The organism is Tardiphaga sp. GW822-FHT04G09 (assembly GCF_058800725.1).
This window is the reverse complement of record NZ_JBXAMO010000009.1, coordinates 1-57,671: the sequence shown is the minus strand read 5'-3', so window position 1 is coordinate 57,671 and position 57,671 is coordinate 1. Positions and strand designations below refer to the sequence as shown.

The 57,671-nt window shown below is 61.9% G+C and carries 47 protein-coding genes (1 of these 47 running past the window's edge); 30 read left to right on the top strand and 17 right to left on the bottom strand.

The features are described 5' to 3' along the window. From AC1RLZ_RS17155 to AC1RLZ_RS17140, 4 genes are all read left to right on the top strand, one after another. Positions 1 to 338: the end of an outer membrane protein gene (locus tag AC1RLZ_RS17155; protein WP_493189583.1), read on the top strand. Its footprint begins 472 nt before the window's first position; only the last 338 of its 810 coding nucleotides appear in the window; its start codon lies off the left edge, out of view; its stop codon occupies positions 336 to 338. Positions 339 to 585: 247 nt separating this feature from the next. Further along, positions 586 to 2,388, top strand: a complete 1,803-nt coding sequence (locus AC1RLZ_RS17150; RefSeq protein ID WP_493189582.1) for an ABC transporter ATP-binding protein — start codon at positions 586 to 588, stop codon at positions 2,386 to 2,388. A gap of 78 nt (positions 2,389 to 2,466) precedes the next feature. Continuing rightward, positions 2,467 to 3,165 carry a fumarylacetoacetate hydrolase family protein gene (locus AC1RLZ_RS17145; RefSeq protein WP_493189581.1) on the top strand — a complete coding sequence of 233 codons (699 nt, stop codon included), beginning with the start codon at positions 2,467 to 2,469 and terminating at the stop codon, positions 3,163 to 3,165. A 79-nt stretch (positions 3,166 to 3,244) separates the two neighbouring features. Continuing rightward, positions 3,245 to 4,270: an LLM class flavin-dependent oxidoreductase gene (locus AC1RLZ_RS17140; protein WP_493189580.1), complete on the top strand. Its 1,026-nt coding sequence runs from the start codon at positions 3,245 to 3,247 to the stop codon at positions 4,268 to 4,270. A 259-nt stretch (positions 4,271 to 4,529) separates the two neighbouring features. Here the strand turns inward: AC1RLZ_RS17140 and ahcY are convergent, their stop codons facing one another. The 3 genes from ahcY to AC1RLZ_RS17125 form a co-directional block, all read right to left on the bottom strand. Continuing rightward, complete coding sequence (gene ahcY, locus AC1RLZ_RS17135) at positions 4,530 to 5,951, bottom strand: adenosylhomocysteinase (RefSeq protein ID WP_149533491.1); 1,422 nt, start codon at positions 5,949 to 5,951, stop codon at positions 4,530 to 4,532. A gap of 142 nt (positions 5,952 to 6,093) precedes the next feature. Beyond that, a complete protein-coding gene (gene metK / locus AC1RLZ_RS17130; protein ID WP_493189579.1) occupies positions 6,094 to 7,287 on the bottom strand; it encodes a methionine adenosyltransferase in 1,194 nt (397 codons plus the stop codon). Between the two features lie 58 nt (positions 7,288 to 7,345). Next, positions 7,346 to 8,701: a hypothetical protein gene (locus tag AC1RLZ_RS17125; RefSeq protein WP_493189578.1), complete on the bottom strand. Its 1,356-nt coding sequence runs from the start codon at positions 8,699 to 8,701 to the stop codon at positions 7,346 to 7,348. A 178-nt stretch (positions 8,702 to 8,879) separates the two neighbouring features. Between AC1RLZ_RS17125 and AC1RLZ_RS17120 the strand changes: the two genes are divergently transcribed. Next, positions 8,880 to 10,190 carry a UDP-glucose dehydrogenase family protein gene (locus tag AC1RLZ_RS17120; protein ID WP_493189577.1) on the top strand — a complete coding sequence of 437 codons (1,311 nt, stop codon included), beginning with the start codon at positions 8,880 to 8,882 and terminating at the stop codon, positions 10,188 to 10,190. A 211-nt stretch (positions 10,191 to 10,401) separates the two neighbouring features. Here the strand turns inward: AC1RLZ_RS17120 and AC1RLZ_RS17115 are convergent, their stop codons facing one another. Further along, positions 10,402 to 10,629, bottom strand: coding sequence for a hypothetical protein (locus AC1RLZ_RS17115; RefSeq protein WP_493189576.1), 228 nt, complete (start codon positions 10,627 to 10,629; stop codon positions 10,402 to 10,404). Between the two features lie 72 nt (positions 10,630 to 10,701). Here AC1RLZ_RS17115 and AC1RLZ_RS17110 point away from each other — a divergent pair, with 72 nt between their 5' ends. Then, entirely contained in the window at positions 10,702 to 11,028 is a 327-nt protein-coding gene (locus tag AC1RLZ_RS17110) for a hypothetical protein (RefSeq protein ID WP_493189575.1), read from the top strand. A gap of 580 nt (positions 11,029 to 11,608) precedes the next feature. Here the strand turns inward: AC1RLZ_RS17110 and AC1RLZ_RS17105 are convergent. Continuing rightward, positions 11,609 to 13,336: a DNA cytosine methyltransferase gene (locus AC1RLZ_RS17105; protein WP_493189574.1), complete on the bottom strand. Its 1,728-nt coding sequence runs from the start codon at positions 13,334 to 13,336 to the stop codon at positions 11,609 to 11,611. A gap of 1,439 nt (positions 13,337 to 14,775) precedes the next feature. Here AC1RLZ_RS17105 and AC1RLZ_RS17100 point away from each other — a divergent pair. The 7 genes from AC1RLZ_RS17100 (at position 14,776) to AC1RLZ_RS17070 (ending at position 21,222) form a co-directional block, all read left to right on the top strand. Then, positions 14,776 to 15,093: a hypothetical protein gene (locus tag AC1RLZ_RS17100; protein ID WP_493189573.1), complete on the top strand. Its 318-nt coding sequence runs from the start codon at positions 14,776 to 14,778 to the stop codon at positions 15,091 to 15,093. 272 nt (positions 15,094 to 15,365) lie between these two features. Further along, positions 15,366 to 15,941: an RNA polymerase sigma factor gene (locus AC1RLZ_RS17095; RefSeq protein ID WP_493189572.1), complete on the top strand. Its 576-nt coding sequence runs from the start codon at positions 15,366 to 15,368 to the stop codon at positions 15,939 to 15,941. Between the two features lie 10 nt (positions 15,942 to 15,951). Beyond that, positions 15,952 to 16,731: a ParA family protein gene (locus AC1RLZ_RS17090; protein ID WP_493189571.1), complete on the top strand. Its 780-nt coding sequence runs from the start codon at positions 15,952 to 15,954 to the stop codon at positions 16,729 to 16,731. 459 nt (positions 16,732 to 17,190) lie between these two features. Then, complete coding sequence (locus AC1RLZ_RS17085) at positions 17,191 to 17,607, top strand: DUF6634 family protein (protein WP_493189570.1); 417 nt, start codon at positions 17,191 to 17,193, stop codon at positions 17,605 to 17,607. Beyond that, positions 17,604 to 19,196 (top strand): AAA family ATPase, encoded by a 1,593-nt coding sequence (locus AC1RLZ_RS17080; RefSeq protein WP_493189569.1) that lies wholly within the window; start codon positions 17,604 to 17,606, stop codon positions 19,194 to 19,196. Before AC1RLZ_RS17085 ends, AC1RLZ_RS17080 begins: the two co-directional genes overlap by 4 nt. A gap of 468 nt (positions 19,197 to 19,664) precedes the next feature. After that, positions 19,665 to 19,952, top strand: a complete 288-nt coding sequence (locus AC1RLZ_RS17075; RefSeq protein ID WP_493189568.1) for a transcriptional regulator — start codon at positions 19,665 to 19,667, stop codon at positions 19,950 to 19,952. Further along, the gene (locus AC1RLZ_RS17070) at positions 19,942 to 21,222 is read left to right on the top strand and encodes a type II toxin-antitoxin system HipA family toxin (protein WP_493189567.1); all 1,281 of its coding nucleotides are present in this window, start codon (positions 19,942 to 19,944) and stop codon (positions 21,220 to 21,222) included. The genes AC1RLZ_RS17075 and AC1RLZ_RS17070 overlap by 11 nt, the downstream gene beginning before the upstream one ends. Before the next feature lie 514 nt (positions 21,223 to 21,736). On the opposite strand, the gene AC1RLZ_RS17065 is transcribed toward AC1RLZ_RS17070, so the two are convergent. The 6 genes from AC1RLZ_RS17065 to AC1RLZ_RS17040 all read right to left on the bottom strand — a co-directional run bounded on the left by AC1RLZ_RS17065 (position 21,737) and on the right by AC1RLZ_RS17040 (position 27,652). Beyond that, a complete protein-coding gene (locus AC1RLZ_RS17065; RefSeq protein ID WP_493189566.1) occupies positions 21,737 to 22,855 on the bottom strand; it encodes a cobalamin-independent methionine synthase II family protein in 1,119 nt (372 codons plus the stop codon). Positions 22,856 to 22,886: 31 nt separating this feature from the next. Beyond that, positions 22,887 to 23,633, bottom strand: a complete 747-nt coding sequence (locus tag AC1RLZ_RS17060) for an ABC transporter ATP-binding protein (protein ID WP_493189565.1) — start codon at positions 23,631 to 23,633, stop codon at positions 22,887 to 22,889. Beyond that, a complete protein-coding gene (locus AC1RLZ_RS17055) occupies positions 23,626 to 24,378 on the bottom strand; it encodes an ABC transporter ATP-binding protein (protein WP_493189564.1) in 753 nt (250 codons plus the stop codon). Before AC1RLZ_RS17055 ends, AC1RLZ_RS17060 begins: the two co-directional genes overlap by 8 nt. Further along, a complete protein-coding gene (locus AC1RLZ_RS17050) occupies positions 24,375 to 25,418 on the bottom strand; it encodes a branched-chain amino acid ABC transporter permease (RefSeq protein WP_493189563.1) in 1,044 nt (347 codons plus the stop codon). Before AC1RLZ_RS17050 ends, AC1RLZ_RS17055 begins: the two co-directional genes overlap by 4 nt. A 7-nt stretch (positions 25,419 to 25,425) precedes the next feature. After that, entirely contained in the window at positions 25,426 to 26,292 is an 867-nt protein-coding gene (locus tag AC1RLZ_RS17045) for a branched-chain amino acid ABC transporter permease (RefSeq protein ID WP_493189562.1), read from the bottom strand. Between the two features lie 190 nt (positions 26,293 to 26,482). Continuing rightward, complete coding sequence (locus AC1RLZ_RS17040; protein ID WP_493189561.1) at positions 26,483 to 27,652, bottom strand: ABC transporter substrate-binding protein; 1,170 nt, start codon at positions 27,650 to 27,652, stop codon at positions 26,483 to 26,485. A 264-nt stretch (positions 27,653 to 27,916) separates the two neighbouring features. Here AC1RLZ_RS17040 and AC1RLZ_RS17035 point away from each other — a divergent pair, with 264 nt between their 5' ends. Continuing rightward, positions 27,917 to 28,375 (top strand): MarR family winged helix-turn-helix transcriptional regulator, encoded by a 459-nt coding sequence (locus tag AC1RLZ_RS17035; RefSeq protein ID WP_493189560.1) that lies wholly within the window; start codon positions 27,917 to 27,919, stop codon positions 28,373 to 28,375. A gap of 535 nt (positions 28,376 to 28,910) precedes the next feature. Here the strand turns inward: AC1RLZ_RS17035 and AC1RLZ_RS17030 are convergent. Then, on the bottom strand, positions 28,911 to 32,027 hold the full coding sequence (locus tag AC1RLZ_RS17030; RefSeq protein ID WP_493189559.1) for an autotransporter domain-containing protein: 3,117 nt from the start codon (positions 32,025 to 32,027) through the stop codon (positions 28,911 to 28,913). Between the two features lie 163 nt (positions 32,028 to 32,190). Beyond that, entirely contained in the window at positions 32,191 to 35,187 is a 2,997-nt protein-coding gene (locus tag AC1RLZ_RS17025; protein ID WP_493189558.1) for an autotransporter outer membrane beta-barrel domain-containing protein, read from the bottom strand. A gap of 538 nt (positions 35,188 to 35,725) precedes the next feature. On the opposite strand from AC1RLZ_RS17025, the gene AC1RLZ_RS17020 reads away from it, so the two are divergent. Next, a complete protein-coding gene (locus tag AC1RLZ_RS17020; protein WP_493189557.1) occupies positions 35,726 to 35,893 on the top strand; it encodes a hypothetical protein in 168 nt (55 codons plus the stop codon). Positions 35,894 to 35,964: 71 nt separating this feature from the next. Here AC1RLZ_RS17020 and purU read toward each other — a convergent pair whose 3' ends face one another. Next, positions 35,965 to 36,840 carry a formyltetrahydrofolate deformylase gene (gene purU, locus AC1RLZ_RS17015; RefSeq protein WP_493189556.1) on the bottom strand — a complete coding sequence of 292 codons (876 nt, stop codon included), beginning with the start codon at positions 36,838 to 36,840 and terminating at the stop codon, positions 35,965 to 35,967. A 143-nt stretch (positions 36,841 to 36,983) separates the two neighbouring features. Between purU and AC1RLZ_RS17010 the strand changes: the two genes are divergently transcribed. The 7 genes from AC1RLZ_RS17010 (at position 36,984) to AC1RLZ_RS16980 (ending at position 45,594) form a co-directional block, all read left to right on the top strand. Then, positions 36,984 to 37,820 carry a uroporphyrinogen-III synthase gene (locus AC1RLZ_RS17010; protein WP_493189555.1) on the top strand — a complete coding sequence of 279 codons (837 nt, stop codon included), beginning with the start codon at positions 36,984 to 36,986 and terminating at the stop codon, positions 37,818 to 37,820. A 61-nt stretch (positions 37,821 to 37,881) separates the two neighbouring features. Continuing rightward, positions 37,882 to 40,323 carry a CaiB/BaiF CoA transferase family protein gene (locus tag AC1RLZ_RS17005; RefSeq protein WP_493189554.1) on the top strand — a complete coding sequence of 814 codons (2,442 nt, stop codon included), beginning with the start codon at positions 37,882 to 37,884 and terminating at the stop codon, positions 40,321 to 40,323. 116 nt (positions 40,324 to 40,439) lie between these two features. Then, the gene (locus AC1RLZ_RS17000; protein WP_493189553.1) at positions 40,440 to 41,675 is read left to right on the top strand and encodes a branched-chain amino acid ABC transporter substrate-binding protein; all 1,236 of its coding nucleotides are present in this window, start codon (positions 40,440 to 40,442) and stop codon (positions 41,673 to 41,675) included. A gap of 220 nt (positions 41,676 to 41,895) precedes the next feature. Beyond that, positions 41,896 to 42,843: a branched-chain amino acid ABC transporter permease gene (locus AC1RLZ_RS16995; protein ID WP_493189552.1), complete on the top strand. Its 948-nt coding sequence runs from the start codon at positions 41,896 to 41,898 to the stop codon at positions 42,841 to 42,843. Further along, entirely contained in the window at positions 42,840 to 44,153 is a 1,314-nt protein-coding gene (locus AC1RLZ_RS16990) for a branched-chain amino acid ABC transporter permease (RefSeq protein ID WP_493189551.1), read from the top strand. The genes AC1RLZ_RS16995 and AC1RLZ_RS16990 overlap by 4 nt, the downstream gene beginning before the upstream one ends. Continuing rightward, complete coding sequence (locus tag AC1RLZ_RS16985) at positions 44,150 to 44,899, top strand: ABC transporter ATP-binding protein (RefSeq protein WP_493189550.1); 750 nt, start codon at positions 44,150 to 44,152, stop codon at positions 44,897 to 44,899. Before AC1RLZ_RS16990 ends, AC1RLZ_RS16985 begins: the two co-directional genes overlap by 4 nt. After that, positions 44,899 to 45,594 (top strand): ABC transporter ATP-binding protein, encoded by a 696-nt coding sequence (locus AC1RLZ_RS16980; protein WP_493189549.1) that lies wholly within the window; start codon positions 44,899 to 44,901, stop codon positions 45,592 to 45,594. The genes AC1RLZ_RS16985 and AC1RLZ_RS16980 overlap by 1 nt, the downstream gene beginning before the upstream one ends. 68 nt (positions 45,595 to 45,662) lie before the next feature. Here AC1RLZ_RS16980 and AC1RLZ_RS16975 read toward each other — a convergent pair whose 3' ends face one another. Beyond that, positions 45,663 to 46,337, bottom strand: coding sequence for a Crp/Fnr family transcriptional regulator (locus AC1RLZ_RS16975; protein ID WP_493189548.1), 675 nt, complete (start codon positions 46,335 to 46,337; stop codon positions 45,663 to 45,665). Between the two features lie 228 nt (positions 46,338 to 46,565). Between AC1RLZ_RS16975 and AC1RLZ_RS16970 the strand changes: the two genes are divergently transcribed. The 6 genes from AC1RLZ_RS16970 (at position 46,566) to AC1RLZ_RS16945 (ending at position 53,684) form a co-directional block, all read left to right on the top strand. Next, entirely contained in the window at positions 46,566 to 47,387 is an 822-nt protein-coding gene (locus AC1RLZ_RS16970) for an ABC transporter ATP-binding protein (protein ID WP_493189547.1), read from the top strand. Next, a complete protein-coding gene (locus tag AC1RLZ_RS16965; RefSeq protein ID WP_493189546.1) occupies positions 47,384 to 49,312 on the top strand; it encodes a long-chain fatty acid--CoA ligase in 1,929 nt (642 codons plus the stop codon). The genes AC1RLZ_RS16970 and AC1RLZ_RS16965 overlap by 4 nt, the downstream gene beginning before the upstream one ends. A 10-nt stretch (positions 49,313 to 49,322) precedes the next feature. Beyond that, positions 49,323 to 50,216 carry a branched-chain amino acid ABC transporter permease gene (locus tag AC1RLZ_RS16960; RefSeq protein ID WP_493189545.1) on the top strand — a complete coding sequence of 298 codons (894 nt, stop codon included), beginning with the start codon at positions 49,323 to 49,325 and terminating at the stop codon, positions 50,214 to 50,216. Positions 50,217 to 50,221: 5 nt separating this feature from the next. Next, positions 50,222 to 51,295: a branched-chain amino acid ABC transporter permease gene (locus AC1RLZ_RS16955; RefSeq protein ID WP_493189544.1), complete on the top strand. Its 1,074-nt coding sequence runs from the start codon at positions 50,222 to 50,224 to the stop codon at positions 51,293 to 51,295. Positions 51,296 to 51,349: 54 nt separating this feature from the next. Continuing rightward, positions 51,350 to 52,630: an ABC transporter substrate-binding protein gene (locus AC1RLZ_RS16950; RefSeq protein WP_493189543.1), complete on the top strand. Its 1,281-nt coding sequence runs from the start codon at positions 51,350 to 51,352 to the stop codon at positions 52,628 to 52,630. A gap of 214 nt (positions 52,631 to 52,844) precedes the next feature. Beyond that, positions 52,845 to 53,684 (top strand): ABC transporter ATP-binding protein, encoded by an 840-nt coding sequence (locus AC1RLZ_RS16945; protein WP_493189542.1) that lies wholly within the window; start codon positions 52,845 to 52,847, stop codon positions 53,682 to 53,684. On the opposite strand, the gene AC1RLZ_RS16940 is transcribed toward AC1RLZ_RS16945, so the two are convergent. Continuing rightward, positions 53,681 to 54,307, bottom strand: coding sequence for a TVP38/TMEM64 family protein (locus tag AC1RLZ_RS16940; protein WP_493189541.1), 627 nt, complete (start codon positions 54,305 to 54,307; stop codon positions 53,681 to 53,683). The two genes, AC1RLZ_RS16945 and AC1RLZ_RS16940, sit on opposite strands and share 4 nt — an antisense overlap. A gap of 72 nt (positions 54,308 to 54,379) precedes the next feature. Here AC1RLZ_RS16940 and AC1RLZ_RS16935 point away from each other — a divergent pair, with 72 nt between their 5' ends. Both AC1RLZ_RS16935 and AC1RLZ_RS16930 read left to right on the top strand, forming a co-directional pair. Then, entirely contained in the window at positions 54,380 to 55,609 is a 1,230-nt protein-coding gene (locus AC1RLZ_RS16935) for a phenylacetate--CoA ligase family protein (protein WP_493189540.1), read from the top strand. A gap of 91 nt (positions 55,610 to 55,700) precedes the next feature. Continuing rightward, complete coding sequence (locus AC1RLZ_RS16930; RefSeq protein WP_493189539.1) at positions 55,701 to 56,153, top strand: GtrA family protein; 453 nt, start codon at positions 55,701 to 55,703, stop codon at positions 56,151 to 56,153. Between the two features lie 13 nt (positions 56,154 to 56,166). Here the strand turns inward: AC1RLZ_RS16930 and AC1RLZ_RS16925 are convergent, their stop codons facing one another. Beyond that, on the bottom strand, positions 56,167 to 57,321 hold the full coding sequence (locus AC1RLZ_RS16925; protein WP_493189538.1) for an AGE family epimerase/isomerase: 1,155 nt from the start codon (positions 57,319 to 57,321) through the stop codon (positions 56,167 to 56,169). Positions 57,322 to 57,671 lie beyond the last annotated feature (350 nt).

The following is a 57,671-nucleotide window of genomic DNA, read 5'->3' as shown; positions in this document are numbered from 1 at the left end:
GGGACCGCGTGTTCCTGTACGGCACCGGCGGCGGCGCCTATGGCCGGGTCAATACCAGCGGGAACTTTACTCTGACCGGCCCGAATGGCGTGCTCGGCCAGGTTGCAGCGTTGTCCGCCGGCCAGACACAGTGGGGCTGGACCGCCGGCGCGGGCCTCGAATACGCCTTCGCGCCCCAATGGTCGTTCAAGACCGAATATCTCTATGTGGATCTTGGCCGGAGCACGCTGTTCTCCACTGCCGTCAACGACGTCGCCAATGGCTTCTCCTCCAACGCCAGCATCGCGGTCGATACCAGGTTCCACACCATGAAAGCAGGGGTGAATTACCGGTTCTGATTGGGCTACATCCTGCCATCCGGAAGTACGGCGCGTACCCGTTGCGTGCCGTGCTTTTCGAAAGATTCCGGGGCAAAATCGGCCCGAATCCGGCGGCGAACGTCGCCGGGCCAACGGGTTAACAAAGTCTTGGCAAGCCCGATTTTGGCTTGAAAAACCGCGATTTAACGGGCAATCAGGCGGCTGTTTCGCAAGCTGACCCTGACGCCTCGGCAAATCCCTGCCCGGCGCCGTCGCTGGACCGCGGATGGCCAAGATTACTCGCAAAGTCACTGACGATCCGTACGGCGCCTGGGCGCTGATCCGCCGCTTGGTCGCCGAACAGGCAATCACCTATTGGCGGCGCTATCTCCTGGCCTTCCTGCTGATGGCGGTCTCCGCCGCGACGACCGCGGGCGCCGCCTATATGCTCGGCGAGGTCATCAACCAGGCTTATGTGGACAAGAGCATTGAGCGTATCGCGCTGTTCTCGGGCTTCGTGGTGGTGATCTTCCTGATCAAGGGCGCATCGACCTACGGCCACACCGTCATTCTCTCGAAGATCTCCAACGCGATCGTCGCGAACAATCAGCGCCGGCTGTTCGCCAAGCTGATGAACGAGAGCATCGGCTTCTTCTCGGAGCGGCATTCGTCGGAATTCCTGCAGCGGCTTACCGCCGGCGCCAATTCGGTGACGCAGGTGCTCAGCCTGCTGATCAACGCCGTCGGCCGCGACCTTCTGTCCCTGATCGCGCTGGTCGGCGTGATGGTGATGCAGGACCCCTATATGGCGCTGTTCGGCTTCCTGGTGGCGCCGCCCGCGATGCTGGTGCTGCGCAAGCTGGTCCGCCGCATCAAGGGTCTCGCCCGCAACCAGTTCACCGGTACCACTGAGATTCTGGAAGTGATGCAGGAATCGCTGCAGGGCATCCGCACGGTGAAGGCGTTCACGCTCGAACAGACCATGCAGCAGCGCATGGAAGCGAGCATCACCGCCGTCGAGCAGAACGCCAACAAGATGGCGCGCGTCTCCAGCCGCTCCAGCCCGCTGATGGAAACGCTCGGCGGCTTCGCCATCGCCGCATCGCTGATGTATGGCGGCTATCGCGTGGTAGCGATGGGCGCGACACCAGGCCAGTTCTTCTCCTTCGTCACCGCCTTCCTGCTGGCCTATGAGCCGGCGAAGCGGCTGGCGCGGCTGAACATCGATCTCAACAGCCAGATCATCGGCGCGCATACGCTCTTGGAGATCGTGGACAGCCCGGCTTCCGAACCCAACGACGATCACAAGCCGGCGCTGAAGCTGACCGATGCGCGCGTCGAACTGCATGACGTCACGTTCCGTTATCGCCCCAACGAGGTCGTGCTTAACCGCATGAGTTTCGTCGCCGAGCCCGGCAAGGTCACCGCGCTGGTCGGCCCGTCCGGCGGCGGCAAGTCCACGGTGCTGGCACTGCTGCTGCGGCTTTATGAAGTCAGCGAAGGCGACATCACCATCGACGGCCAGTCGATCGGCCATGTCTCGCGGCGCTCGCTGCGTGGCCAGACCGCCTATGTCGGCCAGGACGTCTATCTGTTCCGCGGCACCATCCGCGAGAACATCGCCTTCGGCAAACCGGGCGCCACGGAAGACGAGATCGTCGCCGCAGCCAAGGCCGCCTGCGCGCATGATTTCATCCTCGGTTTCCCGCTGGGCTACGACACTCCCGTCGGCGAGCACGGTGCGCAACTCTCCGGCGGCCAGCGCCAGCGCATCGCCATCGCCCGCGCACTGGTGAAGAACGCGCCGATCATCCTACTGGACGAAGCGACAGCGGCGCTGGATTCCGAATCCGAAAAATCGGTGCAGGAAGCCATCGAACATCTCTGTCAGAACCGAACCACGATCGTGATCGCGCACCGCCTGCACACCATCATGCATGCCGACGCCATCCTGGTGGTCGAAGGCGGCGAGATCGTCGAGCGCGGTCGCCACGACGACCTGCTGCGCCGTGGCGGACGTTACGCCTCGTTCTTCCGCTTGCAACATCGTGATGCCTCGCCGCTGGCACCGCTCGAGGCGTCGGCGTAAGACTTGCCTCTGTTTTCTGCCGCGCAAGCGCGACATCCGTTTTGATCCCCGCTTTCACAACCAGCCCGAGAGCCGTCCATGACCGCATCGTTCGTTATCGCCCCTCCGCCGCAGGCCGCCATCGCCGTTCAGGGCGAGACGACGAAATTCCCGGTGCGCCGCGTCTGGTGCGTGGGCCGCAATTATCTCGAGCACATCCGCGAACTCGGCAATGACGAGCGCAACCCTCCCTTCTTCTTTGCCAAGCATGCCGACATGATCGTGCCGGATGGCAGCGAGATTCCCTATCCGACCCTGACCAAGGACATGCAGCACGAGGTCGAGCTCGTCGTCGCGCTGAAAAGCGGCGGCCTCAACATCTCGCCGGAGCAGGCGCTCGACCATGTCTGGGGCTATGGCGTCAGCGTCGACCTTACCCGCCGCGATCTGCAGACCATCTCGCGCAAGAAAGAGCAGCCCTGGGAAATCGGCAAGTCGTTCGACATGTCGGCGCCCACCGGCGCGCTGGTGCCCGCGTCGAAGGTCGGTCATCCCGCGAAGGGCAAGATCTGGCTCTCGGTAAACGGCACCGAACGTCAGAAGGGCGACCTGTCCGAGATGATCTGGAACATCGCCGAGATCATTTCCAAGCTGTCCCTGCAGGTCGAACTCGGTGCCGGCGACGTGATCCTAACCGGCACCCCGGCCGGCGTTGCTGCGCTTCAGCCGGGCGACAAGGTCGAATGCGGCGTCGATGGCATCGGCACCTTGAAGTTCGAAATCACCAAACCCAAGTAAGTCAGGCACGCCTTTACCGCGAAAGGCCGCGCGTCATGCGCGGCCTTTTTCGTTTCAGCACTTGTCAGGGAAACGGCTCATGTCTCTCGAACTCGGTCTCGATACATTTGGCGACGTCACGCGCACCGCTGACGGCGAGATGCTGTCGCATGCACAGGTGATCCGGAATGTGATCGACGAAGCGGTATTGGCTGACCAGCTTGGCGTCGATTTTTTCGGCGTCGGTGAGCATCACCGCGCCGACTTCGCGGTGTCGGCACCGGAAGTCGTGCTGGCGGCGATCGCCACGCGCACGAGACGCATCCGCCTCGGATCCGCCGTAACCGTGCTGAGCTCTGACGATCCGATCCGCGTCTTCCAGCGCTTCGCCACCGTGGATGCCGCATCGAACGGCCGTGCCGAGGTCATCCTCGGCCGCGGCTCGTTCACCGAATCCTTCCCGCTGTTCGGCTTCAAGCTCGACCAGTACGAGACGCTGTTCGAGGACAAGCTCGATCTGTTCGCTGCGCTGGCGTCTGAGCCGGAAGTGACCTGGAGCGGCACGACCCGCCCGCCCCTCACCAATCAGCGTGTCTATCCGCCGATCGAGACCGGCCAACTGCAAACCTGGATCGGTGTCGGCGGCAGCCCTGAGTCGGTCGTCCGCGCCGTGCGCTACGACCTGCCCTTGATGCTGGCGATCATCGGCGGCGAGCCCGAGCGGTTCAAACCCTATGTCGATCTCTATCACCGTGCCTATGCCGAGATTAAGCGGCCCGTTAAGCCGATCGGCGTCCACTCACCCGGTTATGTCGCCGCCAGTGACGAACAGGCTCGCGAGGAACTGTGGCCCGACTACAAGCAGATGCGCGACCGCATCGGCAAAGAGCGCGGCTGGCCGCCGATGCAATACCGCGAATTCGATCAGGAAGCTGACAAGGGCTCACTCTATGTCGGCTCACCGGAAACCGTTGCGAAGAAGATCGCCGCGACAGCGAAGGCGCTCGGCATCTCGCGCTTCGACATGAAATACAGCGCCGGAGCGCTCTCGCACGAGAAGCTGATGACGTGCATCGATCTCTATGGCCGCAAGGTCGTTCCTATGGTGCGGGAGATGTTGGCCTAATATCCAGCCGCACCACAAACTCCGCCCTCATGGTGAGGAGCGCGCCGTGGCGCGCATCTCGAACCATGGATGGCGCACATCCTTCGAGACGCGGTCGAAGACGACCGCTTCTCTAGCCAGAACGCAATCGCGTTCTGGCGGGGAACGAGGGCACAGTGTGGCCCAGACGACAACAAAAAGCCCTCGCTTCTGAACCGTCCAACTTTACGGGGGCAGTTCAAAGCGAGGGCTTTTTCTTATTCAAACCGTCAAACCGAACTCAGTAGCGATAGTGGTCGGCCTTGAACGGGCCTTCGGTCTTCACACCGATATAAGCGGCCTGCTCCTTGCTGAGCGTGCTCAGCTTGACGCCGATCTTGGCGAGATGCAGGCGCGCGACCTTCTCGTCGAGCGACTTCGGCAGCACGTACACTTCCTTCTTGTACTTGCCGTCCTTGTTGTTGGCGTAGAGCTCGATCTGCGCCAGCGTCTGGTTGGTGAAGGAGGCCGACATCACGAAGGAAGGATGACCGGTCGCATTACCGAGGTTCACGAGGCGGCCTTCCGACAGCAGGATCATGCGCTTGCCGTCCGGGAAGGTGATCTCGTCGACCTGCGGCTTGATGTTGTCCCACTTCAGGTTCTTCAACGTCGCAATCTGGATCTCGTTGTCGAAGTGACCGATATTGCAGACGATGGCCCGATCCTTCATCGCGCGCATGTGCTCGATGGTGATGATATCCTTGTTGCCCGTCGCCGTGACGAAGATGTCGGCGCGCGGTGCGGCGTCTTCCATGGTCACGACTTCATAGCCTTCCATCGCCGCCTGCAATGCGCAGATCGGATCGATTTCCGACACCAGCACGCGGCAGCCGGCCTGGCGCAGCGAAGCAGCCGAGCCCTTGCCGACGTCGCCGAAGCCGGCGACCATGGCAACCTTGCCCGACATCATGACGTCGGTGCCGCGGCGGATGCCGTCCACCAGCGATTCACGGCAACCATAGAGGTTGTCGAACTTCGACTTGGTGACGCTGTCGTTGACGTTGATCGCGGGCCAGAGCAGCGTGCCAGCCTTCTGCATGTCGTACAGACGATGCACGCCCGTGGTGGTCTCTTCCGAGACGCCCTTGATGCTTTCAGCGATCGCCTTGAAGTAGCCCTTCGGCTTCTCCTTGAGCTGCTTCTTGAGCAGCGCGAAGAACACTTCCTCTTCTTCCGAACCGGGCTTGTCGAGGAACGCCGTGTCGCCGTTCTCGGCCTTCAGGCCGAGATGGACATACATGGTGGCGTCGCCGCCGTCGTCGAGGATCATGTTGGGATGACCGCCGCCATGCCAGTCGAACAGTTTCGCGGTGTAGTCCCAATACTCAGTGAGGCTCTCGCCCTTGATCGCGAACACCGGAATGCCGGCGGCTGCAATCGCGGCAGCGGCGTGATCCTGGGTCGAATAGATGTTGCAGGACACCCAGCGAATGTCTGCGCCGAGCGCCTTCAGCGTCTCGATCAGCACGCCGGTCTGAATGGTCATGTGCAGCGAGCCGGCGATGCGGGCGCCCTTCAACACCTGCTTCGGGCCGAATTCCTCGCGGGTGGCCATCAGGCCGGGCATTTCGGTCTCGGCGATCGAGAGCTCCTTGCGGCCGAATGGTGCGAGATTGATGTCTTTGACGATGTAGTCGGTGAAGCCGTTGGGCGCAGTCATGGGATATCCTTGTTGAGGGAGTCATTCCGGAGCGCTCGCGCCTTCGCGAGCGAACCCGGAACTCGATGTGTGTGACTCATTTTCAGGTTCCGGGTTCGCGTACGCAAAGAAGCGCGCACGTCCAGGAACGACGAATTTGTGGTTAGACGTTGCGCTTCAGCGCGTCGACAAGGTCGGTCTTCTCCCAGGAGAAGCCACCATCGGCATCCGGCGTGCGACCGAAATGACCATAGGCCGACGTGCGGGCGTAAATCGGCTTGTTGAGGTCGAGATGCTTGCGGATGCCGCGCGGCGTCAGATCCATCGCGGCAGCAACGGCCTTCTCGATGGCATCGTCAGCGACCTTGCCGGTGCCGTGGGTGTCGACGTAGATCGACAGCGGACGCGCTACGCCGATGGCATAAGCGAGCTGCAGCGTGGCCTTATCAGCGAGACCAGCGGCCACGATGTTCTTGGCAACGTAACGCGCGGCATATGCGGCCGAACGGTCCACCTTGGTGGAGTCCTTGCCGGAGAATGCGCCGCCGCCGTGGGGGGCTGCACCGCCGTAGGTGTCGACGATGATCTTGCGGCCGGTCAGGCCTGCGTCGCCATCGGGACCGCCGATGAAGAACTTGCCGGTCGGGTTGATGTGCCAGATCGTCTTGTCGCTGATCCAGCCATCCGGCAGAGCCTTGCGGACATAGGGCTCGACGCGTTCACGCACCTGGTTCGAGGTCATATCCTCAACGAGATGCTGATGCGAGACGACGATCTCGCGCACGCCAACCGGCTTGCCGTTTTCATACTGCACGGTGACCTGGCTCTTGGAATCCGGGCCGAGCACCTTTTCGGTACCAGCGTGACGGGCTTCCGAGATCAGACGCAGGATCTTGTGCGCATAGAAGATCGGTGCCGGCATCAGCTCAGGCGTTTCGTTGGTGGCGTAACCGAACATGATGCCCTGGTCGCCGGCGCCTTCTTCAGCATTGGTCGGCTGCTTGGCATCGACGCCCTGCGCGATGTCTGCCGACTGCGGATGCAGCAGGATCTGGACGTCAGCGTTCTGCCAATGGAAGCCGTCCTGCTCGTAGCCGATATCCTTGATGGCGGCGCGGACGACGGCTTCGATATGGTCGTTTGTGACGGTGGATGGACCGCGGGTCTCGCCGGCGATCACAACCTTGTTGGTGGTGGCGAGGGTTTCGCAGGCAGCGCGAATATCCCAGGGATCGATGCCCGCCTTCGGGCCTTCGCGGAAGAACAGATCAACGATCTCGTCGGAGATACGGTCGCAAACCTTGTCGGGATGGCCTTCGGAAACCGATTCACTGGTGAAGAGATAAGACGCGCGCATCAACTGGTCCTCTAATTTGCGCCGAGTTCGGCAGCCTTCGTCACATTGGTCGGAAATGTCAGTCGCGACGCCGCGAGATGACGTAGCTTTCGTCGTAGAACCAGAGACCGTTGTGCTTGCGCAGAACCTCTCGGGTGGCATCCAGGTAACGGCCGCTCCGGGTTACTTCCGTCAAACGGTCATCCTCGATTTGAGCCACGTAAACCGCCGCGTTCCACGCTGCAAAAGCCGTCGAAGTTCCGATCGATCCGGTCACCTCGTTCGGCAGCGCCTCCATGGCGTAGCGAAAGATCGACCGCTGGTCGGAATAGGCATTGAAGTTCAGATCGCGGCCGGCTGAGCCCAGCTCGTATTTCACTGCGCGCAATAGCTCATGACGGCTCACGGCGAAAGGGTTTTCTTTGGGCCAGACGGCTTGGACGATCTCCATGCCGGGGTCCTGCCCATGCGAGTGGATACCGATCAGTCGCCCACCAGCCCGCAGCGCCCTCGCCAGCGGCGCCATGATCCGTTTGGCCCGAAACTGCACCGAAGACTTCGCGCGATAGGGCTGGGAGGCGATAATCAGGTCAAAATTGGCCTCCGTGCGCCCTGCCCGCGGGATAATCGAATCCAGCAGGAACCGGTGATCCTCGCGATAAACCACCAGCGCCACGGGCCGTTCATAGGTCGGCATGCCTGATCGGGGGTTGATGCTGGCCCGCCAGTTGTCCTCAAGAAAAGCTCCAAGTCCGGCGATCTGGTCGGCGAATTCACCGGATGAAGCCCCCCGTAGCGGAACTTCGTGCCAGATCATGGCGGCTGCGGCGGCCGGCGATGCCGGAGTCAGTGTGGGCGCCTCGGCATAGTGCATATTGGTCAGTACAAAGACCGTGGCCGGATGCTCGAACAACCGATCCGGCACCTTGTCGAGGGTGAGTCGCACGTCCTCCAGGCTGAGCTCCTTGCCCGCAATGTAGAACGGCATATGCGGGAAACGGCCATGCATCGAGCGCATCACCCGCGCCAGCACAGTGCCGTCGCCAACGCCGGCATCGAACACCCGAAGCGCTGGCGGGCGTGGATGGATGCTGGCCAGTTCCAGCCCAACGCGATCGGCAATCACCCGCTTTTCCGAGCACGTATGGACGAACAGCAGGTATTTCTGCCGGTTCTCGAAGAAGCGGAAATTGCTGCGCGGATCGCGCCGTTCGATCGGCGGCTCTAGCCCGCGTGGCGGCGGCACGCCCTCCGGCATCGACTGGGCGATGAAGGCCTGAATCCGCTCCAGCGTATCGATGGTGATGCGCTTGCCCTCGCGCAGGCGATTCACCAGCTTGCCGTCGTTGACCGCCCGCCGACCGAAGGTCGACTCCGCCATCTCCGCCTGCCGGCAGAAATCGGAGATGATTCCGAGGATCTGATCGTTCTTCATGTGCGGGGATGTGACCGGAAGTGGGCAGAATTATGCTTGGCCCACTCTTTAGCACGGTCTGCCCACAGATGAAATACCCCTGCGATCCACCTGCCGTCGTGTGAAAGTCGCGCGCCTTCTGCTAGAATGCGGCAGCTTCAACTTCTCGCCTTTCGACCACTCAGAACGGGCTTTCTCCATGCGCATCGCGATGATCGGCACCGGTTACGTCGGCCTTGTGTCCGGCGCCTGCTTCGCCGATTTCGGCCACCATGTGACCTGCGTAGACAAGGACAGCGGCAAGATCGACGCCCTGCTGCGGGGCGAAATCCCGATCTTCGAGCCCGGCCTCGACGCATTGGTGGCCAGCAATGTGAAAAGCGGCCGACTCGGCTTCAGTCTCGACCTCAGTGAGGCTGTGAAGGCCGCCGATGCCGTGTTTATTGCGGTCGGCACCCCGTCCCGCCGCGGCGATGGCCACGCCGATCTCAGCTACGTCCATGCTGCCGCACGCGAGATCGCCGCCAACCTGCGCGATTTTACCGTGGTGATCACCAAGTCGACCGTGCCTGTCGGCACCGGCGACGATGTGGAACGCATCATCAAGGAAGCCAATCCCGAGGCCGACGTCGCCGTGGCGTCCAATCCGGAATTCCTGCGCGAGGGCGCAGCGATCCGCGACTTCAAGCATCCAGACCGAATCGTTGTCGGCACCGACGACGAGCGCGCACGCACAGTGATCTCGGAGATCTATCGCCCGCTTTATCTCAACCAGGCGCCAATCATGTATACGGGCCGGCGTACGGCCGAGTTGATCAAATACGCCGCCAACGCGTTTCTTGCGACCAAGATCACCTTCATCAATGAAATCGCTGATCTGGCCGAGCGAACCGGCGCAGATGTCCAGGATGTCGCGCGTGGCATCGGTCTCGACAACCGCATCGGCGCGAAGTTCCTGCATGCAGGCCCCGGCTTCGGCGGCTCGTGTTTTCCGAAGGACACCCGCGCACTGGTCAAGACCGGTCAGGACTACGACGCGCCGCTGCGGATCGTCGAGGCAGTTCTCACCGTCAACGACAACCGCAAGCGCGCCATGGCCCGCAAGGTTTCCGCCGCGCTCGGTGGCAATCTGCGCGGCAAGACCGTCGGCGTGCTCGGACTGACGTTCAAGCCCAACACCGACGATATGCGCGAGGCGCCGTCGATCCCCTTGATCACCGCGCTTCAGGATCTCGGCGCCACCGTGCAGGCCTACGATCCCGTCGGCATGGAACAGGCCATGCACGAACTGCCTGATATCACCTATTGCGACGATGCCTATGCCTGCGCCACCGGCGCCGACGCGCTCGTGATCGTCACCGAATGGGAACAGTTCCGCGCACTCGACCTCGCGCAAGTGAAGCAGAAGATGAAGCAGCCGGTCATCGTGGACCTGCGCAACATCTACCGCCCCGAGGAGATGGAGAAAGCCGGCTTCGCCTATGAGAGCATCGGGCGCGGAAAGAGGTAGAACGACGTCACTGCGTTCCCGCCGGATCCGCTCTCAACGGCTCGGGATAGTCCCATAAGGTCAAGGTCTGGTCGTCACCAGGTCCTGGATTTGGCGTTCGCAGGTGAGTGGTGCGACCGGCGAACCACCGTGTCTTCCGGAACATCATCGTCTCGGTGCGGCCCAACGCATCATCCTCTCGCGGAAGACGAGCCGAACTGAAGCAGCTGCGCTATTTTGATTCAAACGTCGATATGGGCGATTCAAAATCCATTATTTGCGTTGCAGATCCCGACGCAGGCGATTCAAAACCGAGGAATCTTGATTCAAAGCGCCCGATGAACGTCACATTTTCAAACGGTGTAAGGCCGCCGATGCGTTCCGGCTCGATGTATAAAGATTGGACGATCGCAAAGCTCGCATCACGTTCCCGAAGCATTGCGTGACTTTGCTTCAACATTGTCTCGCGTCCCCGGCAACCTGAATCAAGTTGCAGAAACGTCGAACCAAGTTGTCACCGACGCGAAAGCAGTTGCGCATTCTTGATTCAAACATCGAATTTTTCGATTCACAGCCCAATATCTTCGTTGCAATCTTCAAGACCGACGTTGCGGACTTCAAATTATTTGATTCAGAGACGGACGTCATAGCAACGCCGGTGAAGACCGTTTTGACCGGCATGCGGTTTCAAGAGGATGAACCGGCAAGGTGGGATGGGTGCGGCGCGCCGGGGGCAAAGCGAACGGGCCTACGCGAACGAACGCTCGGGCGACTGATCAGCCGCGAGCCCGGAATGAGTTTTGCGCTTGGCCCGAACAGCTCCGTCATGCTGGCAATTCAGAAGACGGGCAGCCAGTAAGACACCATGGTGCCGTTGTCCGCCGTCGAAAGGTCTCGGCAGAGCAAAACGATCGAGACAATCGTCTGTTTTATTGAGAAATATGACGATGACAACAAGTCAGAGTTTCAGGTGAAGGAAGTCCATGAGGGGGATGGACCGATCGCATGTTTCTGTCCCAAGCGAATTCTCGACAAGTTGACGTTTGCCATGATCGGACTGCCCTATCCCGTGAGCCGCTGCGAGAAGGAAGATCGGTGGAAAGAAGATAATGGGTGGAGGCGACGCTAGCCAGTTTATTCCGCTACCATATCTTTTGTCGGCCGAGCAATTTCCAAACGCCGCCCTCCCCGGACATTAGAGCAAGCGTTGTAAATTCGTCTTTCGCTTTGTTCATCCGGTGTACGATCGTCCGGTTTAACTTCGCAGAACTCGATCCATGAATACAGCGCGGCGACCGCGTCTCGCCGCGCTGTAGAATTAGTGCAAATCTCGCCACCAGCGTCGTTACCTCCGCCCTTCGCCTTGATGAGCTCCGGGAGAACACGCCTGCTGCAGCAGGCGTCACGCCTCATGCCCGCCCAAATTGCGCAATGGCCTTCTATCCCGCCACTCTTCTTTCCTCGGCTTTTTGCATCCTCCGGCGTCGAGTCAAGCTGAAGGCTGCCACGTCGGAATCAGGTTCGTCTTCCTGAAAAGACGGATCTTGGCGGATATAAGCGTTGAAGAAAGGCGCTGGGTCGCCCGCATCAAACAGCTTGGTCACCATTTGCCGGTATTCCTTTTGGCGTTCTTTCGAAAGCCAGCGAAAATCTTCGTCGCACTCAAGTGCCGCTAAATTCGCTCGTAGCGGCGCGGGGCAGTTGCGCAGATACGCTCTTTTCTTTGTGAGCTTGCGGACCTCGCCATCCGACGGGAGCCATCGCATATATGCCTGCCACTCCGCAAAACTGGATAGAGCACTCAACATTGACCGACGGGCTGCACTTGCCGATCCATGAGAAAACGCGGCAACTTTATCGAAAGCAGCAATCTCGGCCCTCGTGCTTGGGAGATTGTGACCGGCGAGATGCCGCTTTGCATCGCGCAAGGCGGCAACGAGCTGCGTCTGCGCATCATCGGTGAGGTTACCTGTACGAGTGAGCCATTCACCATAGCCTTTGGGCACCTTCCAGTCCGGCCTTGCTACCTCCGGAATGTGCTTCTGTGCATGTTTCCTCAGACCGTGACCGATGGCGGCCGCCAAAGGCGGGGGCACTGCGTTCGCGAGCATCTTGATTGGTGTCAGACGCTTGCCGTCGCTTCTGTGCTTAGGCTTCACGTCCCAGATCCACCCGGTCGGAAATCCGGTGATTTGGGACAGTTCATCGAGTGTCGCGACGGGAAGCAATCCCAGATCAATAACGTCGCCCCGACGGGGCTTATAATCTAAACCAGGACCTCCTCCGGAACTTTCGAGGATCGCCGGCATCGGCTCGTCGGTTCGGCGGATAGCAGCCGAAGACTTGCCGCCCGGATACCGAAAGTATCCCTTGAAGCCGTCGCGGGCCTTGTTCAGGACCCGTATATCTGCTGGCCGAAGCCGATGGCCGCTGCCGTCCTTTGAATCGACGCGTTTACTTGCTGCTCGCCGACGCTTAGTCGTGGCCCAATTCGAGCCCGTTCGATGCAGTTTGACCCCGAACTCGGGGAGAATATCAGCTACGGTGGTTCGCCGATCTGATTTAGCTTCAGTCATCAAGTCGTGAAACCAGCCATCAACCTCGTCCAAGGCGCCGACACAAAGAAAGCGATCACGGCTCTGCGCGGAGCCATAGAAGCTTGTGTTGATGACCATTTCCGTCAGACCGTAGCCGGCACGGCGGAGGATATATCGCATTCGTCGATACATCTTGCTGTCGCGGACTTGCTTGACGTTTTCCATCACGAAGTAGCGGGGACGAACCACTGTGACGATGATGCCGTAAGCCTCGGTGAGGTCTGCGCGGTCATCCTCATCGCGGCGTTTTTGACCAGCTTGCGACCACGGTTGGCAAGGCGGCCCACCGACGATGATATCAGGATTCAATTCGGCGATGTCCGTTGCGATTCCAAGGATATCGGCGAGATCAGCGCGGCGGTCGCCTCCGCTCCAAGAAGCGTCGGGAGCAGCCTTAGATCGGCGCGGTCCTCCCAGGGATATGCGGTTCTTGATCGAGAGATTCGCGGCATGGACTGCGAGCGCCTCCTCCTTGAAATCGAGCGCGGCCACCACATGGTGCCCCGCCGTCTGCATGCCTTTTGAGAAGCCACCTGCTCCGCAAAAAATGTCTACTACTCGCATTTTCATTGGTCGATATTCTACTTTATATCTCGTGATGCACTGGTGCTCAGGTAGCACGCGCACGTTTCGATTCTTTTCTCACGATGCTTAAAGTTCAAAATATCGCCGGGATGAGCGTTCCTAACGTCGTGGTAGACTGCGGACGAGAAGTAATACGGCTCGAAGCGCTTATGATTGAAGCGCAAAAAACGCGCATTTGCTACTCTCGAAAACGGTGCGACCTCAGCCTGGATCATCCAATTCCGAATCTCTCGATCACATGCGCTGAGTCCCACTCGCGCCGTGACGGAAGCCACGATATCTGTGGCCAATAAACCAAACGGCACTGGTCTGATGCGGCATGCCGGTCCGCGTCACGCGAGAGGCGGAGGAACGGCGTAGACCCAAGCTCTCTCACCGCGAGCACCACTCAGACTTCCGCAATGAACGATTAAACGCGTCCGGACCTCGATGACGCCGCAAATCAGGAGGTAAATCGCTTGGCATGTGATCAGCACTGTGAAATCGTTCGGCAGCACTCGATCTTCTGTTCTCGTCGTTCGCCGGCCTATCAAACATCCACGACGCTGGTCCAGATGGATACCTCGCCGCATGGTGCGCCGTCATTTTCCCGTCGCTCTCGCAAATGCCGACATGCGGTGAAGACGACGAGTTGATCCGGACGCAGGCATTTTAGCTAGGGGATCGTTCCATTCATCCGAAGCGATCAGCTAAATGCACCTTCGAAGCCATATCCTTCAAATTCGCCGATGCAAGTTGCGCGTCCCCGAAAGCAGTTGCGCAAATGCGATTCAAAGTTGCATGAGTGCGATTCAAAGCATCATATTGCCGTTACAAGCAACGATACAATCGATTCAAAGTCCGATAACGCCGATTCAAAACTCGAGACGCGCGTTGCCGACATGTATGGCGTCAGTCCATCCATCCGACCGGATCGCTTTGCAAGGTCGCAGGCTTTGCGGGAACGTTAATAGCAGTGTCGGCACATCGCCTTGATGCGTACAGGCATCGTCTCACGTTGCTGAAAACCGGAGACTACGTTCAGAGACATCGATTGCAGTTGTCGCCAGCGCGGAAACAGTTGCGTATTTCCGATTCAAAGATTGAGACCTGCGATTCAATATCGAAAATTTGCGTTGCAAAGTTCAAGATTGGTGTTGCGAAGTTCAACATTTCTGATTCAGCCGTGGAAGATACAGGCGGCTGGACGGACCACCCCTTCCCCTAGGAAACGGCGCTCGCGATCTGCTCTGCGCCTGCGATGCCGTTCCGGCAGAATTCCGGAACCGCGTCGGCCTTCCTGCTCGGCTCAAACGGGCGGCGCATCGCCGGCGCGGATTGGTTTCTTGCAACGTGAGGGGGCAGACTGGAATCGCTGAGACATATGCGCGGGAGGCCGCAGCGTCGCCGGCGTGCCCAAAGGAGAAGAGATGCGAATATCGAGAATGACGCGCCTGAGCGAGCAAGCCCGTTATCAGCGGAGCTACCGCGCGGAGCAGAAGGTGCTGCGCAAACCTTCGCGCGACGATGTCGCACGGGTGGCATTGCACGTGATGATCGCTGATATGCTCGAGCGGAATGAGGACGGCGACCTCGCCGCGCTGTGCGAGGCGCTGGTGACCCGCCTGGTCGATCTGGGCTTCGACCGAGGTGCCGCGTATTGCCGCGTGGACGATCTCGTGGAGCGCTATGCCGATGGGTGGGCGCCTCAGCGCAAGCCTCATCTCACGACGCCGAGCATGGTTGACTCCGGCGAGATTTGATCCTCTCCCCCCATTACTCGAGCAAACGGCGTTTGTCTTTGAATCGCCCCCGCACCGGTTCTCGAAACCGCTCTCCTAGGGGATTTGGTGGATGTAGAATGGCGCCAATCCGGATCGTCCCGCAGAGTGATCTGCTACCTTAGGACGCACAGCGTGCCAAGATTGTTGACCAAGCTCAGCGGCTGGAAGGCCGGTCCACAGAATGGGAAATAGATCCTAGACAGGCGAATTAGATCCTGCCAGGTTGCAGCCCTCACAAAGGAGAGCTGCCGATGTTGCCCGAGTTTGCCCCCGATATGATCGACCGAATGATGGCCCTCCGCCCCGCGTTGCGGCGGCATGCCGCATTCCTGATCGGCAAACGAACTCACATCGGGTCGCCCGAGGACTTCGTGCAGGACGCATTCGTCACTGCGCTGCGCAGCGTGGACAGGTACGCCGACGACAACTTGGCCGGCTGGCTGATGGCGATCCTGGAAGGACATGTCCGGAATGCGAGCCGGCGCGCCCATGTCCGGACTTCGGTGCCGCTGGTGCCAGCGGGGGCCGCGGAGGACGGCCATGCGGATATGATGGAGTTCCCGGTCGCCGCAAACCAAGAGCTGCGGCTCGAGGTCAATGACGTGGTAGACGCGCTTCGTAAATTATCCGCGGCTGATCAGGAAATCATTTGGCTCGCCCGTGTCGATGAATTGTCTCATGAGCAGATCGCAGAGCGGCTTCGCGTGCCGCTCGGGACGCTGCATTCGCGTCTCTCGCGCGCGACCGCCAGGCTTAGAGATGCCTATGAGGCTGGACCGGAGGTGGGAACTGCATGCGCGCCCATCCGTCCTCGTCGAGCTGCGTGAGGATACGGGAATGGCGATGCGAATCTATCTCGTCGGTGGATGGAACGGGGGCGCCGGACGTACTTTCACCGCCGCGCACCTCGCCTGCGGATTACACCTGCAAGGTCGCCGCACCATGTTGGTTAGGCAAACCCACAGTGGCTCTCCAGCGATGATCGATCCGTTCGAGGCAACGTTGCCGTTGCCCTGCTGCGAGCTCCGGTTGCCTGAACCTTATATGCTCCCGCCCGATCTTGCCGTCGGTATGACGACGATGATCCATCATGCGGATGCGCGGTTTATCTCCGCCTTGCACAAACTGGCGCTGGCGGAAGTCGGCGACGAGGGGGATGTCGTCGTCGACCTCTGTTGCAACGAGCGCGCGCTGAATGCCGCCACCTTGCGCGATGCCGCGGCAATCTTGATACCGGCACGGGAATCCGTGTTCGAGATCGATTGGGCGGTGCGCGGATTCGCTCACGTTCGAGATACACAGCGCTACCGTGACTTCCTGATGCCGACGCTGGTTGCGACCATCGCTCCCGACAGCGGCCGTGCTCGGCAGGCGGCGCACCTGAGCGGCCTGCTGCGGGACTGCGATCCGGATTGCGACATACTGCCGGGTGAGCCGTCTGAGGTCATTGTGCCGGTTCCATTTCTGGACGAAGCGACGCTGGCCGCGCTCTTTGACGAGCGTCCGATCTGGCAGGATCCGGAACTGCAGGCGCGGTGCCTCGCCTTTGCTGCGGCAGTCGCCGAACGCGCCAATGCATTCATGACGATGATGCTGGAGCACGCCGATGAATGTTGATCGGCCCGCCACCCTTGTGATCTGCCCCGCCCTGAGATGCTGCGATAACAGCCGCAGCCGACGCAATGTTGGGCCAAAAGCGCCTTGGCGGCTCGGACCGATCTCCCCCGGAGCATCGGACCAGCGTAACGAGGGTCGCTCCGCAGTATGCCGGTGATCGAACCGAGCTTCCGGAATGGATCGCGATTGGGACATTCGCGTTCGTCGTCCGCAACTAGAGCATCCCGCACCACGACTTGCGCTCATGGCGGCGATGCCGCCGCGTTGGTCCGTCGGAACGTTGGAACATGGGACCCACACGACGATGCGACGATGTCGCGTTGGATCGTCGGACCGGGTTTCCACGCCGCGGCGGCAACCAAGCGCAGGTTCAGCCGCCGTCGTTCACGAACTGCCTTCATGCCCGCTCGCGGGCGCGCCGGTTTCGATCAGTTTTACCCGTAAGAGCCCGTGTCCCCCATGTTGATCCGCGCCTTTCTGTTTCTCGACCCTCGTCGCATCCCCTCCGGCCTCTCCGAGCGCCTCCAATCGCTTGCAGCAGACTGCGCACTTCTCGAACGTGATCGTGCATTCGTCTCTGCTAGGCTGCGAACGGCGCCCATTCTCGATCGATATTCCCCTGTAGTCAGTCCGCTCGGTCTGCAGCTAGTCGGCGACGTCACGGGGCACCCGCAGCTGGGGTCACGGAGAATCGTCACTTCCCAGGTTTGGTTCGCCGATCCGGAAGACCGTTGGGTACGCACCCTGTCGCGCTTTTACCGTCTTGGTCGACCGGGAGAGAGCGATCCCCGTTCATCGCCATCAACGTTCAGACCCGACAACGACGATGACGATGACGATGACGATGACGACGAATGGCCGGGAGCGGGTAATTGATCCACGATGAAGACGACGAAGATGACAGGCGGATACAAGGCGTCCCCGATCCAGCCCTTGTTGCGGAGGGCGCGGCGGCGGATTCGGCCGACGATCAGCGCAAGCGGCTTGAAGGCTTGCCAAGGATTCTGCGCTACGCCTTACTTGCCCAGAATAGATTCGATCGCGATGTGGCTTTTCGCCTCGTCGCGGAGATCGATGCGATCTGTCTGGATCTTGCTCAGACCGCGGCGTGGGCGGTCGTCTTCAATGAAGATACCGGGCTCACCCTTGCCGCCGAACTCGATCGTCTTGCCGTGGTCCGTGACCTGCCGCTCCTGCGCACACTCGGCGACTGCGCCCGCATGCTATCGCTGACCCTGCCATGCGACGGGGAACGCTTCGAAGCTTTCCGGCGTGTCGGCCGCGCCATGATTCTTGCTTTTGACCAAGTCGCTTCGACGGTTGACGACCAGCAACGTTTCGAGCTCGAACAATTGATCTATGGCTGGGCCGCGTGTCCCGTCGCCGCCCCCTTCGACAGCGCCGGCGGCTCACGGCTGGCTGCGACGAGCGCGACGGATCTGGGCTATCAGATGGCGCGGTACCGGATCCGCGCGGCCAAAATCGACACCGCGCGCCGCGTTCGGGAAGACATTGAACGGCAACAGGAGGTGGCCACGCCACCGGAGCCTCCCGGACCTTCCGGAAGCGATCCGACATCATCCTGCGCAATGGTCGAGCCGGTTGCGCACCATCATGTCGTGGTCGGCAGCATCGATGACGCCGCTACCAAGACCCACAAGTTCATCCAGCCGTTCATGAAGATTCTCAACACCGCGCTCCCGCTTGTCGAGACGCCGGCTCTTGGTCACGTCCGCAATACCCTGGCGGCCGAGTTTCCGTATGCGATCGATGTGATCGACTTTGCGCTTGCCGACCTGATCGGGCGGCCGACCGCGCATTTCCGACCGCTTCTGCTCGTCGGCGACCCGGGCGCTGGCAAATCACACTTTTCTCGCCGTCTCGGCGAAGTGCTTGGTTTGACGATCTGGCGCACCGATGCCGCACAATCGGACGGCAATTCTTTTGCGGGGACCGATCGGCGTTGGCATTCGGCAGAGCCCTGTCACCCGCTCCTTGCGATAACTCGCGGCGGAAACGCCAATCCGATGGTTCTGATCGACGAGATCGAAAAAGCCGGCACGCGGAGCGATTACGGCAGGCTGTGGGATTGCCTGCTCGGTCTGCTCGAGCCCGAGACAAGTGCTCGCTATCCGGATCCTGCCCTGCAGATCACACTCGACCTAAGCCATGTGAGCTATGTGGCGACGGCCAATACTCTGGCTCCCATACCATCGCCGCTGCGCGACCGCTTCCGAATCGTCTCCTTTCCGAAACCCACCCGTGCCGACCTTGATGCGCTGCTGCCTGGACTGATCCGGAGTATTGCCGGCGACCGCGGGTTGGACAGCCGCTGGACCGCTCCGGTCGACGCCGACGAACAGGCCGCCATCGCCCGCGCCTGGCGCGGAGGCTCGGTGCGTCGCCTGCGTCGCATTCTTGAAGCGATCCTCCGGACGCGGGATCAAAGTGCAAGGAGGAACTGATCAGATCAGAGTAAAAATGCTCCGTCCAAACCGCTCGACACGATTCTGGTGGCGATCCACCACTGGGGAATTCGATAGCGGAGTTGTGTCCGGAAGATCGAAGCGTTGCTCGACATCATTCCGGCTCTCCCACAATTGCCGAAGCCGGTGGCGTCGATAGGCGGTGATCGCTTTCCGAAGCGAGCCGGCCGCTCCTTTCGATCATGACCGTCTGTCGCGCGCGATCACACTGAAGACAATGAAGTCTAGGGAACAATACCGCCCGTTCGGCAAGCCTATCCGGAAATACGATCATCCAAGGAACTTGAGTCGCACCGACATGAACTCACGGGATCTAAGGGCCGCAGATCAATGACAAACTTGCATGCTGAGCCGTCAATGGACCACAGGATATCTTACGGTCAATCCGTGAGCTTACCCCCAATGCCTAGAACTGCTCGCTCGTTGCCGCCCTATGTTGCTGGTACGATGGCTCTGCTCGGTCTGCTTCTTCAAACGCGTATTGAGAGCGAGCACAGAACGACCGAGGCGGCAGAGCGGGCGGGGATTTCGTGCGGTCTTCTGCGCCCCATCGAGGCCGGCGATCCGGGCTGCACGATCGGTGCGGCATTTGAAATGGCGACATTCGTCGGCTTGCCCCTGTTTAACTCCGATCAGGCGACCATGTCCCGCATACGGGCTTCCAACCGTGGAGTAATGACACTCCTTCCAAAATCTGTGCAGACGTCGCGTATCGAGATCGACGATGAGTTCTGATCCTCAATACAGCCGGGCGTATGTATGGACCTGGCTGCCGGGTCACACGCAGCCTGTCGTCGCCGGTCTCCTCACCTCGAATGATCGGCAACTTCTTTTCCACTACGGGCGGAACTATCTGTCGCGAAAGGACGCCATCCCGCTGTACGAACCTGAGCTGCTGCTGAACAGCGGGTTCCGGCCGCTTCTGAACGGCCTCAATATTCCCAACTGCATTCGAGACGCGGCACCTGACGCTTGGGGACGCCGCGTTATCCTCAATCGAAAATTCGGAGCACGCGGAAAGGAAATCGACCCAGGGAACATCGATGAGCTGACCTTCCTTCTGGAGTCCGGTTCGGATCGTATCGGTGCGCTTGACTTCCAGGCGACCTCCTCAGACTACGTCGCCCGCGAAGGCCAAGGTGCGTCGCTTGAAAAGCTGTCGAAGGTGGCCGCGCTTGTGGACAAAGGACTACCGCTTACTCCAGAGCTCAACTATGCCTCGTTTGATGGAAGCTCCCTCGGCGGAGCGCGCCCGAAAGCGACGATTACATCGGATGATGCCAAATTCATCGCGAAGTTTTCTTCCGCAACCGACCTTTACAGCGTCGTGAAGGCAGAATTCATCGCGATGCGGCTGGCGTCCGAGGTCGGCCTTACAGCCGCGCCCGTCCGTATGGCGAAGGCGGCAGGCCAAGATGTGCTGCTTATCCGACGCTTTGATCGTGAAAAAGACGAAAACGGATGGCTCCGCAAGGCCATGGTCTCAGCTTTGACGCTGCTTGAACTCGATGAGTTGATGGCGCGCTACGCGAGTTACGAAACCCTTGCGACAATCATCCGGCATCGGTTCGACACGCCGAAGAAAACACTCCGGGAGCTGTTTTCCCGTATGCTCTTCAATGTGCTTTGCGGTAACACCGACGACCACGCACGAAACCACGCGGCGTTCTGGAACGGCAAGAGGCTTTCACTTACGCCGGCTTACGATATCTGTCCGCAAAACCGTACAGGCGGCGAAGCCACGCAGGCCATGTTCATTCATGGACAAGATCGAAGGAGCCAGATTGCCGTTTGCCTGAAGGCCGCGCCATTGTTTTTGCTCTCCGAGATCGATGCGCTGGACATTGCCGTCAAACAAATCAAGACCATCAAGGAGCAATGGTCCGACGTGTGCCATGAGGCGCAACTCAGTCAGGTGGATCGGAATCTCATGTGGCGCCGTCAGTTTCTCCATCCCTTCGCGTTTGTGGGAGCTCCGAAGGCGATAACGAACCTTGTCGAATAAGACGGTGTGCGCAGCCCGATCATTCTTCGCTGGGCAGGAAGAGTTCTAAAACACTACAAGAGTGACCGGCCTTCGATCGACCTGCCGACTCGGCCCGCCGCAAGCGATCCGGTCTCGACGAGAGTGTTGCGATCCGGACAGTGCATTTTCGCATTTTCGGCCAAGTCGTTAAATCGCGCTGACGTCACCTCTCCATGCGAAACTTTACACAGGTGTAACCGGCCCGAACAACGCAATCCCTCGGGATCAAGCCGTCGCCTGATGAAGATGACAGATGCGCTTTCATCCTTTGATCCGCGCCAAATGGACCGCAGACCGGCGCGCCGTCGATCACTCTCCGGATCTCAGGACGCCCGTTCTGGCACCCAGCCGAAGACAGATGCTGAAGGCCGCTTCACCTACGAAAGCGTGCGCGCGGCAAGGCCTGAGAGTTCATCGTCAGGAGAATGAAATGCAAATGCCCGGCAAAGAGCCGAGCATTTTTGTTGGCGAACCACTGATCAAGCGACGAGAGTTACTTGCCCCAAAGCTCGTTCGCGACATCCACGGCGAGCTTCAGCTTGGCCCATTGCTCGTCTTCACTGAGGATATTGCCTTCCTCGGTGGAGGCGAAACCGCATTGCGGCGACACGGCCAGCTGGTCAAGCGGCGCGAACTTGGCCGCTTCTTCCAGACGCGCCTTGATGTCTTCCTTCTTTTCGAGCTCACCGACCTTCGAGGTGATGACCCCGACCACGACGATCTTGTTGCCCTTCGGCAGGAAACGCAGCGGCTCGAAACCGCCGGCGCGATCCGAATCGTATTCGAGGAAGTAGCCGTCGTAATTGGTACCGGCGAGCAGCGTTTCCGCCACCGGCTCGTAGCCGCCCGACGAAATCCAGGTGGAGCGGAAGTTGCCGCGGCAGACATGCGTCGTGATCACCATATCCGCAGGACGCTCGGCGATCGCGTAATTGATGATGCGCGAATAGATCTGCTGCAGATGGTCAGCATCCTCGCCACGCGCACGGACCTTGTTCAGCTCATCTTCCGAGCAGAGATAGGCCCAGACGGTGTCGTCGAACTGCAGGTAGCGGCAACCGGCGTCATAGAACGCCTTCACCGCCTTGCGATAGGCCTTGGCGAGATCCTCGAAGAACACTTCGATATCCGGATAGACCTCCTTCGAGATCGCCTTGCGACCGCCGCGGAAATGCAGGACTGCCGGCGACGGAATGGTCATCTTGGCGGTGACGCCCGCCGTGTCGCAATGCTTCTTCAGGAACTTGAAGTGCCCAAGCATCGGATGATCGTCGGGGAAATCCACCTTGCCGATCACGCGCACCGAGTCATGACGGGTCTCGACGCCGGTGAACTGGATGCCAGTGTCGGGATGATAAAGCTCGCAGCCGGTCAGCTTGGCGAGGAAGTCAAAGTGCCACCACGAACGACGGAACTCGCCGTCGGTGGCGAGCTTGAGGCCGGTCGAGGCTTGGCGATGCACCACCTTCTCGATCTCGATGTCTTCGACCTTGCGCAGGTCGTCGGCCGAAATCTCGCCCTTCTCCAGCTTGGCACGCGCTTCCTTGATCGATGCGGGCCGCAACAGGCTGCCGACTTCGTCGGCACGGAACGGGGCTTTGGTTCTCTGCATAGTCGTTACTCCAGGATGCTCGGTTTGCAGATTAGCCGGGTGTGCCGGCCGTGTGTTTATTCTTGCTGCCGGCCGCGCCGGCGACGCCCAGGAAATGCTCCAGCACGGCAGGATCGGATTTCAACGCAGCACTCGTTGCATCATGCACGATGGTGCCGCGTTCCAATATCACTACACGATCGGCGAGCCCGAGTATTTTTTGGGCATTCTGTTCCACGATGATGGAACAGATGCCGCCGGCACGTGTAATCTTGCCCAGCGCCGCCAGCAATTCATCGACGATGATCGGCGCAAGGCCTTCGGTCGGCTCATCCAGCAGCAGCACCTGCGGATTGAGCGTGAGTGCACGGCCGATCGCCAGCATCTGCTGTTCGCCGCCGGACAGCTGATTGCCGAAATTGTTCTTGCGCTCTTCGAGCCGCGGAAACATCTCGTAGATCTTCTTGACGTCCCACGGCCCGGGCTGCGCCACCGCGGTCATGTTTTCTTCCACGGTGAGCGAGCGGAAGATATTGCGTTCCTGCGGCACCCAGCCGATGCCGGCACGGGCGCGCTGGTCCGGCCGCAGCGACGTGATGTCTTTTCCGCCGAGCTTCAGCGTCCCGCTGAAGCGGCGGGTTACGCCGACAATGGAATTGATCAGCGTGGTCTTGCCGGTGCCGTTACGTCCCAGCAGCGCCAGCACCTGACTTTCGCCGAGTTGCAGCGTCATCTTCGGAATGACCACGGCTTCGCCATAGCCAGCGCGCAGGTCATTGATGTGGAGAAGATCAGACATCGGCGCCCTCGCCCAGATACACGGCCTTGACGCGCGGATCGCGCGCGACTTCATCCGGCGGGCCTTCCACGAGCATGGCGCCCGCGACCAGCACCGAGATGCGATCGGCAAAGGAAAAAACCAGATCCATGTCGTGCTCGATCAGCAGCACCGTGACGTCGCGCGGCAGGCTGGCGACTGCCGAGAGAATATCGTGGCGTTCGCTTTCCGGCACGCCTGCAGCCGGTTCGTCGAGCAACAGCACACGAGGCTTGGTGGCGATGGCGACGGCGATTTCAAGAAGACGCTGCTTGCCATAGGGCAATGTCGCCGTCGCCTCGTTCATGACGTCGAGCAGATGAAAGCGCGCAAGGTTTTCCGCGATCGCGTCATTGATGTCACTGCGGGTGCCCATGCGACGCCACCAGTCGCTGCCATGGCCGAGATGTTCGGACACGGCGAGACCAACGGTCTCCAGCGGCGTCATGTCGGGATAGAGCTGGTTGATCTGGAATGTCCGAGACAGTCCGCGCAACACGCGCTTGTGCACCGGCAGGCCGGTGATGTCGTTGCCCTCCAGCAGGATGCGGCCGGAATTTGGCTTGAGCACACCGGTCAGAAGATTGATCACGGTTGTCTTGCCGGCACCGTTCGGGCCGATCAGCGCGTGACGCGCACCGGCCTCGATCTTGAGCGACAGATCGCGCGTGACACGAAGGCCACCGAAAGACTTTTCAAGATTGACGGTTTCCAGCGCGATGGTCATGGCGCCTCACCTTCCGGCACAACGACCGGCGCCTTGGCGCGGCTGAACTTGCTCGCGATCAGCCGCGGCAGGAACATGACCCAGCGATGCATGCGCTCACGGCCGATCAGCACGATGACCACCAGCACGGCACCGATCCAGAACTGCCAATATTGCGGCGTCAGCGTCGAGAAGAACTCCTGCAGCAGCTTGAAGATCACCGCACCGATCAGTCCGCCATACAAATAGCCGGTGCCACCGATGATCAGCACCAGCATCAGATCGGCCGAGCGATCGAAAGCAAAACCATCGAGCGAGGCCAGCGCCGTCGTCTGCGTCGAGAGCGCGCCGGCAACGCCCGCGTAAAATGCGGCAATGGTGTAGATCGCGATCAGCCGGCGATTGACGGGAATGCCGATCGCCGAAGCACGCAGCGGATTGTTGCGGATCGCACGCAGCGACAGACCGAACGGCGAATGCACGATGCGGCGCGCCAGCAGGAACATGATGAACAGCACAATCAGGCAATAGATGAAGCCGACCTTGCCGAAGATGTCGAACGAGAACTGGCGCAGGATTGGCTGCATCTCGATGCCCTGAAGGCCATCGGATCCACCTGTGATATTGGAAAAGCGGTTGGCGAGCTCGCGCAGCAACAGCGCAATACCGAGCGTCACCATCAGCCGTGTCAGATCTGACCCGCGCATGACGAGGAAGCTCGTCACGAAGCCCAGCGCCATCGCGGCAAGACCAGCAACAACCAATGCGACCACCGGTTCGGTAACGATGCCGTGCAGTGCCAGCAAACCCGCAGCATAGCCGCCGAAGCCGAAGAAGGCGGCATGGCCGAGCGAGACGATGCCGGCATAGCCGAGGATGAGATCGAGCGAGAGCGCAAACAGCGCGAGCCAGGCGATCTCGGTGAGGATCAGGTAGCGGTTCGGGAACAGCAGGATGCAGCCGGCAGCGAGCAGCCAGAACACGACTTCGGGCCAGCGCCATCGCGCACGCGCCATAGCGAAGGTGCCGACTTCCGGATGCGTGGTGCTGTTCGCTGTCATAATCCCCTCACCGCGCCGCGGTACGGCCGAACAGGCCGTTCGGGCGCCAGATCAGGATCACGATCATCATGGTGTAGATCACGAAGGCGCCGAGCTTGGGCACGTAATATTTGCCAGCGACATCCCCGATGCCCAGCAGCAGCGAGGCGAGGAACGGTCCGGTGATGCTGGAAGAACCACCGACGGTCACCACGATCAGGAAGTAGATCATGAACTTCAGCGGGAAATACGGATCGAGGCCGAGGATCTCCGCGCCAAGTGCGCCGCCCAGGCCTGCAAGCCCGCAACCGAACGCAAAAGTCAGCGCGAATACCTGCGGCACGTTGATGCCCAAACCCGACGCGGCGCGCGGATCATCGACCGCGGCACGCAACCGGCTGCCGAAACGGGTTTTGGACAGGATCATCTGCAATGCGATGGTGAGCAATCCGCAGATCACGATAATCATCAGGCGATAGCGACCGACGCCAAGACCGAACAGAGTGATCTGGCCCTGCAGGTAATCCGGCAGATGGATGAAGGTCTGCGACGATCCCATGAAGTAGTCCACCGCGGTCACTGACATGAAGACGAGACCGATGGTGAACAGCACCTGATCGAGATGACTGCGCGTATAGAGGTGCCGATAGAGCGAACGCTCGAGCAGCGCGCCGATGGCCGCACTCGCCACAAAGGCGATCGGCAAGGCCGCGAAGAACGGCAATCCGGAACGATTGACCAGAATGGCGCAGATATAGCCACCGGCCATGGCGAAAGCGCCATGGGCGAGATTGACGAAGTTCATCAGCCCCAACGTCACCGCCAGCCCGCACGCCAGCACGAACAGCAACATGCCGTAGGCGACGCCGTCGAACAGGATGGTGAGAAGGGTCATTTAGTTCTGGGTGCTTTCTGTCTTGTCCCTCCCCCTTGCGGGGAGGGTGGCCGGCCGCAAGGCCGGTCGGGTGGGGGTGGCGCCACCTGGAGAGCGGCGCGTGTGCCCCCCACCCACCCCCTCCCCGAGCAAGCGCGGGGGAGGGAAATTGCCGGTGGCGGAGCTTACTACACTTCCGAAAAAGTGTCGCTTACTTCTTCGTCTTGCCGGGATCCTTCACCGCATCGAAGGTCGCGAATTCGATGTTGTAGAGTTCGCCGTCCACCTTCTCGACCTTGCGGATATAGATGTTCTGCACGATGTCGCGGGTGTCGGGATCGATCGAGATCGGGCCGCGCGGGCTCTCCCACTTCATGCCCTTCATCGCCGCGATCAGGCTGTCACCATCGGCCTTGCCGCCGGTCTTCTTCAGCGCTTCGTAGACGAGATGGATGCCATCCCAGCCGCCAACCGCCATGAAGCCCGGGCGCGTGTTGTACGCCTTCTTGTAGGCCGCAACGAAGTCCTTGTTCATGGCCGAGGGATGCGCGGCCGAATAGAGATGCGCGGTCACGGCGCCCAAGGCTGCATCGCCCATATTGTTCAGCAGGTCGTCGTCCATGACGTCGCCGGGTCCGATCACCTTGATGCCGGACTTGTCGAGGCCACGCTCGGCATACTGCTTCATGAAGTTGCCGCCCTGCCCGGCGGGCACGAACACGAACACCGCGTCGGGCTTGGAATCCTTCATGCGCTGCAGGAACGGCGCGAAGTCCGGATTGGCCAGCGGCACCTTGACCTCTTCGACGATCTCGCCGCCGCCGGCGATGAAGTGTTCCTTGAAGAATTGCAGCGCGTCGTTGCCCGGCGCGTAGTCGGACGTCAGCGTCGCGACTTTCTTGATGCCGTTCTTGGCGGCCCAGTCGCCGATGATGGTGGAGGACTGCGCCAGCGTGAACGAGGTGCGCACGATATAGGGCGAGCGCTCGGTGATGATCGAGGTGCCCGCGGCCATCACGATTTCCGGCACCTTCGCCTGGGTCGCGAGCGGCGCAGCGGCCAGTGCAGCCGGCGTGACGCCAAAGCCCGCGATAATGTTGACCTTCTCGTTGACGATCAGTTCCTGCGCGAGACGCTTGGTGTTGTCAGGCAGAGCCGCGTCGTCCTTGAGGATGACCTCGACCTTCTTGCCGGCAACGGTGTCGCCGTTCTTCTGTTGATAGAGCTTGATGGCGTTGTTGATCTGCTGGCCGGTCGAAGCCTGGCCGCCGGTCATCGGCACGATCAGGCCGATCTTGACCGTCTCCTGCGCCTGCGCCATTGCGCCGACGGACAACACGCTGACGGCGGTCACGGTCGCGGAAATCAAATTCCTCAGCATCAATTCCTCCTCTATGCGTGATGTCGGCTCTTCAAGGCCGCAAAGTCATGTCGCCATACGCTGTCGCCCGCGATAACGGAGCCATGTTGACCTGTCAACGCCCGGGTTGACAACACAACGCGGTCTGTTGAACTGCGTAACTCCGACGCATCGTGGCATGCTGCTAAAGTCTAGCCAAGCATCCTCGGGCCGCTCGATTTCCGTTCATTTCAGATTGCAGATCGTATCCAGATGACAAAGCCGGTGATTAATCATGGACGATACGTGCCGGCGCTCATCAACTTTCTGGGCAACAAGCTCGCCGCGGGTGCCTCGAGTGCCTATCGGCGTGAATTCGGCGTCGGGGTCACGGAGTGGCGCATTCTCTCGAAGCTCGCCAGCGAAGACGCGTGCACCGCACAACAGATCTGCCAGTATTTCGATCTCGACAAGGGTCTCGTCAGTCGCACCCTTAAATCTCTGGTCGACAACGGCAGCGTGACAGTGACCGATGTGGCTGGTGACAACAGGCGCGTCGTCATCCTGACCAAATCCGGCCGCGCGCTGCATGACCGGATCATCGAGCTGGCACTCGACCGCGAAAAGGTGCTGCTGGATTGCCTCGATGAGAAGGAAGTCGAACAGCTGATCGACATGCTTGGCCGCCTGCTGGCACAGGCGCCCGCGGTCAATGCGGTGCAGGTTCGCAAACCCGCGACACCGCGGCGCAAGACGACGGCCTGACACAGCGCTGCTCCATGCGGTCACGCGCCGCCCTTGCCCGCGCCTGAGCGCGAGCGTGGCGGTCCCAGGGTTCTCCCTCAAAATGAGGGAGATGAAGCGCCGAAAGGCGCGACTTGGGTACAGTGCCGCAGCGTAGTGTCCGGATCGGCGGACATCAGAGGCCGCGGAAACGCCTAACGCTCCATCGTGGCGATTTCTGTCCCCGGGACCGTTCTTCCGGGCAAAGGCGCAGAGCTCCGCACTCCGCCGATCCCGGCGGTTTCCCGCCGTTCACCAATGCCACGTCCAGCCGGCTTGAGTGGCAGTCCCCCGTAGTGGGGCTGGACGGTGACCCGAGGCCTCCCGAGTGCGCAGGGTACGTCACCCCACGCCCGGCAGGCGCCACATCCCGCCCCGCGCCAGTCGGCGTCCCGGTAACGCTCCCTCAAGTGGAGCGGGATACGTGGGAATATATACTGGATTGAAATAGCGCCAAGGATTATTTTCAGATTTCTGCCGACCGAATTCGCGCAGCGCACCGCGCCCTCGGCACTTGCTACCACTGATAACGCACCACGCCCTTGCCGGCATAGGAGCGCGTCACATCCGAGAACTCGCCCTCGAACGTCGCGGCGAGCGAGAGGCCGCTGATGAAGGCCATCTCGGCCGAGGCCGTGGTGAGCGCGGCAGTAGCAGCCGGCGATGCGCCGCCCACCACGAAGCTGGCGCCGGGCAACGCCTGAAAGGTCGCTGTGGCCGAACGGTCGGTGTTGGTGTCGTGCGCCCAGGCTGCGCGACCGCGCAAGGTGAGGATCGCATCGCTGATCGCAAACGACTTGTCGCTGCGCAGACCAAGTTCGCTGCGCGGTGCGGTGATGCCCTTGGCAGAATAGGCCAGCGCAAACGTCGTCGGCCCCGACAAGGTGGTCTCGGCATAGGCCGGCAGGTCGAGATAAGTCACCTGCGCCGCGGCATAGGGCGTGAGCCCGATGCCGCCGAGCCACGGCATCACGGTACGATGGCCAGCCTCGAGCCGTGCCGAAAAGCTGTTGGTGGTGAAGTTGGCGCGCAACTGGTCGATGCCGGCCACGGCCACCATGCGATCGGTGGTGACGTCCTGCCAGCCATAGGCCGCCGCCGCGGTGACATAGGCCGAGCCGGTCGTGTGGCGCACGAAGCCGCCGAGCTGGAACAGGTCGGAACGGCCCGAGCCACCGCCTTCGACGCTGAAGCTGGTGGCGCCGCCGGACAGCGCAAAGCCGGCGATGGTCTGTGGCGACAGGTGATAGTCGGCACCGACCGCCACGCCGCCGATCCGGCTGGTGGACGTGTTCGAGCCGGCCGATGCATTGCCGTCGGTGGTCTGGGTACCGCCGAAGCCCGCGGCCCACACGTTCCAGAACGGCCGGAACGCGGGAACGATTGGCACCGCCTTGGTGATCATCGCGAAGGCATCGCGGGCGGAGCCTTTGCCGCTGGCCGCGTAAGAGCCCGTTGCGTCGCCCTCCGCGTAGTGCATCGCCGACGACGCGTTGCCACCGCGGCCGGCTATGGCCGGATCGGACATCGCGCCGACAAACTGCGTCGCCGCGTTGAGCGCCGCCTGATGCGTCGCGGTCGGCGTCTCGCCGGAAATCTGGGTCAGCGCGGCGGTGAGATTGCTGCCGCTCAGGGTCAGCACCGCGTCGAAGCGCGCTGGCCGCGCCCCACCCTGGTACAAGTAGCTGTCATGTGCGGCGACCAGCGCCGCGTGATTCCGCAACAGGATCACATCGCTGGCGAAGCCACCGGTGATCGTCAGCGTCACGTCGGTGGCACTGTAGCTGAGACTGCTGGTGAAGGCGGCCGACGCGCTGACGCCGGAAAACGTGCCATTCAGCGCGGCCGCATGCAGAATGGGCTCGATAATCGTCCAGTGTTGCCAGCCCGACGCCGCGGCAATCTTCACCGTGCCGCCGAGAAACGCCGTGCCCGATACATTGACGGAGGTCACGCCATTCGGGTTGACCTGCACGAGATAGATGGAGCCCGGCTGAAAGCCGATCGTGCCCGCCACCGTCATCGACGGCAGCGTGGCTGGAAAGCCCGGCAGGTAGAGCAGGCCCGGCTTGAAAGTGCCGCCATCTTCGACCTGCAACTTGCCCACCGTGCCGGTGCCCTGCAGCACACCGCCGCTGAGCACCGAGACCTGGCTCGACGCAGCGATCGAACCGTCGACCTGCAGGATGCCGCTCTGGACCTGCGTCAGATTGCTGTAGCTGCTGGTGCCCGACAGGATCAGCATCCCCGGGCCGGTCTTGATGATGCCGCCGGGCGAAATGCCGTCGACGATCGCGCCGGTGATGCGGGCATCCTGCTGGGTGGCGATGGACGCCATGCCGGCGACGCGGATCGCATTGTCGATGCTCAGGCCGGGCGCCGTCATATTCAGCGTACCGCCGGCCTGGAGCGTCAGGGCGCCGGTGCCGATGGACCGCGAATTATTGATCGCCAGCGTGCTGCCCACCGTAACGGTCGTGCCGCCACTGTAGGAGTTGATACCCTCGAGCGCGACCGACGTGCCGGCGGCCGTACTGATCGCGACAACACCGCCGCCGGTGATCGCATTGTTATAGGTCCAACTCGCGCCGGTCTGCGCCAGTGTCATCAGCCCGGAGGCGATGACGAGATTGCCGGTGAGTGTCGCCGCACCCGACATGGTCAGCGCATTGCTGCCGCCGGTGAAGACGATGGCGTTGCCGAGGCCGCCATTGTTGCCGCCGCGGCCCGACGCGATGACGCCGCTGTTGACGATGGTGAGATCGGCGCCGGTGACGCCGGCGCTGCCGAGCCCGGCGCTGCCCAGATATCCTTGCGAATTGGCCTGATTCTGCCCGGCCGCGCCGCCGGTGCCGCCCTGGATCATGCCACCGTTGAGCAAGGTTGCGCCGCCCGTGGTGAAGGCGATGCCGGCGCCGCCGTCACCGCCACGCCCGCCCAGGCCGATGGCGGGGAGATTGGCGTTCGCGGGAAGCTGTCCGCCCGCACCGCCGGCGCCGCCCGTGCCACCGGTCAGGAATGCCGCGCCGGTGAGGGTGATCACACTGGCGCCGGTGACCGACACGGCGTTCCCACCCGCGCCGCCACCGCCTCCGCCGCCGCCACTGCCATTGCCGCTGCCATTGCCACCGGCACCGCCATTGCCGCCGCTGCCAGCGGCGATGATCGAATTGAGCGACGACGGCCCGGCGACGGTCTGTCCATTGGCGCCGCCATTGCCGCCATCACCGCCGCCACCGCCGCAGGAAGGACCCACCGCGCTTGCACCGGCCGCGCCGGTGCCGCCGCCACTCGCAGCGGGCGTGCTGCCGCCGGTCCCGCCGGCTCCGCCACCGGCGCCGCCGCCACCGCCGCCGGCACCGCCGGCGCTGCACAGACCGTTAGACCCCCCGGCACCGCCAGCCGCGCCATCGCTGCCGCCGGCGCCGCCGATGGTCAATGGCGAGGGAAGAGTCGACCCGGCCGCCGCGCTGCCGCCGTCGGCCAGCGCCGATGCCGTGCCGAGCAACATCGCGGCGAGCACGGCGAACGAAAGCTTCGGCTTGAGGTGATGGCGACTGCCGTACAGCGATGCCCGCAAGGCAACGCCCGTGCGCGTCGTGTCGCCGCGCATCGTCACCTGTAAATTTTTCAAGTCGCTGTCCCCGGCCCGGATGTCCACGCCTGCTGGCATCAGCCGAGCGACGAATCACAGACAGCCTATCGCAACCGAAGGTGGTTTAGTGACCGATATCCCGGCTATCAGGAAATAGCAGGTCGTAGGGCTGATTAGGCGAAGCCGTAATCTACCCTACCCGTCACCACTGATAACGCACCACGCCCTTGCCGGCATAGGAGCGCGTCACATCCGAGAACTCGCCCTCGAATGTCGCGGCGAGCGAGAGGCCGCTGATGAAGGCCATCTCGGCCGAGGCCGTGGTGAGTGCGGCATCGCGCGCGGGGGCTGCGCCGGACACGGTGAACGATGCGCCCGGCAGCGACTGGAATGTGGCGGCGATTGATCGATCAGTGTTGTAGTCATGCGCCCATGCCGCGCGGCCGCGCAGCGTGAGGATTGCATCGGCCACCGCGAAGGACCTGTCGCTGCGCAGGCCGAGTTCGCTGCGCGTCGATGTCGCGGTCTTTGCATCATAGGCCAGTGCAAAGGCGCTCGCGCTGCCATTGACCGCTTCGCTGTAAGACGGCAACGCGACGGCGATGACCTGCACGGCTGCGTAAGGCGTCATGCCGATGCCGCTCAGCCATGGCATGACGGTGCGATTGCCGACCTCAACACGACCGGAGAAGCTGTTGGCGTTGAGCTGCGCGCGCAGGCGATCGATGCCCGCGAGCGTAACCGCGCGCTCGGTGGTGATGTCCTGCCAGCCATAGGCGACGGCAGCGGTGATGTAGGCAGATGCCTCGGCGTGCCTGATGAAGGCGCCGGCCTGAAACAGATCGGATCGCCCCCCGCCGCCACCGGCGACGCTGAAACTGGTGCCGCCGCCCGCCAATGCGAAGCCGGCGAGCGTATTCGGCGACAACAGCACGTCGGCGCCCACAGCGACGCCGCCGATGCTACTGTTCATCGTGTTCGATCCGACGCCGGCGTTGCCATCGGTGGTCTGCGAGCCGCCGAAGCCCGACGCCCACACGCTCCAACGCGTCTCGAAAGTCGAGACAGCTGGCGGCGCCTTGGTGATCATCGCGAAAGCATCACGCGGCTTGCGCGCATCCGCGTATCCCATCGCGCCCGGCGTATCAAAGCCCCTGCCCGCACTGAACGGATCGGTCATAATACCCATGAACAGCGTCACGGCGTTGAATGTCGTCTGCTGCGATCCTGTCGCCGTCTCGCCCGAGGCCTGTGTCAGCGCGTTGCGCAGCGCATCACCGTTGAGCGCAAACAGCGCGTTGAACTGGCCCGGCATCGTACCCCCGTTCACCAGCGCATTGTCGATAGCGGTTGCGACGCCCTTCTGATTGCGGCCGGCGCTATCCGGCACGTTCGGGCTGAGCAGACCGGGATCGACGGTCAGCAGCACCGTATTGCCCAAATAGTTCAGCCGCGCACTGCGCGCGAAGCTGTTGAGCACGGTTGTCGTGTCGAAGCTGCCACTGAGCACGCCAGCATTGAGGATCGTATAGGTGGTCGTCGCGGCGATGCGCGCCAGCGGATCGACTGCGAGTTTGCCGGCAAGCGTCGCCGTGCCGGTGACGATGGTCTTGTCGGCTGATACTCCGGAGATCTGCACGAGATAGGTCGATGCCGCCGTCATCGTCAGGCTGCCGCTGACGGTGAGCGTGCCGATCGAATTGCCCGGCGCCAGCACGCCGCCATTGATCAGCGTGTCGCCGACAAAGCCGGTGCCACCGAGCGTGCCGCCCGGATTCACCGTGGTCAGCGACGACGGTGCGATCGAGCCGTTGACGCTGAGCGTGCCGGCATTGACGATGGTCTCGCCGGTATAGGTGCTCTGCCCCGTGAGGATGGTGTTGCCTTGACCGGGCTGGATCAGTTTGCCGGTGCCGAGGCTGTCGCTGATGACGCCGGCGAATGTGTATGTGTTGGAGCGGTTGAAGATCAGCGTGCCCCCATTATCGACATCGCCGATGATTGAGCCGGTGGTGCCGCCATTGCCGAGCTGCAGCGTGACGCAGTCGCAGATGGTGGTGCCGCCGGTATAGGTGTTGGTGCCGGTGAAGATCGCCGTGCCCGTGCTGCCGAAGCCGCCGACCCAGACCTCGACCTTCCCGGCCGCGCCGTCCTTGATCGTACCGGCGAAGGTGGATGTCGTGCTGTCCATCGCGGTGACCAGCCGGGCATCGCCCGCCGTCGTCGTCACCGTGCCGGCGCCGGAGAGCGAGCCGATGGCGGCGAACAGGCTGCCATTGAGATCGAGGGTCGCGCCGGCCGCGATATCGTGACGGCTGTTCATGCTCGGCATGCCCGCGGAAGGCGACAGTTGCAGCGTACCGGCCTCAATCGAGGTGACGCCGCTATAGTCGTTGGTGCCGGATAGCAGCAGCGTGCCGGCGCCACGCTTGATCAGGCCGCCGGTGCCGGTGAGGTCCTGGGTGAGTTCGAATATGTTGGCGGCATTGGCGATGTCGAAGCCGCCGCCACCCGCGCCCCAATCGATGGTGCGTGCGGTCGAATTGAATGTCGCGCCGGTGATCCGGAGGACACCGCCATTGAAGGTCAGCGCACCCGCTGCACCGCCGAGATTGGCATTCTGCGCGACGCTGATGGTGCCGCCGGCAAAGGTCGTGCCGCCGGTGTATGTATTAATCCCCGACAGGATCATCGTGCCAGCACCGGTCTTCACCAGCGAGCCGCCGGTGCCACCGTCGGCGATGACGCCGGTGACGTTGGTCGAGAGGTTGTTGCCGCCGACCGTCAGTTCGTTCTGGCCCAGCCTGAAAGTGCCGCCGCCGTTGATGGAGCCGGCGCTGAGCTTGTTGTCGCTATTGGGGCCGGTCGATCCGCCGAAATCCGTGGCGCCCGCCGCGCCATTGGTGATGGCCGCGTTGCCGGCCGTGCTGGTGTTGATGAATTGCAGTTGGAAATTGTTGGCGATGGAGGCACTGCCGGCCGTGCTGGCGTTGGCGAAAGTCATCACGCTGTTGGTGATGTCGACTGAGGCGCCATTCACGACGATGCCGGCGCCAGCGAAAAAGAGACTGCTGCCGACGGTGAAGCTGTAAGCCGAAGCACCGGCATTGAAGGTCCAGCCGCCGAGGTTCGTAGAGGCGGAAAATGACAGCGCGGCGATGCCGGACGTGCCGAAGAACGCGGTGCCGGTGGGCACCACGGCCGGCCCCAGTTCGCTGCCGTGTTGAAGTCGCCCGAGCCGGGCGCGGTCAGCCAGGTTGCGTCCTGCGCCGCCACCGGCAGCGTCGTCAGGACCAGCGCCGTTGTGGTGACAAGGTGGGCGAGCCAGCAGCGCACCACTCGTTGATTCAAAACCCGCATCCTACCCGCCACCCGTTGCATTTGACGCAGAGAGCGCGGTGAGTTCATGCACGCGAAGCCAATATGGCATGATGCTACCGCGTCGTCGCCTTATTATTTCTCCGCAAGCGACTGGAGCTGGCCGGCTTCCTTGGCAGCGGGGATTGCCGGGGCACTGAGGCTGCCCGGGCCGCCCGGCCACGCTCGGTAATATTTGACCATTGATTTGCCTTCAATTGTCGGCAAAACCCGTCGCGATCTGCTATATCCCGAAGACCCCATCAAACCATGTTGCCGCCATGCCAGTATCCCGACGCGTCCCTGCTTTTGTCTGTGTCGTCCTGCTGTCCAGCAGCCTTGGCGGTTGCGGCTCGATCAGTTCATTCCTGGCGGGTGGCATGGGAGATTTGATCCCGGCATGGGCTGGCGGCCTTCCCGCCGACGCGCCGCCGCGTCCGGGTACGCCTGAATACGAGGCCTATGCGAAACGGCATGAGCAGCAGCAGTCCGGCGCCATGACGGGGCCCGACCCCGCCACATCGCCTTCCGCAGAAGCCGTTCGCTGATCGCGGACTTCTTTCACCTCGCCCCGCCGCGCGAAGCAAAGCTTCGCTAGGCGGGACGAGGGAAGCAAACCTCAATTCATGAACACGACGGTCTTCTTGCCGTTGAGGATCACCCGATCCTCGAGGTGATAGCGCACGGCGCGCGCCAGCACGCGGCGCTCGATGTCGCGGCCCTTGGCCACGAGTTCTTCCGGCGTGTCACGGTGGCTGATGCGCTCGACATCCTGATCGATGATCGGACCTTCATCGAGATCGCTGGTCACGTAATGCGCGGTTGCGCCGATCAGCTTGACGCCGCGCGCATGGGCCTGGTGATAGGGCCGTGCGCCCTTGAAGCCCGGCAGGAACGAGTGGTGGATGTTGATACACTTGCCGGACAGTTTCGCCGACATCTCATCGGACAGGATCTGCATGTAACGCGCCAGCACCACGAGCTCGGTCTCGGTCGTGCCGACCAGATCCCAGATCGCCTGCTCCTGCTCGCGCTTTGTCTCCTTGGTGATCGGCATGTGGTGGAACGGGATGTCGCCGAAATCGAGATCCTTGAAGGCTTCGCGCGGATGGTTGGAGACGATCGCGGTGGGGATCATGTCGAGATCGCCGGTGCGCCAGCGATACAGGATATCCACGAGGCAGTGATCGGACTTCGACACCAGCAGCATGACCCGGCGGCGTGTCGCCCGGTCCCGCATCTGCCAGTCCATCTTGAAGCGCTCGGCGATGGCCCCGAAGCCGGTCTTCAGCGCCGCCAGCTCGACATTCACATCGGCGGCGTTGAATACAACGCGCATGAAGAAGTGGCCGGTCTCGACATCGTTGAATTGCTGGGCATCGAGAATGTTCTGGCCATTTTGGGCCAGGAAGGTCGATACCGCGGACACGATGCCGGGGCGGTCGGGGCAGGACAGGGTCAGAACATACTGATGAGACATGGCTTGAACGGACATGGGCGGGCTGATCTGCTTCAAGGGGACCGGAAATCGAGGCCCTGCTCTATCATCCGCGGCGGCCTTGCGCCAATCCAATTGCGCGCTGCAATATGGACGTCATTGCCAGCGAATTAACGTGCGAAAACAGGCAGAAAACAGAGATGGCTGACAAGCTCAACGGTTACCGCATCCTGATCCTGGAGACCCGCGAGGAAGCGCAATTCTCCCGCCTGCTGACCGAACAGGGCGCCGATGTCTTGCAATGTCCGATGTTCACCATCGAGGACGCGCAGGATTCCGCCCCGGTCGAGGCCTGGATTGGTCGATTTATCGCCAATCCGTTCGACGACCTCGTTCTGATGACCGGCGAAGGGCTGCGCCGGATGATGAAAATCGTGCGTCAAAGCGGCATCGAAAAAGAGTTCGTGGCGGCTGTCGGCAAATCCCGCAAATTCGCACGCGGACCGAAACCCGGACGTGCCCTGCGCGAGATCGGACTCGAAGCTGACGTGACGACGGAGAAGCCGACATCCGAAGGTGTTGTCGAGATGCTGTCGCGACTCGACATCAAAGGTCATCGTCTCGGCCTGCAGCTCTATCCCGAGAAGGATCACAGTGTTCTGATATCGGCGATCAGGGCCTGCGGCGCCGAGGTCGATACTGTGCTGCCTTACGTTTATGACTCAAAGGCCGCTGAAGTGAACATCCTCTCGGCCGTCGACGAGATGGAAGCAGGTCGCGTCGATGCCATCGCGCTGACGAGTTCGGGTCAAGTGCGTCGTCTCGTCGATGCTGCGAAAGCACACGGCCGCGAGGATCAATTGCGCAGTGCACTTGCGAAGACGCCGATCGCGTCTGTCGGTCCGGTCGTGTCGGACGAATTGAAATCATACGGCCTCGAGGCCGACATCACTCCGGCGAATGATGCGTTCTTCATGAAGCCGCTGATCTCGGCGATGTCAGTCGCACTCGAGAAGTCTGCAGCGCGCGCCGAATGACTTGACGCCCGCACACATCTCGACATGATGCCCGAACACATAAAAAAATGATCGGGCGAAAATGCCAAACTTGCCATTATCGGATTTGCGTGTCGCGGAAATCGGTTCCGGCGATACGCTGGATTACTGCGGCAAACTGTTTTCCGATTTCGGCGCCGAGGTCATCAAGATCGAACCGCCCGGCGGCGATCCTGCGCGGCACTATCCGCCGCTGGTGGATGCCGGCAATGGCCGCCGCGAGAGCGGATATTTCGCGTGGCTGAATACCAACAAGCGCAGCGTCATTGCCGATCTCGACAAGGCTGACGATGTCGCGCGCATTCGTGAGTTGCTGAAGACCTGCGATCTGCTGGTCGATGGGCGCGCGCCCGCCGAGATTCCGACGTCGCTCCTGACGCATGATGATCTGCGCAAGGAGCAACCGGGCCTCGCGATCACCGCGATCTCGTGGTTCGGCGAGCACGGTCTCTACAGCAACTATCAGGCAACCGACTCCGTCTGTCGCAGCCTGTCCGGCAGCGTGAAACTTGTCGGTGCGCAGGAGGGCCCGCCGGTGCTGCCGCGCGATGGCCAGATTGCCGTGATGGCCGGCCTCACCGCTTTCATTCCGACACTGGCCAGTCTGTATGATCGCAAGACCGGCGCGCGGCGCTTTGCCGTGAGCGCGCATGAAGCGATGCTGCAGATCAGCGAGTTCGACACGGGACTCGCGCTGGAAGTCGGCTTCACACGGCCACGCATGGCCATCAACCGGTTCGGCCGCGGCTATCCCGTGGGCAATTTTCCCACCAAGGACGGCTGGCTGGGCATCACTGTCGTGACACCGGCGCAATGGGCTGCATTCTGCGTGATGCTCGGCCTTCCCGAACTGGAAACCGAGCCTGAGTTCAACGACGGTCTCGCGCGCACCAATAATTCCAAAGCGCTGTTCGACATCTTCCAGCCCATCCTGATGCACAAGAGCGCACAGGAATGGTTCGAGATGGGCATCGAACTGCGCCTTCCCCTCGCTGTCGTGCCGGACATGGAGACGCTGCTGAGGCAGCAATACTATCGCGATCGGGGCGCCTTCGCGAAAGTCGAAATCGGAACCGCATCGTTCGATGCGCCGGTGCTGCCGCAAACACTTACGGGCTCGCGCCCCAAACCGAATGGCCGCGCGCCATTTGCCGGCGATGACACGATCGGCGCCCTGCCCGCGCATCAGCGCGTGGCGACACGGCAGGCAACACCGGATGATCCGCAGCCGCTGAAGGGGCTGCGCATCATCGATCTCACCATGGGCTGGGCCGGTCCATCGGCAACACGGCAGATGGGCGATCTCGGCGCCGACGTCATCAAGGTCGAGTCCTGCCAGTATCCGGACTGGTTTCGCGGCACCGATCCACGCGGCCCGTATTTTCCGGAACGCACCTACGAGAAGATCTACTGGTTTCAGCAGATGAACCGCAACAAGCGCGGCATCACGCTGGATCTCACCAATCCCCGCGGCAAGGAGCTGCTCAAGCAGCTGCTCGCCGGCGCCGATGCGGTGATCGACAACTATGCCGCCGATGTGCTGCCGCGCATGGGTCTCGATGCCGCAGCGATGCACAAGATCAATCCGCGTCTCGTTGTCGTGACCATGCCGGCCTTCGGCATGACCGGTCCATGGAGCGGCGTGCGCGCCTATGGCTCGACGCTGGAACAGGCCTCCGGCCTGCCTTCTGTCACGGGCCGCGAAGGCGATCCACCGACCATGCTGCATGCGGCACTCGGCGATCCCTTTGGCGGCGTCAGTGCCGCGGCAGCATTGATGCTCGGCTTCGTGCATCAGAAGAACACCGGACAGGGCCAGCACATCGACCTCAGCGCGACAGAAGCGCTGCTACCGCTGGTTGCGCCGTCTGTTATCGAGCAATCAGCCACCGGCAAATCCGGCCCGCGCATCGGCAACCGGCATCTGCGCTTCGTGCCGAACGGTTGCTTCCCGTGTCTCGGCGAAGATCAGTGGATCACCATTGCCGTGCGCAGCGACGACGAATGGCAGGCGCTATGCAAGGTCATGCATCGTGCTGACCTGGCCGATGACGCCGCGCTTGCTACGGCTGACGGCCGCCGGGCCGAGGAAGACCGTATCGAGGTCGCGATCCGGCACTGGACGACGACCGTGCGGCCTGACCTTGCCATGGTGACGCTGCAGGACGCCGGCGTGCCTGCCGGTACTGCGCGGCTGCCGCTGGATCTGGCCGGCGATCCGCATCTGCTCGCCGTCGGCCACTGGCAGCCGGTGACAAAGGTCTTCATGGGCCCGCATCTGCTGCCCTCCGTTGCCTATCGCGAAGGCAGTGCCAAATTGCCCTATCCGATCACCTGTCTCGCGCCCACGCTCGGCCAGCACAATGACGAAGTCCTGCGTGATATCCTGGGCCTCAGTGCAGCTGAAATAGGCGAATTGCGCGCGGCGGAAATCATCGGCGACGCGGCGATATCCAAGAAAGCAAAAGCGCCTACGACCAAGTGAGGCTTGCAGCTTCTGCTGCCTTGGCTCACACTCCCGGCATAAGGCCAGCGACGGATGGATCACAAGATTCGGTGTCGCGACAACGGCCAGCACAAATGCTTCCCGGGAGAAACACCATGCGCAAACTAGCCTTCATTGCGTCCATTGCGCTGCCATTGCTCGGCGGCACGGCGATGGCGCAGGACACCGTGAAGATCGGCTACATCGATCCACTGTCCGGCGGTGGCGCCAGCGTCGGCGAAGTCGGCCTCAAGACTTTCCAGTATCTGGCCGACGAGCTCAATGCCAAGGGCGGCATTCTCGGCAAGAAGGTCGAGATCGTCCCGTTGGACAACAAGACCAATCCGCAGGAAAGCCTGATCCAAGCGCAGAAGGCGATCGATAGCGGCGTGCGCTATCTGACCCAGGGTAATGGCTCGTCGGTCGCCGGCGCTCTGTCCGACTTCGTCACCAAGTTCAATGACCGCAATCCCGGCAAGGAAGTGCTGTACTTCAACTATGCCGCCGTCGATCCGGTTCTGACCAACGAGAAATGCAGCTTCTGGCATTTCCGCTGGGATGCGAGCTCCGACATCAAGATGGAAGCGCTCACCAACTATATGAAGACCACGCCAAGCGTGAAGAAGGTCTACCTGATCAATCAGGATTATTCCTTCGGCCAGTCGGTCCGCACTCAGGCCCGCGCCATGCTGAAAACGAAGCGCCCGGATGTCCAGATCGTCGGCGACGAACTGCACCCGCTGCTGAAGATCACTGACTTCGCGCCCTATGTTGCCAAGATCAAGGCCTCCGGCGCCGACAGTGTCGTCACCGGCAACTGGGGACAGGACATTGCGCTGCTGCTGAAAGCGGCGGCTGATTCCGGCCTGAAGGTGAACTGGTACACTTATTATGCTGGCGGCGCCGGCGGCCCCACCGCGATCAAGCAGGCGGGCCTCAACGACCAGGTATACGGCATCGTCGAAGGCCTTCCGAACGGAAGCACGCCTGAAGCGCAGGCCTTCGAAAAGGCATTCCGTGCGAAGTTCGACGGGCAGACGAACGTGTATCCCCGTGCCGTCAACGAAATGCGCATGTTCGCCGCTGCCGCCGAGAAAGCGAAGTCGCTCGATCCCGTGAAGGTCGCCGCAGCACTTGAAGGCTTGAATTTCGAAGTGCTGAACGGCGGACAAGCCACCATGCGCAAGGACGATCATCAGTTCTTCCAGCCGATGTATATCGCGCAATTCGGCGAGCTGAAGAACAAGGAACCGTTCGACGAGGAAAAGACCGGCTGGGGCTGGAAGACGGTCGCCAAGGTCGACACGGCACAGACCGTGCTGCCAACGACCTGCAAGATGGAACGGCCGTAAGCGGCATGCGCCTCGCTGCCTTCTCCCCGCCCGGCGAAGCGAAGCTTCGCTAGGCAGGGAGAAGGTGGACCGAACTTGCAGAGCAAGTTCTGGACGGATGAGGGGGCTCTCAGTTTCACTCGCTGCCCCCTCACCCCGATTGCTACGCAATCCGACCTTCCCCGGAAAAAGGGAGAGGTCAAAACGCCGCCACACTCCTCACGCGAGAGGCAGACGCTTCGTGCTTGAACTGATTGTCATCTCCACGCTCAATGGCGTGCTGTACGGTATGCTGCTGTTCCTGATGGCCTCCGGCCTGACGGTGATCTTCAGCATGCTCGGCGTACTGAACTTCGCCCATGCCAGTTTCTACATGCTCGGCGCGTTCTTCGGCTTCCAGATCAGCCGCTGGTTTGGCTTCTGGCCGGCGCTGATCATCGCGCCGCTGCTCGCCGGTGCGCTCGGCGCCGCCGTCGAACGCTACGGCCTGCGCCACGTCCACAAGAACGGCCATGTCGCCGAACTGCTGTTTACCTTCGGGCTTGCTTTTGCCATCGAGGAAATCGTCCAGATCATCTGGGGCAAGAATCCCGTCGATTTCCGCGTGCCTCCGCTGCTCGACTTCCCGGCCTTCACGCTGTTCTCGACCAACTACCCCGCCTTCAAGATATTCATGCTCGTCGTGTCGATCGTGATCTTCGTGGGATTGCTGGTGGTACTGAAGCGCACGCGGATCGGCCTCATTGTCCAGGCTGCGCTGACGCATCCGCATATGGTCGGGCATCTCGGCCACAATGTCGGGCGCATCTTCATGCTGGTGTTCGGCGTCGGCACTGCGCTGGCCGCCGTCGCCGGCGTCATTGCCGGCCCTGCCCTTGTCACGCAGTCGAACATGGCCGGCCTGCTCGGTCCTATCCTGTTCGTGGTTGTGGTGGTCGGAGGCCTGGGCTCGCTACCCGGCGCCTTCATCGCGTCGCTGCTGATCGGCCTGATACAGACTTTCGCAGTCTCCATGGATGGCTCACTGGCCGGCGCCTTTGGCCCACTTGGTCCCGACTACGCCGCCACATGGCTGTCCGACATCTGGAACGTCACCGTCGCCCAGATCGCGCCGATCATGCCCTATCTGCTGCTGGTGCTGATCCTGATCTTCCGCCCGATGGGCCTCTTGGGAACACGCGACACATGAGCGACGCCTTAGCCAAGATTCCGGCAACCATCGCGCCGCCGCGCCCCGCCGCCTCCGACCGGATGAAATTCTACGGCATCTGGATCGCTGCTGCGCTGGTCCTGCTGGTGCTGCCGAAACTGTTTTCATCGGGCGGATCACTGACAACCTTCAGCCTGATCGGCATCTCGATCATCTTCTCGCTGTCCTACAATATCCTGCTCGGCCAGACCGGCATGCTGTCCTTCGGCCACGCAGTCTATTATGGCCTCGGCGGGTTCCTCGCGATCCACGCCATCAACATCGTCGCCAGGAACAAGTTTGCCATTCCGCTGCCTGTCATCCCGTTGGTCGGCGGTGCGGCCGGCCTGATCTTCGCCATGCTGCTCGGCTGGGTTTCGACGCGGCGCTCCGGCACGGCCTTTGCGATGATCTCGCTCGGCGTCGCAGAACTAATGGCGTCGTCGGCGCTGATTCTGCGTACCTTCTTCGGCGGCGAGGCCGGCGTCTCCGCCAACCGCACCAAGGTCCTGCGCCTGTTCGACTGGAGCTTCGGTCCGCAGATCCAGATCTATTATCTCGTCGCGGCCTGGACGCTGATTGCAGTGATCGCCATGTACGCCCTCACCCGCACCCCGCTGGGGCGCATGTGCAATGCCGTGCGCGACAATCCCGAGCGCGTGCAATTCGTCGGCTACGATCCGCACATCATCCGCTATATCGCCTTCTGCTTCTCCGGCCTGTTCGCCGGCATTGCAGGCGCACTGGCCGCGATCAATTTCGAGATCGCCAACTCCGCCTATCTCGGCGCCGTGCAGTCCGGCACCGTATTGTTCGCCACCTATATCGGCGGCGTCGGCTTCTTCATCGGCCCGATCGTCGGCGCGATCTTCGTCACGCTGCTGTCGCTCGGGCTCTCCGACCTTACGCAGGTCTGGCAGCTCTATTTCGGCCTGATCTTCATCGCCGTGGTGATGTTCGCGCCCGGCGGCATCACGGGGCTGCTGATGATGCACCGTCCGCTGCTGAAGGGCGGTATGCTCAGCCGCGTGTTGCCGAGCTATCTCGTCGCCTTCATACCGACGCTGGCGATGATCACCGGATTGATGCTGATGATCGAGACCATCGTGCACTTTACCGTCAATCCCAACGAGGACTCGCACATCAAGGCCTTCGGTATCCCGTTCGATGCGGCAAATCCCGCGATCTGGGCCGTTGCGGCCGTGCTGCTGATCGGCGGCTTCCTGCTTGCGCGCAAGACATGGGCACGGGTCGCGGCAAGCTGGGACGACGCCCTCACCGCCGCGCGCGAGAAGGGAGTGGCCGCATGAGCACCGCCATCGAACTGCGCGGCGTCGAGAAGACCTTCGGCATCACCTCCGTCATCCGCAACGTCAACCTGACGGTTGCGCAAGGCGAGCGCCATGCACTGATCGGCCCCAACGGCGCCGGCAAATCCACACTGTTCAATCTGATATCAGGCTATATGAAGCCGTCAGCCGGCAGCATCCTGCTGCGTGATCAGGTAATCTCCGGCCTGCCGCCATTCCAGATCAACCGCCGCGGACTATCGCGCTCGTTCCAGGTCACCAACGTGTTCGCCAAGATGAGCGTGTGGGAAAACCTGCGCTGCGCCGTGCTATGGGCGACCGGCCATCGCTACGCGTTCTGGAAGAATGTCGACAACCTGCCCGAGGTGCGCGACCGCACCGCGCAGATCCTGCAGGATATCAACCTCGTATCGCGCCGCGACGTGCCCGCCGGCCTTTTGACCTATGCCGAACAGCGGGCGCTCGAAATCGGCATCACCATTGCAGGCGGCGCCGACGTCATCCTGCTGGACGAGCCCACCGCCGGCATGAGTCACGCCGAGACCGAACGCGCCGTGGCGCTGATCCGGCGGCTCACCGAGGGCCGCACGCTGCTGATCGTGGAGCACGATATGAGCGTGGTGTTCGGCCTCGCCGACCGCATCTCGGTTCTCGTCTATGGCCAGATCATCGCCTCGGGGACGCCGGAGGAAATCCGAGGCAATCCGAAGGTCAAGGAAGCCTATCTCGGCGAGGAAGTGGCGTGATGCTCCAAGTTCAGGACCTGCACGCCTATTACGGCAAGAGCCACATCCTGCAGGGCGTCGACCTGCATATCGATGCCGGCGAAGTCGTCAGCCTGCTCGGCCGTAACGGCGTCGGGCGCTCGACCACCGTGAAGGCCATCATGGGCGAAGTGCCGCCGCACGGCACCATCACCTTCAAGGGCACCAATATCGCCGGCCTGCCGAGCTTCAAGATCGCGCATCTCGGCCTCGGCTATGTCCCCGAACATCGCGACATCTTTCCGGGTCTCACGGTGCGCCAAAATCTCATGCTGGGCGTCAAGGATCCGCGACATCCCGGCAAGTGGAAGCTCGACGACATGCTCGGCATGTTTCCCAACCTCGCTGCACGCGCGGACACAGCCGCCGGCGTGCTCTCCGGCGGCGAGAAGCAGATGCTGACGATCTGCCGGACGCTGATGGGCGATCCTGAACTGGTGATGATCGACGAGCCGACCGAGGGCCTGGCACCGATCATCGTGCAGCAGGTCGGCGATCTCATCGCCGAGATTGCGCGCCGCGGCGTCGCGATCCTGCTGGTCGAGCAGAAGCTGTCGATCGCGCTGCGCATCTCGCACCGGGTCTATGTAATGGGCCACGGCCGCATCGTATTCGAAGGCACGCCGGCAGAGCTCAAGGCCAATGACGCCGTGCGCAAGGAATGGCTGGAGGTGTAGTGGCGACCTTCCTCACCTCTCCCCGCCTAGCGAAGCTTCGCTTCGCCCGGGCGGGGAGAGGGAAGATGCTACTCCCCGTAGCTGCCCAGCTTTTCAAGATCGACCACTGTCACGCCGCCATATTCAAGCCGCAGCAGACCTTCCTTTTCCAGCGTCTGCAGGCACTGGTTGGCCTTCTGCCGGGAGATGCCGGTGATCGAGCCGAGCTCCTCCTGCGTGATGTCCAGATGGCGGCTCGCGTCGCGATACAGGATCGGGTTGAACAGCGAGGCAATGCAGCGCGCGAGGCGGCCGGTGGCATCGAGCATGCGCCCGTATTCCGTCAGCGCGATGAACTGACCGAGCCGTTCGTTCAACAGCGAGACCAGGAAGCGGTTGAAGCCGACACTGTTCTCGAACAGCCACAGGAAGGCCGAGCGCTCCATCAGCGCAAGCCGCGAGTCGCGCAGCGCGACGATGTCGTAACGGCGCGGCTCGTTCTTCAGCACGCTGCCCTCGCCAAACCATGCGCCGGCCGTCAGGCCAGTGATGCTCACTTCCTTGCCACTGCGCGAGATGGTGCCGATCTTTGCCAGACCGCTCACCACGCCGGTCCAGTAGTCGAACTGATCGCCGCGCATGGAGACGAATTCATTCGCCTTGAACGACTTCTCGACGATGCCCGCGCGGGCGACCTCGATCTCCTTCTCGTTCAGGTCCCGCGCCCACGCCGCGATGCGCTTGAGATGATCTGCAGCAATCATAGGGTCCGGCTTCACTTTGAATGTTGCGGCGCAAAAGAACGCTCGCGCGACAAATTGGCAGGCAGATTGTCCGCCGCGAGACAATTCAGGATACCGATTTGACGTAGGGAAGACCACCGCGAAAGGTCATTAGTAGAATGGCTTAGCGCGACCGGGCGATGTAGGCTCGGGACCATCCGAGGAACATGGATAAAGAGCGCGACAAGCGCCGTATCTGGGAGGATTTGCGTGGCGGTTGCTCTGGATGTATGCGGGGTTTCACTGCGCTTTGGTGGCGTTCGCGCGCTTACCGATGTGAGTTTCGCTGTCAATGACGGTGAGCTGTTCTCGATCATCGGGCCGAACGGCGCCGGCAAGACCTCCATCGTCAACTGCATCTCGGGTCGCTATCGCCCCACCGAAGGCCAGCTGTTCTATCACGGCAAAAACATTACGGGTCTCAATCCCAACGCCCGCCCCGGCCTCGGCATCGGCCGCACCTTCCAGAATCTCGCGCTGTTCCACCATATGAGCGTGCTCGACAACATCATGGTCGGCCGCCACCACCTCCTGAAGAACAACTTCCTCACCGGCTCGCTGTACTGGCTGACCGGCGCGCGCAAGGAAGAGCTCGAGCATCGCCGCAAGGTCGAGGAGATCATCGACTTTCTCGACCTGCAGAGCGTCCGCAAGGCCACCGCCGGTACCCTTCCCTATGGTCTCCGCAAACGCGTCGAACTCGCGCGTGCGATGGCGCTGGAGCCGAACCTGATCCTCCTCGACGAGCCAATGGCCGGCATGAACTTCGAGGAGAAGGAGGACATGGCTCGCTACATCGTCGATCTCAACGAAGAATACGGGATGACAGTGATGATGATCGAACACGACATGGGCGTCGTGATGGACATCTCGCATCGGGTGATGGTGCTGGATTTCGGCCGCAAGATCGCCGAGGGCGATCCTGCCGCCGTGCTGGCCGATCCCCACGTCAAGCGCGCCTATCTCGGTGAAGAAGACGAAGCGCTCGTCGATCCCGACCATGCGCCCATCGCCGCGGAGAATGCGGCATGATGGACTACGCCGGACGCGTCAAACAGGCAGATACCTATCCGAAACTGCTTCGCCTCAACGCCAGGGAACACGGCCAGGAGATCGCGCTGCGCGAGAAGGATTTCGGCCTGTGGCGGGAGTTCACCTGGAATGATTACCACACACGGGTGAAGGATTTCACGCTCGGCATGGCCGAACTCGGCGTCGCCCATGGCGACGTTATCGGCATTATCGGCGACAACAGGCCGGACTGGGTCGCGGCCGAGATCGCCGCCCATGCCATCGGCGGCATGAGCCTCGGCCTCTATCGCGACGTGCTCGATGAGGAAGCCGCCTATCTGCTGAACTACGGCGAAGCCAAGATCGTGTTCGCCGAGGATGAAGAACAGGTCGACAAGCTGCTCACCCTCGCCGAGCGCGTGCCGGCGCTGAAGCACATCATCTACAGCGATCCGCGCGGCATGCGGAAATATGACGACCCGCGTCTGCTGCAAGCCGACAGGCTCGCGCAGATGGGGCGCGATCGTGCGGCACGCGAGCCCGCTCTCTACGATCAGCTCGTCGATGTAACCAAGGGCGAGGATGTCGCGATCCTCTGCACCACCTCCGGCACCACGTCGAATCCCAAGCTGGCGATGCTGGCAGCCGGCCGCGTGCTCGGCCACTGCGCAGTGTATCTATCGTTCGACCCGAAGGGATCGGACGACGAATATGTCTCGGTGCTGCCGCTGCCCTGGATCATGGAACAGGTCTATGCGCTCGGCAAAGGCCTGCTGAGCCGGATGAAGGTCAACTTCGTCGAGCAGGCCGATACCATGATGAACGATTTCCGCGAGATCGCGCCCACCTTCGTGCTGTTCGCGCCGCGTGTCTGGGAAGGCATCGCCGCCGATGTGCGCGCGCGGGTGATGGATTCGTCGCCGCTGAAGCAGAGCCTGTATCAGCTCGGCATGAAGTCGGGCCTTTCCGCGCTCGCGCAGGGCAAGCGCTCGGCCGTGGCCGATACGCTGCTGTTCCGCGCGCTGCGCGATCGCCTGGGCTTCACACGGCTGCGCTCGGCCGCCACCGGCGGCGCCGCACTTGGCCCCGATACTTTCAAGTTTTTCCGCGCCATGGGCGTGCCGCTGCGCACGCTGTACGGCCAGACCGAAACACTTGGCGCCTTCACACTGCATGCGCCGGACGCCGTCGATCCCGACACCACCGGCATTGCCATGGGCAGCGGCATCGAGATCGAAATCCGCGATCCCGATGTGCAGGGTGTCGGCGAGATCGTGGTCAGGCACCCCAACATGTTCCTCGGCTATTACAAGGCACCGGAAGCCTCCGCCGCCGATCTGCGCGACGGCTGGATGCATTCGGGCGATGCCGGCTATTTCAACAATAACAAGCAGCTCGTGGTCATCGACCGCATCAAGGATCTGGCGCAGACCGCGCGCGGCGAGCGTTTCTCGCCGCAATATATCGAGAACAAGCTGAAATTCTCGCCCTATATCGCCGAGACCGTGGTGCTCGGCGACAATCGCGATGCGCTTGCGGCGATGATCTGCATCCGCTTCTCCATCATCTCGAAATGGGCCGAGAAGAACCGCATCTCGTTCACCACTTATACGGACCTGTCGTCGCGCCCGGAGGTCTATGAGATGATCCGCAAGGAAGTCGAGACGGTGAATGCCACGCTGCCGCCCGCCCAGCGCATCGCCAAATTCCTGCTGCTCTACAAGGAACTCGACGCCGACGACGGCGAGCTGACCCGCACGCGGAAGGTCCGCCGCAGCGTCATCAACGAGAAGTACGCGGATATCATCGACGGCATCTATGGCGGTGCGCGGGATATCCCCGTCGACACCACCATCCGCTTCCAGGACGGCACCTCCCAACGCATCCGCACGAGATTGGTTGTGGTGGACATGGCGCGGGATCGCGCCATGCAGGCCGCCGAGTGAGACCGACAGCATGAACACGCAGTTCCTTCTTCAGCTCCTCGTCAACGGCCTCGTGGTCGGCACGCTGTATGGCGTGGTCGCCATGTCATTCGTGCTGATCTACAAGGCCACGCAGGTCGTGAATTTCGCGCAGGGCGAACTGCTATTGATCGGCGCCTGGGTGTGCTGGACGCTGCTGACCAAATATCAGGTGCCGTTCTGGCTGGGCATGCCGATGACGCTGGTGTTCATGTTCGCCTTCGGCATTCTGGTGCAGGTCGTCGTCCTCAGGCCGCTGATCGGCGAGCCCATTATATCCGTCATCATGGTGACCATCGCACTGTCGGCCGTATTCCAGGCGGCGCTGAAATGGATCTACGGCGTCAACCCGCAGCCGTTCCCGCGCGTCTTCACCAGCCAGTCGGTGACGATAGGCAGCCTGCAGATCCAGACTGTCTATGTCATGAGCCTCGTGGTGTCGGTGCTGATGATGCTCGGCATGGCGTGGTTCTTCAAAGTGTCGAAGTGGGGTCTGGCGATGCGCGCCACCGCCTTCAACCAGCAGGTGGCACAGTCACTCGGCATTTCCGTGAAGACCGTGTTCGCCATGGCCTGGGCGATCTCGGCGATGGTCTCCGCTGTCGCGGGTGTGGTGGTTGCCGTGGTCAATGGCGTGTCATCGGGCCTGTCGATCTACGGCATCAAGGTGTTCCCCGCCGTGATCCTCGGCGGCCTCGACTCCATCGGCGGCGCCGTGGTCGGCGGCATCATCATCGGCCTACTCGAGAACTTCGCGCAATTCATCGACAGCGAATATCTGCACTGGGGCAACCTCTACGAAGTCGCCCCGTTCTACGTGCTCATCATCATCCTCATGATCAAGCCTTACGGCCTGTTCGGCACCAAAGACATCGAGCGGGTATAAGCATCATGGCCAGTCCCTCCCTCATCCCGGCCGGCGACTTCCGCACCAGCTATGCGGTCGACACCACCATTTTCCCGACCACCACCAGCCGCAATTTCGCGATCCTCGGCGTGGTGCTGATCTGCTTCGCGCCGCAACTGCTCAGCGAATACTGGCTCAGCCAGATGATCGTGATCGGCATCTACGGCATCGCGGCGCTGGGGCTCAACATCCTGGTCGGCTTTACCGGCCAGATCTCGATCGGCCATGCCGCCTTCTTCCTGCTCGGCGCCTTCACCTCGGCCTATATCTCCAACAAGACGCCGATCCCGGTGTTCTTTGCGATCCCGCTGGCAGGCATCGTCACCGCGATTGTCGGCCTGATCTTCGGTCTGCCGGCGGCACGGCTCAAGGGGCTCTATCTCGTCATCGCCACGCTTGCTGCGCAATACATCCTGATCGACTTCTTCTCGCGCGCCGAATGGTTCTCCGGCGGCTCGGTGCCGGCAATGGCCAAGCCGTTCTCGATCTTCGACTATGAGCTGCGCGGCGACCGGAAGTACTTCTACGTCGTGCTCGCCTATGTGGTCGTCAGCTATCTGCTGGTCACCAATCTGATGCGCTCACGCGATGGGCGCGCGCTGGTGGCGGTGCGCGACCATTATCTCTCCGCCGAGATCATGGGCATCAATCTCACCAAATATCGCACGCTGTCGTTTGGTCTGGCCGCGTTCTTTGCCGGCATCGCCGGCGCACTCTATGCGCATTACCAGCTCGTGGTCTCCAACGAAGGCTTCGGCATCGAGCGTTCGATCCTGCTCCTCGCCATGGTCATCATCGGCGGGACCGGTTCGATCATGGGCACGCTGATGGGCACGGCTTTCGTGATGCTGGTGCCGGAAGCGATGGAATGGATCAGCATGGAACTGAAAGGCGGCGTCATCGACAAGGCGCTTGCGCTCAATAACAACCTCACATTCCTGCGCGAGATCGCCATCGGCCTCATCATCATCACGTTCCTAGTGTTCGAGCCGGACGGGCTCGCGCATCGCTGGCGGCAGATCAAGACCTACTGGAAACTCTACCCGTTCTCGCATTGAGGACGGGATGACTGGACGAAACGATAAAAACTAAAATCCAACGGGAGAATGCTCATGACGATGAAATCATATCTTGCGTCCGCCTCCATTGCCCTTCTCATCGCGGGGGCGTCCGCCAGTGCGCAGGCGCAGATCGCCGTCGGCCATCTCGCCGATTATTCCGGCGGCACCTCCGATGTCGGCACGCCCTATGGCCAGGGCGTTGTCGATACCTATGCCTGGATCAACAAGCACGGCGGCATCGGTGGCAAGCAGGTCAATCTCGATAGCAACGATTACGGCTATCAGGTGCCGCGCGCCATCGCGCTGTACAAGAAATGGTCGGGCGCCGACAAGGTCGCGGCCATCATGGGCTGGGGCACTGCGGATACCGAGGCGCTCACCGGCTTCCTCGCGCAGGACAAGATCCCGGATATCTCGGGCTCCTACTCGGCCGCGCTGACCGATCCGACCGGCGCCGGCGGCAAGGCAAAACCTGCGCCGTATAATTTCTTTTACGGCCCGTCCTATTCGGACGCGCTGCGCGCCGAGCTGACCTGGGCGGCGGAAGACTGGAAGGCGAAGGGCAAGAGTGGCAAGCCCAAATATGTCCATATGGGCGCCAATCATCCCTACCCCAACGCACCAAAGGCTGCGGGTGAAGCACTCGCCGCCGAACTCGGCTTTGAAGTGCTGCCGCCATTGGTCTTCGCACTCACGCCCGGTGATTACAGCGCGCAGTGCCTCAGCCTGAAGAGCGCCGGTGCCAATTACGCCTATCTTGGCAACACCGCGGCCTCCAACATCTCGGTGATGAAGGCCTGCAAGGCGGCCGGTGTCGACGTGCAGTTCATGAGCAATGTGTGGGGCATGGATGAAAACGCCGCGAAGGCGGCAGGCGATGCTGCCGATGGCGTGATCTTCCCGCTGCGCACAGCGGTGAGCTGGGGCGGCAACGCGCCCGGCATGAAGACGGTGCAGGAAATCTCCAAGATCTCCGATCCCTCCGGCAAGATCTATCGCCCGGTGCACTACATCGCGGCGGTCTGCACCTCGCTCTATATGAAGGAAGCGCTCGACTGGGCCGCGAAGAACGGCGGCGCCACCGGCGAGAACGTCGCCAAGGGCTTCTACCAGAAGAAGGATTGGGTGCCGGCCGGCATGGACGGCGTCTGCAATCCCTCGACCTGGACCGACAAGGATCACCGTCCGACCACCAAGGTCGATCTGTATCGCTCGAAGGTTTCCGGTTCGACCGACGGCGATCTCAACGACCTGATGGCCAAGGGCACGATCAAGCTCGAAAAGGTGAAGACCGTCGAGCTGCCACGCAAGCCGGAATGGCATGGGTGGTAGTCCTTTCCTTCTCCCCGCAAGGCGAAGCGACGCTTCGCTAGGCGGGGAGAAGGTGGCGCGGACGCAGTCTGCAACGGATGAGGGGGAGCCTGCGCGGGCTCGGAGCAAGTGGACAGTCCCCCTCAACCGCCCCGGCTTCGCTGCGCTACGCCGGGTCGACCTCTCCCCGCAGGCGGGGAGAGGTTAGCACCAGCCGATCTCAGGAGCGTCATTGATGCAGACAGCTATCGACACCAGCGCGCAAGTTTCAACAGCCCCCGTCACCGCCCCCCTGCTCGACATCCGTAACATCGAAGTCGTCTATGACGACGTCATCCTGGTGTTGCGCGGTCTCAGCATGGAGGTGCCGAAGGGCGCGATCGTCGCGCTGCTCGGCGCCAATGGTGCCGGCAAGTCGACGACGCTGAAGGCGATCTCCGGGCTCCTGAAAACCGAAGACGGTGAAGTCACGCGCGGCGAGATCCTGTTCGATGGCGCGCGCATCGACGGCATCGATCCCGACAAGATCGTCCGCCGCGGCATCTTCCAGGTGATGGAAGGCCGTCGCATCGTCTCCGACATGACGTCACTGGAGAACCTCCGCCTCGGCGCCTTCACCCGGCGCGACAACGAGGTCGCCTCTGATATCGATATGGTGTTCGATTATTTCCCGCGCCTGAAGGAGCGCACCGGCCTCGCCGGCTATCTCTCCGGCGGCGAGCAGCAGATGCTGGCGATCGGGCGTGCGTTGATGGCGCGGCCGAGGATGATCCTGATGGACGAGCCGTCCATGGGACTGTCGCCGCTGCTGGTGAAGGAGGTGTTCGCCATCATTAAGAAGATCAACCACGATCTCGGCGTCACCATTCTGCTCGTCGAGCAGAATGCGCGTGCGGCGCTGTCGGTGGCCAGCCATGGCTACATCATGGAACAGGGCAAGGTGGTGCTCGACGGCACGGCCGATGAGCTGCGCGACAACGAGGACGTGAAGGAATTCTATCTCGGCGGCGCCGGCGACCAGCGCAAGAGTTTCAAGAACCTGAAGAGCTTCAAGCGCAGGAAGCGATGGCTTTAGCTGCTCACGGCCCCGCAGGTCGCGATGCCGGTCTTGCGCGCGAGGATCGCGCGAATACGGCGCGACACCAGCAACAGGATGACAAGCACAATGACCAGGGCCACGGCAATCAGCACGCGGTTGAGCGGCATCGGTCCATCATCGAGCAGCAGCGCCCGTCCGGACGCACCGAGATACACGTAAAGCACGATCTGCGGCAGCGTGAACACGAAAGTGACCAGGGCGAACGGGAGCAGTCCGATATTTGTCAAACCGAACAGATAATTTTGCACCGAATTGGGCAACGGTCCGCCGAACCGCATCAGTGCGACAATGCGCCAGCCCTCGTCGTCGACGGCCTGGGCAATGAGGCGCCAGGCCGCGCGTTTCCCGGTCTGCCGTTCAACCCAACCGCGCAGAACGGAGCGCGCCAGCATGAAGGCCAGAACGGATGCAGCCACGGCGACTGGAACAATGACGACGAGAGAGCGCAAACCGAATGCAGCACCGGCACCGAGCACGATGACTGTTCGCGGGACTGGCAAAAACGAAGACGCAACCACCAGCGCGGCCAGCACGACGGCAGCAGGATAATCGAGTTGGCCGAAGCTTTCGAGCCATTGGACAATGCGTTCTGACGACATGATGTCCCGCTAGCACGGCACGACAGAGCACCGGAACAACGTAACGACGTCAAACGACCAGGACACACCCAGATGCGCCACTTCGACACACTCGAAAATTGCGATCCGTCGCAGCGCCAGGCCAATCTGTTTTCGCGCCTGCCGGATGTGCTGCGCCACGCGATGCAGGCGCCGGCCTATGCGGAGCATCTCAAGGGCATCAATCCCGCTGCCATCGTCAACCGCGCCGCGCTGGCGCAATTGCCGGTGCTGCGCAAATCCGACCTGCCGGCCCTGCACAAGGCCAGCCCGCCGTTCGGCGGCTTCGTGTCAGGCGCGACCGGCTCGTTCGGCCGGTTGTTCACCTCGCCGGGGCCCATTTTCGAGCCGGAATCGAAACAGGCCGATCCCTGGCGCGGTGCGCGTGCGCTCTATGCCGCAGGTTTCCGCGCGGGCGACGTGGTGCTGAATACTTTCAGCTATCACCTGACCCCCGGCGGGTTCATCTTCGACGGCGCCGCGCGGGCGCTCGGTTGTGCCGTGATCCCCGCCGGCCCGGGTAATACCGAACAACAACTGGAACTGGTCGAGGCCTATCGGCCATCCGCCTATAGCGGCACGCCGGATTTTCTGAAGATCCTGCTCGATGCCGCACAGGCGGCCAATCGCGACGTCTCGTCCATCAAGCGCGCCATGGTGTCCGGCGCAGCCTTCCCGCCATCGTTGCAGGCCGAGATCGCCTCCCGCGGTGTTGACGCCTATCAGGCCTTCGCCACGGCTGACCTGGGCTTCATCGCCTATGAGAGCACGGCTCGCGATGGCCTGATTGTCAATGAGGACCTGATCCTGGAAATCGTGACCCCGGGGACCGGCGAGCCCGTGGCCGAGGGCGATGTCGGCGAGATCGTGGTGACGTCGCTGGATCCGCACCACCCGTGGATACGGCTGGCGCTGGGCGACCTGACGGCCGCCCTGCCCGGCCACAGCGCCTGCGGCCGGAGCAATATGCGCATCCGGGGCTGGATGGGCCGTGCCGACCAGGCCACCAAGGTCAAGGGCATGTTCGTGCGGCCCGAACAGGTCGCCGAAATCGGCAAGCGGCATCCGGAACTCGGGCGGCTACGGCTGGTGGTGTCCAGAGACGGTGAAAATGACGCCATGGTGCTGAAAGCCGAAACGGCTGCCCAGGACAGCCCCGGGCTGCAGGAGACCGTCACAGCCACGCTCAGGGCCGTCAGCAAGCTCGGCGGCGCCGTGGAGCTGGTGGCGCCGGCCTCGCTACCCAATGACGGCAAGATCATCGCCGACGAGCGCGGGAACTGACCGCGCAGGACTGCCGCGGCGCATCATAAAAAGCCGGACTTCCCCGGGCGATCCTGCTATGCAGCCGCCCAGATCGAGGATACCTGCTGCCGTGAGACTGATTTTACCACAAATTGTCGAGACCTGGCTGTCGCGCCCCACGGTGTCGAAGATCATCAGCTTCGGCGTGATCGGCCTCGGCAACACCCTCATCGATCTCGCCATCTTCACCTTTGCCTATCAGGTGCTGAAGCTGCCGCTGGTGCCCGCCAATGTCATAGCCTGGCTGGTGGCCGTATCGTGTTCCTACGTGATGAACACCATGATCACGTTCCGCGCCGAATCCGGCCGCGTGCTGCGCCGGAAGGATTATCTCAGCTTCGTCGCCTCCGGTGTATTAGGCGTGATCGCGACCACGACGACGCTGGTGGTGCTGTCGCATTTCATGCCGGTCTATGCCGCCAAGCTTCTCGCCATTTTGGTCAGCTTCATCGTGAACTTCACGATGTCGCATTTCGTGGTGTTCCGGACCAAGCCGACGGATCCGAACGAAGCCATCCGCTAGATCGCACAGCCGGTCAGGCGCCGAGCACCCGTTCGGCTTCAGCGACCGCGCATAGAATATGATAGAAGGATGACGCCGGAATCGTATCGACCAGCGAGTGTCCCTCACCGTCGAATTGATCGTACCAGCCGCCTTTGACGGGATGCTGCAGATAATATTTGTCCAGCCGCATCAGCGCTGCCCGTGCCTGGTCGGCCGCGCCCTCGACGCCTGACTCCGCCTGCGCGACGAAGGCCTTGATGATCTCGGTCTGCGGCCAGCAGCGCCGTGTGGCCTTGACGATATTGCCCTGGGCGTCGCCTTCGTCCGCCAGACAGCCGGTGGCATCGCGATAGCGCAGCGCGGATTCGAACAACGCTGCACGCTGCTTGCCGGTCGGGCAGCCGGTGATGCGCTCGAAGCCCTTGAGCAGCCAGACCCATTCAGCCTGATGGCCGGGCTCGACGCTGACCGGCTCGATCCGCGACCAGTCCTGTTCGAAATATTCGCCGAGCACGCCCTTGTTTGCATCGAACAGGTTCGATGCAAACAGACCGAAAAGATCACCGGCCCGCGCCTGAAATGCCTGATCATGGGTCGCGTCAAAGGCGGCGATGAAGGCCTCCAGCAGATGCATCTGCGGATTCTGCCGACGCGGCATCGACGCCGGCACGCCCTCGAGATAACCGCCGTCTGGCGAGCGCAGTTGCGTATCGATGAACTGCATCAATTCGTCGATCTCGGCGCGCACGCGCGCATCGCGATCGAGTTGATACACGGTCGCGAGCGCGAGAAGAACGAAGGCATGATCATATGTGTCGCGCAGCGGATTGAGCACCGAGCCATCTGGCGCGAGAATATGCACGAAGCCCGGCTTGCCATTCGGCGCCTTCGCCTTGGCCAGCATGTAATCGAGACCTTTGCGCGCAATCTCGGCGCCGTCAGGATACCAGCCGAGCTGCGCTGCCTTGGCGAAACAGTAGATCTGGCGTGCCTGAACGCGGACACGGCGGGGAGCTGAGATATCAGCATTGCCCTCACGGTCAAGGCGCTCAATGAAACCGCCGCTCTTGGAGTCCCAGCCTTCCGTGGACCAGAGCGGCAGCGAATTTTGGATCATCACAAATTTAAGCAGCGAAACAATATCTTGCCGCTTACCATAAGTGGTAGCATCAGTCAGTTCGGTCATGAGAGATCCAACATTAGTCGACATCATAGTAGCCTTGCCGCTCGACTTGTCCAAGATGCGCATAACCGCAAACTTTGCGACATCTTTGCGTCCCGATTGTTCCCCGCAAGGTGCAATTCCTGTAAGCAGGTTACATATTGGGGGCTTGCAGATTTTCGTTGCCTCACAACCCGACGCACTCCGGATCCGCCAACTCGTAAAGATTGCAATGTAAAATCACACAATCGTCATCTGCTGACGCTAATCCGCACTTCGCATCGAGCGATAGCGGAGCTGACGTGCCCCCGCCGAATTAGGCCAGTCTGAACTGGAATTTTCCAATTATGATCCCCTGACGGGGATGAGGAGAG

Coding starts and splice junctions, on each gene's coding strand:
- AC1RLZ_RS17150 (WP_493189582.1), top strand. CDS start 586: ATGGCCAAGATTACTCGCAAAGTCACTGACGATCCGTACGGCGCCTGG.
- AC1RLZ_RS17145 (WP_493189581.1), top strand. CDS start 2,467: ATGACCGCATCGTTCGTTATCGCCCCTCCGCCGCAGGCCGCCATCGCC.
- AC1RLZ_RS17140 (WP_493189580.1), top strand. CDS start 3,245: ATGTCTCTCGAACTCGGTCTCGATACATTTGGCGACGTCACGCGCACC.
- ahcY (WP_149533491.1), bottom strand. CDS start 5,951: ATGACTGCGCCCAACGGCTTCACCGACTACATCGTCAAAGACATCAAT.
- metK (WP_493189579.1), bottom strand. CDS start 7,287: ATGCGCGCGTCTTATCTCTTCACCAGTGAATCGGTTTCCGAAGGCCAT.
- AC1RLZ_RS17125 (WP_493189578.1), bottom strand. CDS start 8,701: ATGAAGAACGATCAGATCCTCGGAATCATCTCCGATTTCTGCCGGCAG.
- AC1RLZ_RS17120 (WP_493189577.1), top strand. CDS start 8,880: ATGCGCATCGCGATGATCGGCACCGGTTACGTCGGCCTTGTGTCCGGC.
- AC1RLZ_RS17115 (WP_493189576.1), bottom strand. CDS start 10,629: ATGTTGAAGCAAAGTCACGCAATGCTTCGGGAACGTGATGCGAGCTTT.
- AC1RLZ_RS17105 (WP_493189574.1), bottom strand. CDS start 13,336: ATGAAAATGCGAGTAGTAGACATTTTTTGCGGAGCAGGTGGCTTCTCA.
- AC1RLZ_RS17100 (WP_493189573.1), top strand. CDS start 14,776: ATGACGCGCCTGAGCGAGCAAGCCCGTTATCAGCGGAGCTACCGCGCG.
- AC1RLZ_RS17095 (WP_493189572.1), top strand. CDS start 15,366: ATGTTGCCCGAGTTTGCCCCCGATATGATCGACCGAATGATGGCCCTC.
- AC1RLZ_RS17090 (WP_493189571.1), top strand. CDS start 15,952: ATGGCGATGCGAATCTATCTCGTCGGTGGATGGAACGGGGGCGCCGGA.
- AC1RLZ_RS17085 (WP_493189570.1), top strand. CDS start 17,191: ATGTTGATCCGCGCCTTTCTGTTTCTCGACCCTCGTCGCATCCCCTCC.
- AC1RLZ_RS17075 (WP_493189568.1), top strand. CDS start 19,665: ATGGCTCTGCTCGGTCTGCTTCTTCAAACGCGTATTGAGAGCGAGCAC.
- AC1RLZ_RS17070 (WP_493189567.1), top strand. CDS start 19,942: ATGAGTTCTGATCCTCAATACAGCCGGGCGTATGTATGGACCTGGCTG.
- AC1RLZ_RS17065 (WP_493189566.1), bottom strand. CDS start 22,855: ATGCAGAGAACCAAAGCCCCGTTCCGTGCCGACGAAGTCGGCAGCCTG.
- AC1RLZ_RS17060 (WP_493189565.1), bottom strand. CDS start 23,633: ATGTCTGATCTTCTCCACATCAATGACCTGCGCGCTGGCTATGGCGAA.
- AC1RLZ_RS17055 (WP_493189564.1), bottom strand. CDS start 24,378: ATGACCATCGCGCTGGAAACCGTCAATCTTGAAAAGTCTTTCGGTGGC.
- AC1RLZ_RS17050 (WP_493189563.1), bottom strand. CDS start 25,418: ATGACAGCGAACAGCACCACGCATCCGGAAGTCGGCACCTTCGCTATG.
- AC1RLZ_RS17045 (WP_493189562.1), bottom strand. CDS start 26,292: ATGACCCTTCTCACCATCCTGTTCGACGGCGTCGCCTACGGCATGTTG.
- AC1RLZ_RS17040 (WP_493189561.1), bottom strand. CDS start 27,652: ATGCTGAGGAATTTGATTTCCGCGACCGTGACCGCCGTCAGCGTGTTG.
- AC1RLZ_RS17020 (WP_493189557.1), top strand. CDS start 35,726: ATGGGAGATTTGATCCCGGCATGGGCTGGCGGCCTTCCCGCCGACGCG.
- purU (WP_493189556.1), bottom strand. CDS start 36,840: ATGTCCGTTCAAGCCATGTCTCATCAGTATGTTCTGACCCTGTCCTGC.
- AC1RLZ_RS17010 (WP_493189555.1), top strand. CDS start 36,984: ATGGCTGACAAGCTCAACGGTTACCGCATCCTGATCCTGGAGACCCGC.
- AC1RLZ_RS17005 (WP_493189554.1), top strand. CDS start 37,882: ATGCCAAACTTGCCATTATCGGATTTGCGTGTCGCGGAAATCGGTTCC.
- AC1RLZ_RS17000 (WP_493189553.1), top strand. CDS start 40,440: ATGCGCAAACTAGCCTTCATTGCGTCCATTGCGCTGCCATTGCTCGGC.
- AC1RLZ_RS16990 (WP_493189551.1), top strand. CDS start 42,840: ATGAGCGACGCCTTAGCCAAGATTCCGGCAACCATCGCGCCGCCGCGC.
- AC1RLZ_RS16985 (WP_493189550.1), top strand. CDS start 44,150: ATGAGCACCGCCATCGAACTGCGCGGCGTCGAGAAGACCTTCGGCATC.
- AC1RLZ_RS16980 (WP_493189549.1), top strand. CDS start 44,899: ATGCTCCAAGTTCAGGACCTGCACGCCTATTACGGCAAGAGCCACATC.
- AC1RLZ_RS16975 (WP_493189548.1), bottom strand. CDS start 46,337: ATGATTGCTGCAGATCATCTCAAGCGCATCGCGGCGTGGGCGCGGGAC.
- AC1RLZ_RS16965 (WP_493189546.1), top strand. CDS start 47,384: ATGATGGACTACGCCGGACGCGTCAAACAGGCAGATACCTATCCGAAA.
- AC1RLZ_RS16960 (WP_493189545.1), top strand. CDS start 49,323: ATGAACACGCAGTTCCTTCTTCAGCTCCTCGTCAACGGCCTCGTGGTC.
- AC1RLZ_RS16955 (WP_493189544.1), top strand. CDS start 50,222: ATGGCCAGTCCCTCCCTCATCCCGGCCGGCGACTTCCGCACCAGCTAT.
- AC1RLZ_RS16950 (WP_493189543.1), top strand. CDS start 51,350: ATGACGATGAAATCATATCTTGCGTCCGCCTCCATTGCCCTTCTCATC.
- AC1RLZ_RS16945 (WP_493189542.1), top strand. CDS start 52,845: ATGCAGACAGCTATCGACACCAGCGCGCAAGTTTCAACAGCCCCCGTC.
- AC1RLZ_RS16940 (WP_493189541.1), bottom strand. CDS start 54,307: ATGTCGTCAGAACGCATTGTCCAATGGCTCGAAAGCTTCGGCCAACTC.
- AC1RLZ_RS16935 (WP_493189540.1), top strand. CDS start 54,380: ATGCGCCACTTCGACACACTCGAAAATTGCGATCCGTCGCAGCGCCAG.
- AC1RLZ_RS16925 (WP_493189538.1), bottom strand. CDS start 57,321: ATGACCGAACTGACTGATGCTACCACTTATGGTAAGCGGCAAGATATT.